This window comes from Paraburkholderia sp. MM6662-R1 (assembly GCF_050436245.1).
In the GTDB taxonomy this organism is placed as follows: Bacteria; Pseudomonadota; Gammaproteobacteria; order Burkholderiales; family Burkholderiaceae; genus Paraburkholderia; species Paraburkholderia tuberum.
On sequence record NZ_JBNDLV010000001.1, the window covers coordinates 1,941,548 to 1,999,062 of the forward strand.

At 64.8% G+C, this 57,515-nt stretch carries 48 protein-coding genes and 1 pseudogene (2 of these 49 running past the window's edge); 13 read left to right on the forward strand and 36 right to left on the reverse strand.

Annotated features, from left to right (window positions below):
* The 3 genes in view from OKW39_RS09165 to OKW39_RS09175 are tightly spaced (at most 51 nt apart) and all read right to left on the reverse strand, a layout consistent with a single transcriptional unit that may run on beyond the window.
* Window positions 1-485: the 5' portion of an amino acid ABC transporter permease gene (locus tag OKW39_RS09165; protein WP_090803040.1), read on the reverse strand. 160 nt of this gene lie to the left of the window's left edge; 485 of the gene's 645 nt are visible here — the first part of the coding sequence; it begins with the start codon at window positions 483-485; the stop codon falls past the left edge of the window.
* A gap of 21 nt (window positions 486-506) precedes the next feature.
* Window positions 507-1,223: an amino acid ABC transporter permease gene (locus OKW39_RS09170; protein ID WP_090803038.1), complete on the reverse strand. Its 717-nt coding sequence runs from the start codon at window positions 1,221-1,223 to the stop codon at window positions 507-509.
* A gap of 51 nt (window positions 1,224-1,274) precedes the next feature.
* Window positions 1,275-2,111 carry a transporter substrate-binding domain-containing protein gene (locus OKW39_RS09175; protein ID WP_184034601.1) on the reverse strand — a complete coding sequence of 279 codons (837 nt, stop codon included), beginning with the start codon at window positions 2,109-2,111 and terminating at the stop codon, window positions 1,275-1,277.
* Window positions 2,112-2,462: 351 nt separating this feature from the next.
* On the opposite strand from OKW39_RS09175, the gene gloA reads away from it, so the two are divergent.
* Window positions 2,463-2,858, forward strand: coding sequence for a lactoylglutathione lyase (gene gloA / locus OKW39_RS09180; protein WP_429335745.1), 396 nt, complete (start codon window positions 2,463-2,465; stop codon window positions 2,856-2,858).
* A 218-nt stretch (window positions 2,859-3,076) separates the two neighbouring features.
* Window positions 3,077-4,024 carry a DMT family transporter gene (locus OKW39_RS09185; RefSeq protein ID WP_429562473.1) on the forward strand — a complete coding sequence of 316 codons (948 nt, stop codon included), beginning with the start codon at window positions 3,077-3,079 and terminating at the stop codon, window positions 4,022-4,024.
* A gap of 41 nt (window positions 4,025-4,065) precedes the next feature.
* On the opposite strand, the gene rsmA is transcribed toward OKW39_RS09185, so the two are convergent.
* The 4 genes from rsmA to OKW39_RS09205 form a co-directional block, all read right to left on the reverse strand.
* Entirely contained in the window at window positions 4,066-4,908 is an 843-nt protein-coding gene (rsmA, locus tag OKW39_RS09190; protein WP_090803032.1) for a 16S rRNA (adenine(1518)-N(6)/adenine(1519)-N(6))-dimethyltransferase RsmA, read from the reverse strand.
* A 108-nt stretch (window positions 4,909-5,016) separates the two neighbouring features.
* Entirely contained in the window at window positions 5,017-6,027 is a 1,011-nt protein-coding gene (gene pdxA / locus OKW39_RS09195; RefSeq protein ID WP_429562474.1) for a 4-hydroxythreonine-4-phosphate dehydrogenase PdxA, read from the reverse strand.
* Window positions 6,028-6,040: 13 nt separating this feature from the next.
* On the reverse strand, window positions 6,041-7,405 hold the full coding sequence (locus tag OKW39_RS09200) for a peptidylprolyl isomerase (protein WP_429562475.1): 1,365 nt from the start codon (window positions 7,403-7,405) through the stop codon (window positions 6,041-6,043).
* Between the two features lie 65 nt (window positions 7,406-7,470).
* Window positions 7,471-9,843 (reverse strand): LPS-assembly protein LptD, encoded by a 2,373-nt coding sequence (locus OKW39_RS09205; RefSeq protein ID WP_090805589.1) that lies wholly within the window; start codon window positions 9,841-9,843, stop codon window positions 7,471-7,473.
* 224 nt (window positions 9,844-10,067) lie between these two features.
* Between OKW39_RS09205 and OKW39_RS09210 the strand changes: the two genes are divergently transcribed.
* Together OKW39_RS09210 and murU are read left to right on the forward strand one after the other, a co-directional pair.
* A complete protein-coding gene (locus tag OKW39_RS09210) occupies window positions 10,068-11,135 on the forward strand; it encodes an aminoglycoside phosphotransferase family protein (protein ID WP_429562476.1) in 1,068 nt (355 codons plus the stop codon).
* Window positions 11,136-11,138: 3 nt separating this feature from the next.
* On the forward strand, window positions 11,139-11,852 hold the full coding sequence (gene murU / locus OKW39_RS09215) for an N-acetylmuramate alpha-1-phosphate uridylyltransferase MurU (protein WP_429562477.1): 714 nt from the start codon (window positions 11,139-11,141) through the stop codon (window positions 11,850-11,852).
* 3 nt (window positions 11,853-11,855) lie between these two features.
* Here murU and OKW39_RS09220 read toward each other — a convergent pair whose 3' ends face one another.
* Window positions 11,856-13,754 (reverse strand): ABCB family ABC transporter ATP-binding protein/permease, encoded by a 1,899-nt coding sequence (locus OKW39_RS09220; protein ID WP_429335740.1) that lies wholly within the window; start codon window positions 13,752-13,754, stop codon window positions 11,856-11,858.
* Between the two features lie 206 nt (window positions 13,755-13,960).
* On the opposite strand from OKW39_RS09220, the gene OKW39_RS09225 reads away from it, so the two are divergent.
* Both OKW39_RS09225 and OKW39_RS09230 read left to right on the forward strand, forming a co-directional pair.
* Entirely contained in the window at window positions 13,961-14,356 is a 396-nt protein-coding gene (locus OKW39_RS09225; protein WP_429335739.1) for an acyl-CoA thioesterase, read from the forward strand.
* Between the two features lie 122 nt (window positions 14,357-14,478).
* On the forward strand, window positions 14,479-15,090 hold the full coding sequence (locus OKW39_RS09230; protein WP_429562478.1) for a glutathione S-transferase family protein: 612 nt from the start codon (window positions 14,479-14,481) through the stop codon (window positions 15,088-15,090).
* Between the two features lie 61 nt (window positions 15,091-15,151).
* Here OKW39_RS09230 and OKW39_RS09235 read toward each other — a convergent pair whose 3' ends face one another.
* A complete protein-coding gene (locus OKW39_RS09235; RefSeq protein WP_429562479.1) occupies window positions 15,152-18,364 on the reverse strand; it encodes a sensor domain-containing protein in 3,213 nt (1,070 codons plus the stop codon).
* On the opposite strand from OKW39_RS09235, the gene OKW39_RS09240 reads away from it, so the two are divergent.
* On the forward strand, window positions 18,363-18,512 hold the full coding sequence (locus tag OKW39_RS09240; protein ID WP_429335736.1) for a hypothetical protein: 150 nt from the start codon (window positions 18,363-18,365) through the stop codon (window positions 18,510-18,512). The genes OKW39_RS09235 and OKW39_RS09240 overlap by 2 nt on opposite strands.
* 77 nt (window positions 18,513-18,589) lie before the next feature.
* Here the strand turns inward: OKW39_RS09240 and OKW39_RS09245 are convergent, their stop codons facing one another.
* Complete coding sequence (locus OKW39_RS09245; protein WP_429335735.1) at window positions 18,590-19,066, reverse strand: nitrate reductase associated protein; 477 nt, start codon at window positions 19,064-19,066, stop codon at window positions 18,590-18,592.
* Window positions 19,067-19,224: 158 nt separating this feature from the next.
* Between OKW39_RS09245 and fdhD the strand changes: the two genes are divergently transcribed.
* Complete coding sequence (fdhD, locus tag OKW39_RS09250) at window positions 19,225-20,109, forward strand: formate dehydrogenase accessory sulfurtransferase FdhD (RefSeq protein WP_429335734.1); 885 nt, start codon at window positions 19,225-19,227, stop codon at window positions 20,107-20,109.
* A gap of 64 nt (window positions 20,110-20,173) precedes the next feature.
* Here the strand turns inward: fdhD and OKW39_RS09255 are convergent, their stop codons facing one another.
* The 18 genes from OKW39_RS09255 to OKW39_RS09340 form a co-directional block, all read right to left on the reverse strand.
* Window positions 20,174-20,944: an enoyl-CoA hydratase gene (locus OKW39_RS09255; protein WP_429563475.1), complete on the reverse strand. Its 771-nt coding sequence runs from the start codon at window positions 20,942-20,944 to the stop codon at window positions 20,174-20,176.
* Window positions 20,945-21,061: 117 nt separating this feature from the next.
* The gene (locus tag OKW39_RS09260) at window positions 21,062-22,261 is read right to left on the reverse strand and encodes an acetyl-CoA C-acyltransferase (protein ID WP_184062394.1); all 1,200 of its coding nucleotides are present in this window, start codon (window positions 22,259-22,261) and stop codon (window positions 21,062-21,064) included.
* 74 nt (window positions 22,262-22,335) lie between these two features.
* Entirely contained in the window at window positions 22,336-24,771 is a 2,436-nt protein-coding gene (locus tag OKW39_RS09265; protein ID WP_429562480.1) for a 3-hydroxyacyl-CoA dehydrogenase/enoyl-CoA hydratase family protein, read from the reverse strand.
* A gap of 85 nt (window positions 24,772-24,856) precedes the next feature.
* Window positions 24,857-26,644, reverse strand: coding sequence for an acyl-CoA dehydrogenase C-terminal domain-containing protein (locus tag OKW39_RS09270; RefSeq protein WP_090803012.1), 1,788 nt, complete (start codon window positions 26,642-26,644; stop codon window positions 24,857-24,859).
* Between the two features lie 98 nt (window positions 26,645-26,742).
* Complete coding sequence (locus OKW39_RS09275) at window positions 26,743-27,342, reverse strand: TetR/AcrR family transcriptional regulator (RefSeq protein WP_090803011.1); 600 nt, start codon at window positions 27,340-27,342, stop codon at window positions 26,743-26,745.
* Window positions 27,343-27,636: 294 nt separating this feature from the next.
* Window positions 27,637-28,896 (reverse strand): cardiolipin synthase ClsB, encoded by a 1,260-nt coding sequence (clsB, locus tag OKW39_RS09280; protein WP_429362389.1) that lies wholly within the window; start codon window positions 28,894-28,896, stop codon window positions 27,637-27,639.
* Complete coding sequence (gene nudB / locus OKW39_RS09285; RefSeq protein ID WP_090803007.1) at window positions 28,893-29,408, reverse strand: dihydroneopterin triphosphate diphosphatase; 516 nt, start codon at window positions 29,406-29,408, stop codon at window positions 28,893-28,895. Before nudB ends, clsB begins: the two co-directional genes overlap by 4 nt.
* A 220-nt stretch (window positions 29,409-29,628) precedes the next feature.
* Window positions 29,629-31,428 carry an aspartate--tRNA ligase gene (gene aspS, locus OKW39_RS09290; protein WP_090803006.1) on the reverse strand — a complete coding sequence of 600 codons (1,800 nt, stop codon included), beginning with the start codon at window positions 31,426-31,428 and terminating at the stop codon, window positions 29,629-29,631.
* Between the two features lie 75 nt (window positions 31,429-31,503).
* A complete protein-coding gene (locus OKW39_RS09295; protein WP_090805585.1) occupies window positions 31,504-32,160 on the reverse strand; it encodes a DUF502 domain-containing protein in 657 nt (218 codons plus the stop codon).
* Window positions 32,161-32,235: 75 nt separating this feature from the next.
* The gene (locus OKW39_RS09300; RefSeq protein ID WP_090803004.1) at window positions 32,236-32,553 is read right to left on the reverse strand and encodes an FmdB family zinc ribbon protein; all 318 of its coding nucleotides are present in this window, start codon (window positions 32,551-32,553) and stop codon (window positions 32,236-32,238) included.
* Window positions 32,554-32,726: 173 nt separating this feature from the next.
* Window positions 32,727-33,347 (reverse strand): methyltransferase domain-containing protein, encoded by a 621-nt coding sequence (locus tag OKW39_RS09305; protein WP_429562481.1) that lies wholly within the window; start codon window positions 33,345-33,347, stop codon window positions 32,727-32,729.
* Window positions 33,348-33,353: 6 nt separating this feature from the next.
* On the reverse strand, window positions 33,354-34,931 hold the full coding sequence (ubiB, locus tag OKW39_RS09310; RefSeq protein ID WP_090803000.1) for a ubiquinone biosynthesis regulatory protein kinase UbiB: 1,578 nt from the start codon (window positions 34,929-34,931) through the stop codon (window positions 33,354-33,356).
* Between the two features lie 15 nt (window positions 34,932-34,946).
* The gene (locus OKW39_RS09315) at window positions 34,947-35,591 is read right to left on the reverse strand and encodes a ubiquinone biosynthesis accessory factor UbiJ (RefSeq protein ID WP_090802998.1); all 645 of its coding nucleotides are present in this window, start codon (window positions 35,589-35,591) and stop codon (window positions 34,947-34,949) included.
* Between the two features lie 174 nt (window positions 35,592-35,765).
* The gene (locus OKW39_RS09320) at window positions 35,766-36,764 is read right to left on the reverse strand and encodes a Tim44 domain-containing protein (RefSeq protein ID WP_090802996.1); all 999 of its coding nucleotides are present in this window, start codon (window positions 36,762-36,764) and stop codon (window positions 35,766-35,768) included.
* A gap of 37 nt (window positions 36,765-36,801) precedes the next feature.
* A complete protein-coding gene (gene ubiE / locus OKW39_RS09325) occupies window positions 36,802-37,533 on the reverse strand; it encodes a bifunctional demethylmenaquinone methyltransferase/2-methoxy-6-polyprenyl-1,4-benzoquinol methylase UbiE (protein ID WP_090802995.1) in 732 nt (243 codons plus the stop codon).
* 66 nt (window positions 37,534-37,599) lie between these two features.
* Window positions 37,600-38,013 carry a gamma-butyrobetaine hydroxylase-like domain-containing protein gene (locus tag OKW39_RS09330; RefSeq protein WP_018419393.1) on the reverse strand — a complete coding sequence of 138 codons (414 nt, stop codon included), beginning with the start codon at window positions 38,011-38,013 and terminating at the stop codon, window positions 37,600-37,602.
* A 97-nt stretch (window positions 38,014-38,110) separates the two neighbouring features.
* Window positions 38,111-38,539 (reverse strand): HIT family protein, encoded by a 429-nt coding sequence (locus OKW39_RS09335; protein ID WP_184062416.1) that lies wholly within the window; start codon window positions 38,537-38,539, stop codon window positions 38,111-38,113.
* A 33-nt stretch (window positions 38,540-38,572) separates the two neighbouring features.
* Entirely contained in the window at window positions 38,573-42,679 is a 4,107-nt protein-coding gene (locus OKW39_RS09340) for a DUF3683 domain-containing protein (RefSeq protein ID WP_429562482.1), read from the reverse strand.
* 415 nt (window positions 42,680-43,094) lie between these two features.
* Here OKW39_RS09340 and ilvA point away from each other — a divergent pair, with 415 nt between their 5' ends.
* Genes ilvA through queF form a run of 3 tightly spaced genes read left to right on the forward strand, consistent with a single transcriptional unit; the run spans window position 43,095 to window position 46,494 of the window.
* A complete protein-coding gene (gene ilvA / locus OKW39_RS09345; protein ID WP_429562483.1) occupies window positions 43,095-44,747 on the forward strand; it encodes a threonine ammonia-lyase, biosynthetic in 1,653 nt (550 codons plus the stop codon).
* Window positions 44,748-44,770: 23 nt separating this feature from the next.
* Complete coding sequence (locus OKW39_RS09350) at window positions 44,771-45,673, forward strand: 5'-nucleotidase (RefSeq protein WP_090802989.1); 903 nt, start codon at window positions 44,771-44,773, stop codon at window positions 45,671-45,673.
* Complete coding sequence (queF, locus tag OKW39_RS09355; protein WP_184053835.1) at window positions 45,670-46,494, forward strand: NADPH-dependent 7-cyano-7-deazaguanine reductase QueF; 825 nt, start codon at window positions 45,670-45,672, stop codon at window positions 46,492-46,494. Before OKW39_RS09350 ends, queF begins: the two co-directional genes overlap by 4 nt.
* A gap of 92 nt (window positions 46,495-46,586) precedes the next feature.
* Here queF and OKW39_RS09360 read toward each other — a convergent pair whose 3' ends face one another.
* The 3 genes from OKW39_RS09360 to OKW39_RS09370 form a co-directional block, all read right to left on the reverse strand.
* Window positions 46,587-46,973 (reverse strand): RidA family protein, encoded by a 387-nt coding sequence (locus tag OKW39_RS09360; protein WP_429562484.1) that lies wholly within the window; start codon window positions 46,971-46,973, stop codon window positions 46,587-46,589.
* A gap of 71 nt (window positions 46,974-47,044) precedes the next feature.
* A complete protein-coding gene (locus tag OKW39_RS09365) occupies window positions 47,045-48,526 on the reverse strand; it encodes an N-acyl-D-amino-acid deacylase family protein (RefSeq protein ID WP_429562485.1) in 1,482 nt (493 codons plus the stop codon).
* A gap of 3 nt (window positions 48,527-48,529) precedes the next feature.
* Window positions 48,530-49,420, reverse strand: a complete 891-nt coding sequence (locus OKW39_RS09370) for a MurR/RpiR family transcriptional regulator (RefSeq protein ID WP_090802984.1) — start codon at window positions 49,418-49,420, stop codon at window positions 48,530-48,532.
* A 155-nt stretch (window positions 49,421-49,575) separates the two neighbouring features.
* Between OKW39_RS09370 and OKW39_RS09375 the strand changes: the two genes are divergently transcribed.
* A complete protein-coding gene (locus OKW39_RS09375; protein ID WP_090802982.1) occupies window positions 49,576-50,853 on the forward strand; it encodes an amino acid deaminase in 1,278 nt (425 codons plus the stop codon).
* A 104-nt stretch (window positions 50,854-50,957) separates the two neighbouring features.
* Here the strand turns inward: OKW39_RS09375 and OKW39_RS09380 are convergent, their stop codons facing one another.
* Both OKW39_RS09380 and OKW39_RS09385 read right to left on the reverse strand, forming a co-directional pair.
* Window positions 50,958-51,458, reverse strand: a complete 501-nt coding sequence (locus OKW39_RS09380) for a MarR family winged helix-turn-helix transcriptional regulator (RefSeq protein ID WP_429335724.1) — start codon at window positions 51,456-51,458, stop codon at window positions 50,958-50,960.
* A gap of 30 nt (window positions 51,459-51,488) precedes the next feature.
* On the reverse strand, window positions 51,489-53,084 hold the full coding sequence (locus tag OKW39_RS09385) for an MDR family MFS transporter (RefSeq protein ID WP_429562486.1): 1,596 nt from the start codon (window positions 53,082-53,084) through the stop codon (window positions 51,489-51,491).
* 137 nt (window positions 53,085-53,221) lie between these two features.
* On the opposite strand from OKW39_RS09385, the gene OKW39_RS09390 reads away from it, so the two are divergent.
* A complete protein-coding gene (locus OKW39_RS09390; RefSeq protein ID WP_429562487.1) occupies window positions 53,222-54,061 on the forward strand; it encodes an EcsC family protein in 840 nt (279 codons plus the stop codon).
* Here the strand turns inward: OKW39_RS09390 and OKW39_RS09395 are convergent.
* From OKW39_RS09395 to OKW39_RS09405, 3 genes and pseudogenes are all read right to left on the reverse strand, one after another.
* A pseudogene (locus OKW39_RS09395) lies at window positions 54,028-54,886 on the reverse strand (alpha/beta hydrolase). The gene OKW39_RS09390 and the pseudogene OKW39_RS09395 sit on opposite strands and share 34 nt — an antisense overlap.
* 243 nt (window positions 54,887-55,129) lie before the next feature.
* Window positions 55,130-55,564: a CHRD domain-containing protein gene (locus tag OKW39_RS09400; RefSeq protein WP_090805584.1), complete on the reverse strand. Its 435-nt coding sequence runs from the start codon at window positions 55,562-55,564 to the stop codon at window positions 55,130-55,132.
* A 448-nt stretch (window positions 55,565-56,012) separates the two neighbouring features.
* Window positions 56,013-57,515, reverse strand: partial view of an ATP-binding protein gene (locus OKW39_RS09405; protein WP_429563476.1) — the 3' portion only. The gene runs 2,910 nt beyond the window's last position; the window shows 1,503 of its 4,413 coding nt (coding positions 2,911-4,413); the start codon falls outside the window, past its right edge; the stop codon is at window positions 56,013-56,015.

Consider the following 57,515-nt stretch of genomic DNA (forward strand, 5'->3'; position numbering starts at 1 on the left):
CTGACGATCGACGTGTCCTTGATGAGCGACAGATACTGACCGACGAGAGGCGGCAACACGATCTTTCCCGTCTGAGGCAGCACGACGAACGAGAACGACTGAGCCCGCGTGAGGCCGAGGATCTGAGATACCTCCCATTGACCTTTGGGTACCGCCTCGATCCCTGAGCGGAAGATTTCGGCGATGTAGGCGCCCTGATAGACGCTCAAGCCGATGACGCCGGCTGCGAAGACGTCGATCGCGTAACCGAAGTACGACACGCCGAAATAGATGAACATCAGCGTGATGAGTACCGGCGTGCCGCGAAACAGCTCCGTATAGAGTCTGGCAAGGCGGGCTGTGCCCCACGGTCCGAACGACCGCAAGACGGCGGCGAACAGGCCGATCAGCGTGCTGCCCACGATGGACGCAATGGAAAGCAACAGCGTCGTCACCAGACCCTGCAGCAGGATTGAGAAACTGGTTTTCAGCAATTCGACTGACATGATCCAACTCCAATCCGGGAATCAGGCCCGTTTCGTCCGGCGCATAAAGCCGGTCCCGAAACCGGTGCGCGCCGGCATGACGAGGGGAGGATGAAAGATCCGCGCTCCGAGCTGGCCCGCAAGCCAGGACAGTACGTTACTGAGCACGAGATACGCGACGAGCGTCACGCTGAACGTCTGAAGGTAGAGAAGCGTCCGCGAGTTGATCACGGTCGCAGTGCCGGTCAACTCCGGCAACGCAATGGCGGACAGCAGCGACGTACCGAGCAGCAACTGGATCAGGTAGTTGACGATGGCCGGATAGACCGCGCGCGTCGCCTGCGGTAGCACGACCTCGACGAAGATCTGCGCGCGTTCGAGACCGAGAATGCCGGCGGCCTCGAGTTGGCCGCGCGGCACCGACTGTATGCCGGCGCGGAACACTTCCGACAGATAAGCACCGACGTTGACGCCGAGCGCAATGACGCCCGCCCAGTATGCGTCGAGCGAAATACCCGCCGACGGCAGACCGAAGAAAACGATGAAAATCTGCAGGAGAACAGGCGTGTTGCGGATGATTTCGACGTAGCCGCGAGCAATCAACCGAAATGGCGCGAGCGCAGAAACGCTGGCAAGCGCGGTCAACAAGCCGAGGACTAGCGCCAGTACGAATGCCAGCACGGTCACTTGCAACGTCAGCCAGCTCGCGCTCAAAAACTCGGGCACGTAGCCCCACAGAGTGAGCCACTCGTAACTCATCTCACCCTCCGCATCGTTCGGGTTTCAATAGATATCGGCATCTCCCGCTCCTCAAAACTGCGGATTGAGCGGGTAGCGCGGATCGGTGCCGAACCACTTGTTGTAGAGCTGCGCGTTGAGCTTCGACGCATTGACGTTGAAGAGGAACAGATTCAGGTAGTTGAGCCATTCCTGATCGCCGGCCTTGACACCGAACGCGTTGTATTCGAGCGGGACCAGCGCTTCGTTCGTGACGGCAAGTTCAGGATCGAGCTTGGCCTGATACGCGAGAAAGTTGTTGTCCTCGATCATCGCGTCGGCCTGCCCCTGCTTGACAGCAAGAATCGCGGCCTGCGAGCTGTCGTATTCCTGGATCTTGATCGGGATATTCAGCGAGCGCACTTCGTCGCCATTGGTCGAGCCCTTGACCGTCGCAATCGTGCGACCGCCCATGTCCTTGATCGACTGAACGCCACTATTTTTTCTGACCAGCAGTGCTTCGCTGGCAACCACGTAGGGGGTCGTGAATTCGATTACCTTCGCGCGCTCCAGATTACGCGTGAAGTTGCAGAACACGACATCCACTTTGCTGGTCTGCAGATTCGGAATCCGGTTCGCGCTCGTCGTATTCACGACCTCGAGCTTCACGCCCATCTGCTTCGCGAGTTCCTTCGCGAGGTCCACGTCATAGCCGTCTGGTTGGCCGTCCTTGTTATAGAACCCGAACGGCGCGAACGTCAGGCAGTCGCCGACGCGCAGCGTGCCTCGCTGCAGCACGGCCTGAAGCGTCGAGGGGGATGCCGCTGCGCTCTGCCCTGGCGTGGCAACCTTGGTGCAGCCGGTGATGGCGAGCAATCCAGCAACAGCGAACAGAAAGGCGGCTTGGGCGCCTCGTTTGGCAAGCTTCATGGCAGGGTCCTAAGCGGAGAAGAGTGGTCCGGAGCGGACGAATCGGCTTCAGCGCCTGTCTGCACGCTCAACGAATCGCCGGGTCACGCATCGATTGTCCGATATATCAGACTGCCATCTGACGAACCGGATTGATGCTGAGTGTTGGACACTAATATCAAACCGGCAACCGCACACAAACCCTTATTGCCCATATTTTTTTGTTCAAATACATCCGATCGAATTCCACGATGCGCATCGAGTCCGCAGTGCGCCGGGCGGGCGGCGCGGCTTCGGGCTCAAGCTATACGGCAATCATTTACAATTGCCGGAGGTCGACGCATTTATCGACAAACTATCAAAGGAGTCCTCATGCGAATCTTGCATACCATGCTTCGAGTCGGTGATCTGGACGCATCGATCCGGTTCTACACCGAAGTTCTAGGAATGCGCCTGCTTCGAAAGAACGACTACCCGGACGGGAAGTTCACCCTCGCATTCGTCGGTTACGAGGACGAATCCGAAGGCGCGGCGATCGAACTGACGTACAACTGGGACACGAGCAAGTATGACCTCGGAACCGGCTACGGTCACATCGCCCTCGAAGTCGACGACGCCTATGCGGCATGCGAAGAAGTGAAGAAACGCGGCGGTGTCGTTACACGCGAAGCTGGGCCCATGAAACACGGCACGACTGTCATCGCCTTCGTCGCCGATCCGGACGGGTACAAGATCGAGCTGATACAGAAGAAGAGGCGAGTCGACTGACGTCCGGTGGCGAGCACGAGTCGCGCTGTCAGCCAGAACGATGAAAACACAGCCCGGCTTCACGTTGCACCCGGCGAATTGACGCCGGGCGAATTCGCCCGGCAATCTTGCCTCGTGCCGACGCCATCAAAAAACACTGACTACTGACGCTCGGCGTTTTCGCCGCGCACCGGACCGACCGGCTCGCGGTGCACTCTCCACCTCTTCACCACACCGCCATGAGCACGACCACCGCCTTGCCCGCGCGCCGCGCCCCGGATAGCTTCGCGATCCTGTTGATGATCGGCCTGTGCGCAATCTGGGGGCTGCAGCAAGTCGCGATCAAGACCACCAATGCGGCGGTGCCGCCGGTCTTTCAGGCGGGACTGCGCTCGACGATCGCGGCGCTGCTCGTGTGGGCATGGGCACGCTCGCGCGGCACGCCGCTCTTTCGCGATGACGGCACGCTCGGCGCGGGCCTGCTCGCGGGCGTGCTGTTCGCGGCCGAGTTCGTCTGCATCTTTCTCGGCCTGACGCTGACGAGCGCGTCGCACATGGCGGTCTTTCTGTACACGGCGCCGTGTTTCACGGCACTCGGCCTCCACTGGTTCGTCGATGGCGAACGCATGCGGCGCATCCAGTGGCTCGGCATTGTCGTCGCGTTCGCGGGGATGGCGCTCGCGTTCGCGGACGGCTTCCTGCACACGGACGCGGGCACGGCTGCAAGCGCGGCCTACGGCTCGACGCTCGCGGGCGCGGCCGGCGATGCGCTCGGCGTGCTCGGCGGCATCGCGTGGGCCGCGACCACGGTGATCGTGCGCGGCTCGCGGCTCGCGCGGACGAGCGCGAGCAAGACGCTGTTCTATCAGCTGACTGTGTCGGCGGTGGTGCTGCTCGCGCTGGCGCTGGGGCTCGGCGAGGTGCGCGTGGAAAGCGTGACGCCGCTCGCGCTCGCGAGCCTCGCGTATCAAGCCGTGATCGTCGCGTTCGTCAGCTATCTGTTGTGGTTCTGGCTGTTGACGCGTTACATCGCGTCGAGGCTGTCGGTGTTTTCGTTTCTGACGCCGCTGTTCGGCGTCACCTTCGGCGTGCTGCTGCTCGGCGAGTCGTTCAGCACGCGCTTTCTGATCGCCGCGCTGCTGGTGCTGACCGGCATCGCGCTCGTCAACGCGCCGGCGAAACGGTAAGCGGGCTCGACGACGGCACCCTCCGCCGTCGAGCGTCGAGTCTATTCCGCCGCAGCGGCCGAGCGCGCCGCCACCGCCTGCGCCACACTCACGTATTCGGCGACCGGCACGTCCTCCGCGCGGCGTTGCAGATCGAAGCCGAGCGCGTCGAAATCGACGGTATCGCGCAGCGCGGCAAGCGTGTTGCGCAACATCTTGCGACGCTGCGAGAACGCCGCCGTCACCACCCCGCCGAGCACGCTTTCGTCGACCACCGGCAGTTCGTGCCGCTCGTACGGAATCATCCGCACGATCGCCGAATCGACCTTCGGCGGCGGCTGGAACGACTCGGGCGGCACATCGAGTTGCTTGTCGATCACGTAGCGGTACTGCAGCATCACCGACAGGCGACTGAACGCCTTCGTGCCCGGCTCCGCCACCATCCGCTCGACCACCTCGTTCTGCAGCATGAAGTGCTGATCGATCACGCGCTCCGCGAACGTCGCCAGATGAAACAGCAGCGGGCTCGAAATGTTGTACGGCAGATTGCCGACGATGCGCAGCGACGCCTTGTCGCCCGGTGCCGCGAGCGAGCCGAAGTCGAACTCGAGCGCGTCGCCCGCGTGCAGTTCGAGCAGGTTGCCGAACTTCGTCTTCAGACGGCCGATCAGATCGCGGTCGAGTTCGACCGCGTGCAGCGGCGTGTCGGGCGTCGCGAGTCGCTCGATCAGCGGCTCGGTCAGCGCGCCGAGGCCCGGCCCGATCTCGACCATGCGCTCGCCGCGCTGCGGCCGGATCACGTCGACGATCGAATCGATCACGCCCATGTCGACCAGGAAGTTCTGACCGAAACGCTTGCGCGCGAGATGGCCCTGGTGCCGGCCTTGCTGTCTGCTGGTGGACATCGGAGAAATGCTAGAAAGAAAACTGCTTGAGAATGAAAGACGTCACGGTGGAAACACGACGCCACGCGGCGCGTCACGAGCACCGCGACCGCTCACGCTACCCGCGCCTCAGCCCGCGCGACGATGCTGCGCCATCGACACCGCCGTGTCGATAGCGGCCATCAGGCTACCCGCGTCGGCGCGGCCGGTGCCGGCCAGATCGAGCGCGGTGCCGTGATCGACCGACGTGCGGATGATCGGCAGGCCGAGCGTCACGTTGATCCCTTCGCCGAACGTCGCGAATTTCAGCACCGGCAGGCCCTGGTCGTGGAACATCGCGAGCACGCAGTCGGCTTCGTCGAGATAACGCGGCTGGAACAGCGTGTCGGCCGGATACGGACCGCGCGCGTCGACGCCCTCGCCGTTCACCTGCCGCAACGCCGGCGTGATCACGTCGATTTCCTCGCGGCCCAGATAGCCGTTTTCGCCAGCGTGCGGATTGAGCCCCGTCACGAGGATGCGCGGCGCGGGCAAGCCGAAGTGATGACGCAGGTCGTGATCGATGATGCGCAGCGTCGCGACGAGGCTTTCGATCGTCAAAGCCGCCGACACGTCCTTCAACGGCAGATGCGTGGTCGCAAGCGCGACGCGCAGCGGCCGCTTGCCGGTGCCCGCAAGCATCATCACGACGCGCGGTGTATGGGTGCGCTCGGCCAGATATTCGGTGTGGCCGGTAAACGGCACACCGGCGTCGTTGATCGTGCTTTTTTGCAGCGGCGCGGTGACGATCGCGTCGAACCTGCCGGCCACCGCGCCGTCGATCGCCGCATCGAGCAGATCGAGCACATAGCGGCCGTTCGCGGCGTCGAGCTTGCCAGCCTGCGCTGGTGCGCCAAGCGAGTGATGTTCGAGCCGCACGCGCGGGCCTGGCGCGAGCAGCGCCGCCCAATCGACGCCGACCGCGCGCGCGCGCTCAGCGAGCAGTTGCGCATCACCGAGCACGGTGAACTGCGCCTGAGGCCAGTGCGGCGCCGCGCCGGCCAGCGCCTGCGCGGTCAGCTCGGGACCGACGCCGGCGGGTTCGCCGGTCGTGATCGCGATCTGCAGCGGGCGGTGGGTGGGCTGGGCAGCGCTCGTCATCGCATTGGCTCTGTTATTGCACGTTCGCCGTGGCCGGCTTCACTTCGACGTACGCGGTATCGCGCAGCTCGCGCAGCCAGTCGGCATACGCCTGTTCCGCCTTGCGCTGGCCGATGGCCTGACGCGCGAGATCCATCTGCTGCGCAATCGAGCCTTGCGCATCGCGGCGGCCGAGCACCTGAATCAGGTGGTAGCCGTATTCGCTGCGCACCGGTTCGCTGATCTGACCGTCCTGCAGCGAGTTCATTGCGCGCTCGAACTCGGGCACCGTCTCGCCCGGGCTGACCCAGCCGAGGTCACCGCCTTGCGACGCCGAGCCGTCCTGCGAGTAGGTGCGCGCGAACTTCGCGAAGTCGCCGCCGGCGGCGATCTGGTTGCGGATGTCGAGCAGTTTCTGGCGTGCCTGCGGTTCGGACTGACCGTCGCCGACGCGCAGCAGAATATGGCGCACGTGCGTCTGCACGAGCTTCGGCGCGTCCGCGCTGGTGCCCTGGCCGGCACGGCGCTCGACCAGACGCACGATCTCGAAGCCGTCGTTGGTGCGGATCAGATCCGGATTGATCTCGCCCGGACGCAGTGCCGACGCGGCCTTCACGAACTCGGGCGGCAGCTTCGACGGCGCGAGGAAGCCGAGATCGCCGCCGTTCTTCGACGCGTCCGGCGCCTGCGAATTGGCTTTCGCGAGCTTTTCGAAATTCGCGCCGCCCTTCGCTTCGGCGAGCAGAGCCGCGGCCTTCTTCTGCGCCGCCTCGATGTCGGTCTCCGAGGCGTTGAGCGGCGCCTTCACGAAAATGTGCTGGACGTGCAGGTCGTTCGTCTGGCCGGCGCCCGGGCCGCGCTGGCTGGCGATATAGTTCGCGACCTCGGCGTCCGTCACCGTGATCTTGCTGTCCACTTCCTTCTCGCGCAGACGCGACAGCGTCAGCTCCGTGCGCGCGTCGCTCGTGAAAGTGGTCCAGGGCACGCCTTGCGCCTCGATGCGCGCGCGGTACATGGCGAGCGACATGTTGTTCGCCTGCGCGAGACGCTCGAGCGTGCGCTGCACGGCCGCGTCGTCGATGGTGATGCCGTCTTCCTTGGCCTTCTGCAGCTGGATGCGCTCGAGCACCATCTGCGTGAGCACCTGCTGGCGCAACTGGTCCGTCGGCGGCACCGGAGCGTTCTGCTGGTTCAGCCGGTGCGCGATCAGACCGACCCGCTCGTCGAGCTCGCGCTGCGTGATGACACCGTTGTTGACCACTGCGGCGATGGTGTCCACCGTCTGGCCGCTATTGCCGGCCAATGCCTGCGCCTGTACCGACGCGACTGGAAGGAAGGACGCCGCGGCGACGAGACCCGCCGCGAGTATTGCCAAGCGAAGCTGTTTCATGATTGCCACAGATACTCCAATGATGTCGGGCGCTTCGCCCGTCTTTTCGCAAGCCGTGAATGACCGGGCGAGCGTCATTCGTAGTTGGTGAACCGCGACTCCGGCGGTGGCGGTGGCGGCAACGGCATGTAGCCGGCCACACTGCTGCGGAACGCGGTCATCAGCCCGTTGTCGACGCTCGACAAGCCCTTGAACGTCAACTGCGCCAGAAACCGTGTGCTCGACTGATTCTGTCCCGACGAGTTCAGGCCGTTCGCGTAGCGCTGGATGCCGGCGCCGAGCGTCCAGCAGTCCGCGTCGTATTGCAGGCCGACCAGGCCGTCGACGACACGGTGGCCACCCAGATCGTAGTTGAACCGGCCGACACCGTACATCCGGTGCGTCAGCGGCCATTGGCCCGAAATCAGCACCTGATTGATCGGCTGGTTGTCGAGCGTGGTGTTGGCGCGCGTGTAGCGGTACGCGACGTTGACGACCTTGCCGCTCGCCGGACTGAACCCGAAGCCGACACTCGTCTTCGTGAGCTGGTTATTGTCCGCATTATATTGGAACGCCGTTTCCGAAGCGAAACCGGCGCCCAGCTTGATCGACGCTCCCGCGATCAGGTCCGAGTGCGTGGCCTGGGTACTGGTCTGGGTCGGCGTCAGCGTAACGCGCTGATCCCGGAAGTAATACTGCTGCGCGATCACGAAGCGCGCGCGCTCGTCGCCGGTGGACGGGTTGATGAAGCGCGTGGTGAGACCGGCGGTCAGGCGGTTCGCATCGGCGATCCGGTCGTTACCGACGAACGTATTCGGCGTGAAGATTTCCGCGAGACCGAAGTCGGATTCGGCGGTATCGAACAGCGGCGCGTTGTTCTGATTGCGGTACGGCGTGTACACGTAGTACAGGCGCGGCTCCAGCGTCTGGATATAGTCCGCGCCGAAAATGCGCACCGAGCGCTCGAACGTCAGTCCCGTGTCGAACGTGAAGGTCGGAATCGACTCGGTGAAATTCTTCTGCGCCCCCGGCACGTTCGCCAGATCGGTGCCGATGTTGTTCAGGTTGTACGACGCAAAGTGCCACTGCACCTTCGGCGTGACGAAGTAGCCCGGCCCCACCACCGAATACGACAGGTACGGGTTGAACAGCACCCGCTGGCCTTCGCTCAGATCCGCGGTGGTGATGCGGAAGTTCGTGTAGTCGGCTTCGGCACCGAAATCGAAGCCGCCGATGTTGTACTTCGCGTACTTGACGTTCAACTGCGGCTGGCGGCCGTACGGCGCGACCGACGGCTCCAGCGTCTGCCAGTGCTGCTCGCGCGCGAGCACGGACCACGGTCCGTTGTTGTAGGTCAACCCGGCTTCCTGCTGATACAGGAGCTGGGTGCCGTTCATGAACTGGTTGACCGACGACGACAGGTCTTCCGGATAGGTGTTGTCCGAAACCTTGTTGTAATAGATGTAGCCGCCGAAGCCGTTACCGAAATTCTGGTTGTGCTGGATGTACAGCGCGTAGCGGTTGGTCTTCGTCAGGCGATCGTCGGGCAGAAATTCACCGGTGATCGACCCGGAATACGTCGGCGACAGATAGCGGAACGTGCTCTGCAACTGCACACCGCGCTTCGAGATCAGACGCGGCGTGACCGTCAGATCGCGATTCGGCGCGATGTTGAAGTAATACGGCACCGACAGCTCGAAACCGTTCGTCGAGCTCAGCGAGAACGTGGGCGGCAACAGGCCGCTGCGCCGATCGCCCGACAGCGGGAACGACAGCCATGGCGACGCGAACACCGGCACGCCCTGGAAGAACAGCACGCTGTTGTAGGCGACGCCTTCGTCGGCGCCGGTGTCGAAATCGAACTCGCTGCCCTTGATGTACCAAGCCGGATTGTCCGTGCACGCGCAGGCCGTGTAGGTGCCCTTCGTGAACACGGAGCGCTCGGCGTCGAGCAGGTCGACGCGCTGCGCGCTGCCCGAGCCGCCCGTCAGCGTGAAGTGGTACTTCGGCGCGGTCATGAAGCCTTCGGTCGAATCGACGCGCAGATGCGCTTCGGGTCCGATGAAGGTATTGCCGGTATTGATCACGTGGACATTGCCGTACGCATCGGCCATGTCCGTGTCCTGATCGTAGTGCAGGGCGTCGGCCTTGATCACGGACGTGTTGTGCCGCACTTCCGCCGAGCCCTTGGCGGCCAGATCCTGGTCGATCGTGCCGCTCGCGTGGTCGCCGAGCACGAAGGTGGCCGGCCGCTGGCCCGTTTGCAACGGATGATCCTCGAGCTGCGGCGCAAGCTGCATGCCCCACGGCGGGTAGACCGCCTGCGGTTGCGCAGCTTCCCCCACCAGCTGGGCGTGCGCAAGCGCGGGCATAAGGCCCGGAACGGCGATCAGCGCCGCGACGAGCCGCCTTTTGCGCGGCACTACTGCACAGGAAGGAGTGGTATCGGAAAGCTGTCTGGGCGGCATGTATCGTTTGGCGAGTCGACCCGTGCGCAAGCTTCCGTCGTCACGATCCACCGCCTGCACACCGCGACCGGAAGAGTCGGCTGCACGTCTGGATTCCCAATTTGCCGAGTAATAAGGCGGGCGGTGAAACGGAGCACGCGAAAGCTGGCGTGTGAGTCGCGTCAAAAAAGTCGTGGGGTATTATATGGCAAGACGTTGCCCCCAAGAATTTGCCGCCGCTTTTCATGACGCTGCCTTCCACCCAAGATTTCACCGACACCCGTCTCTCCCTGCTCAAGGCCTGGCTGCGAAGCCACGCGGCGCGCCATGCGCTCGAGCCCGACACCCTCGTTCCGGCCTCGTCCGACGCCAGTTTCCGCCGTTATTTCCGGCTCGCCGGTAAGGCGGCGCAAGGCAATGGCGCGGCCACGCTGATCGCCGTCGACGCGCCGCCGCCCGAAAAATGCCGCGAATTCGCACAGATCGCGCAATTGCTCGCCGCCGCCGGCGTGCACGTGCCGCGCGTGCTCGAGGTCGACTTCGACGCGGGCTTCATGCTCGTCACCGATCTCGGCACCGCGTCGTATCTGGGCGCGCTGACCGACGCGCAGGCCGCGGGCGACACGCGCGCGGCTCGCGCGCTGATGCGCGACGCGCTCGACGCGCTGATCCGCTGGCAGCTCAGCTCGCGCGAAGACGTGCTGCCGCCCTTCGACGAAGCGTTCCTGCACCGCGAGATGGAACTGATGCCCGAGTGGTTCATCGGCCGGCACCTTGGCCGCGAGGTCGATGCCGCCACGCGCGCGCTGCTCGATCGCACGTTCGCGCTGCTGATCGCGAGCGCGCGCGCGCAGCCGCAAAGCTTCATGCTGCGCGATTTCATGCCGCGCAATCTGATGATCGCCGAGCCGAATCCAGGCGTGCTCGACTTCCAGGACGCGGTGTACGGGCCGATCACGTACGACGTCGTGTCGCTGCTGCGCGACGCGTTCCTCAGCTGGGACGAGGAGTTCGAGCTCGACTGCTTCGCGTACTACTGGGAGCGCGCCAAAAAGGCCGGCCTGCCGGTCGATGCCGATTTCGGCGAGTTCTACCGCCAGCTCGAATGGATGGGGCTGCAGCGGCACATCAAGGTGCTCGGCCTGTTCTGCCGCATCAACTACCGCGACGGCAAGGCGCATTACATGAACGACCTGCCGCGCTTCATCGGCTATGGGCGCAAGGTGGCGGAGCGTTACGCGCCGCTGCGCGGGTTCGCGAAACTGCTCGACGACCTCGACGGCCGCGCGCAGGAAATCGGCTACACCTTCTGACCGATGACGATGTCCGTAAAGAAAGCGATGATTTTCGCCGCGGGCCGCGGCGAGCGCATGCGTCCGTTGACCGACGCGTGCCCGAAGCCCTTGCTCGAAGTGGGCGGCAAGCCGCTGATCGTATGGCAGATCGAACGGCTCGCGCGGGCCGGCATCCGTAGCATCGTGATCAATCATGCGTGGCTCGGCGCGCAGCTCGAAGCCGCGCTCGGCGACGGTTCGCGCTGGCAGGTCGAGCTGCGCTATTCGCCCGAGCACGAGGCGCTGGAGACCGCGGGCGGCATCGCGCAGGCGCTGCCGCTACTGACCGACGAGGGCGCGGATCAGGTGTTCGTCGCGGTGGCCGGAGACGTGTACACCGAGTACGACTACGCCGCGCTGCACGCGCACGCCGGCCGGCTGAAGGCGCTGCCCGAGCCCGGCATGCATCTGGTGATGGTGCCGAACCCGGCGTTTCACCCGAACGGCGACTTTGGTCTCGTCGACGGCGTGCTGTCGCTCGACGCGCAGCCGCGCCTCACGTTCGGCAGTTTCGGTCTGTACGACACGCGCATGTTCCGCGATCTGCCGCGCGGCACGCGGCGCGCGCTGAGCCCGTATTACCGCGCGACCATCGCGCGTGGGCTCGCGAGCGGCGAGCTGTACGAAGGCTTGTGGGAGAACATCGGCACCCAGGTGCAGCTGGAAGCGCTCGATCGGCTGCTGCGCGCGCGCTGAGCTTTACTTCGCCGGGCTCTCACCTGCCCCGACTGCTTCCGCTCTTTCCACCGCATCCGTGGTGTGCGCGGCGCGCTGCTGCAGCGCCCACATCTGCGCGAACAAGCCGTTCGCGCGCAACAGCTCCGCGTGCGTGCCGCGCTCGACGATGCGCCCTTTGTCCATCACGATGATCTGCTGCGCGTGCACGACCGTCGACAGCCGGTGCGCGATGATCAGCGTCGTACGTTCGCGCGCGATCAGGTCGAGCTCATGCTGGATCGCGCGCTCGGAGCGTGAATCGAGCGCGGACGTCGCTTCGTCGAACAACAGGATCGGCGGATTCTTGAGTATGGTCCGCGCGATCGCGACGCGCTGCTTTTCGCCGCCGGACAGCTTGAGCCCGCGCTCGCCGACCGGCGTGTCGTAGCCCTTCGGCAGACTCTCGATGAACTCGTGGATATGCGCGGCGCGCGCCGCCGCGATCACTTCGTCGCGCGTCGCCGACGGCCGACCGTACGCGATGTTGTAGTAGATCGAGTCGTTGAACAGCACCGTGTCCTGCGGCACGATGCCGATCGACGCGCGCAGCGAATCCTGCGTGACGTCGCGAATATCCTGCCCGTCGATGCGGATCGCGCCGCCCGTCGCGCGGTCGAGATCGTAGAAGCGGAACAGCAGCCGCGCGAGCGTCGACTTGCCCGAGCCGCTGTGGCCGACCACCGCCGTCGTCGTGCCGGCCGCGATCGTGAAGCTCACGCCGTGCAGAATCTGCCGCGAAGGCTCGTACGCGAAGCTCACGTCGTCGAAGCGCACCTGCGCGCCGCTCACTTGCAAAGCCACCGCATTGGGCGCGTCGGGTACTTCCCGCGGTGCGCCGAGCAGCGAGAACATGCGGTCCATGTCGGTCAGGCTCTGCTTCAGCTCGCGATAGACCACGCCGAGAAAATTCAACGGAATATACAGCTGCAGCATGAACGTGTTGATCAGCACCAGGTCGCCGAGCGTCAGACGCCCGGCCATCACGCCCTGGGTCGCGCGCCACAGGATGAACACGAGCCCCGTGCCGATGATCGCCTGCTGCCCGAAGTTCAGCGCCGACAGCGAACGCTGCGACTTGATCGCCGCCGCGCGATAGCGCTTCAGGTTCTCGTCGTAGCGGCTCGCTTCCCACTCCTCGTTGCCGAAGTACTTGACGGTCTCGTAGTTGAGCAGCGAGTCGATCGCGCGCGAATTCGCCTTCGAATCGAGCTCGTTCATCGTGCGGCGAAAGTGCGTGCGCCACTCGGTGACCTTCACCGTGAACGCGATGTACACCGCGAGCGCGACGAACGTGACGATCGCGTAATAGGCCTCGTATTTGACGACGAAAAAGCCGAGCACGAGACCGACTTCGACGAGGGTCGGCAGGATGCTGTACAGCGAATAGGAAATCAGCTGCGTGATGCCGCGCGTGCCGCGTTCGATATCGCGCGACATGCCGCCCGTCTGCCGCTCCAGATGAAAGCGCAGCGACAGTCCGTGCAGATGGCGGAATACTTTCAGCGCGAGTTGGCGCACCGCGCTTTCCGTGACTTTCGAAAACAGGATTTCGCGCAGCTCGGTGAAAAACGAAGTGGACAGCCGCGCCACCGCATACGCGACCACCAGCAAGCCGACGCCGCCGAGCAGCACGATGCCGGGCGCGTCCTGCGCGCGGCCGAGCGCGGTCAGATGCCGGACCGACGCGAGACTGTCGACGATGCGCTTCATCACGATCGGCACGCCGAGGTTCGCGACCTTCGCGCCGATCAGGCAGCTGAGCGCGAAGCCGACTCGCCATTTGTAGGTGGCAAGGTATGGCAGCAGCGACAGGATCGTTTGCCAGTCGTTGCGGGGTGCGGTGGAAATCGGCGAGGGTTCGGACGAAGGAGCGCGGCGCATAAATCGTGGGGAGAGTGTGGAGCTGCCGGAGTTCGCAGCGGCGCGCGGCTCGCGCGCTTCGCTGGGTGCTTTCCCGTACAATTCCTGATCTTTCTATTGTCGCAGAAGCCGACTGGCGGCGCTTTGCATGGCCTACTGTCGAACTGGCCCAGCCATTGCGTCAATGCGCGTCAATACACTCGAACACGTTTCCCAAGGATGTCCCGATGACCGATCTTCTTCAACTTCCGTCCAAGCCGTGCGCGCTGCGCGTCATGCCGCAGCCGTCGGACGCGAACATTCATGGCGACGTGTTCGGCGGCTGGATCATGGCGCAGGTCGACATCGCCGGCTCGATTCCGGCAAGCCGTCGCGCGAATGGGCGGGTCGCGACGATCGCGGTTAATTCTTTCCTGTTCAAGCAACCGGTGTTCGTCGGCGATCTGCTGAGCTTTTACGCGGATATCGTGAAGACCGGCAATACGTCGGTGACAGTGTCGGTCGAGGTCTACGCGCAGCGGTTGAGGCTCTCGCAGGAAGTCGTCAAGGTCACGGAAGCGATCCTCACCTACGTCGCCACCGACAGCGACCGCCGTCCGCGCGTGCTGCCCGCGCTGGACTGAGCCGGCGAGGATGCTTAAGCTAGCGATTCCACGCGTCACGCGCCGCGCCGCCCGCTAGCCGTTCCAGCGATCAGCGCACGAGGCCCGGGACGCCCCATAGTCGCTCTTCTCATGGAAACGAGATGAAACTGATCGGTATGCTCGACTCGCCCTACGTGCGGCGCGTCGCCATCTGCATGAAGCTGCTCGCGCTCGACTTCGAACACGAGTCGATTTCGGTTTTCCGCACCTACGACCAGTTCGCGAAGATCAACCCGGTCGTCAAGGCGCCGACGCTCGTCGCCGACAACGGCGCGATCCTGATGGACTCGACGGTGATCCTGCAGTATCTGGCAACGCTCGCCGGCCCCACCCCGCTGTTCCCGACGCAAGCCGACGCGGCGTTGCGCGCCGCGCGTCTGACGGGCCTCGCGCTCGCCGCGTGCGAAAAGAGCGTGCAGATCGTCTACGAGCGCAATCTGCGGCCTCAGGAGAAGCAGCATGAACCGTGGGTCGAGCGCGTGCGCGCGCAACTGCTCGCCGCCTATGCCGAACTCGAACGCGAGTTGGGCGAAGGGCCGCTGCCCGACACGCAGCAGCAGTTCAGCGCGGCGGAGGTGGCCGTCGCCGTAGCCTGGCAGTTCACGCACATGATGCTGCCGGAGGCGCTCAGCAAGGCCGATCATCCGCGGCTCGAGAAGTTTTCCGCGTTCGCGGAAAGCCTGCCGGTGTTCAAGGACACGCCGGCTCAGTGAGCAGCGTTGGACGCGGCACGCGGCGGCACGCGGCGACACCCGTCGCCGCGTGTCGCTCCCCTCACGCCGGCTCCAGCTCCGGCACCAGCCCGCCGTGCAGCAGTTCGGAAATCGCTTCCGTCGATAGCGGCCTGGCGAAATAGAAGCCCTGCATTTCGTCGCACGCGCGTGCCTTCAGGAAGTCGAGTTGCGCCGACGTTTCCACGCCCTCGGCGATCACCTGCAACTTCAGCGAATGGGCGAGCGCGATGATCGCCGACGTGATCGTCTCATCGTCGCCCGATACGCCGATATCCGACACGAACGAGCGGTCGATCTTCAAGCGGTCCACCGGGAAGCGCTTCAGATAGCTGAGGCTCGAATAGCCGGTGCCGAAGTCGTCGATCGCGAGACCGATGCCGAGCGCGTGCAGTTCGTTGAGCATCGACACTGCTTCTTCCGCGTTGCGCATGATCGTGCTTTCGGTCAGCTCGAGTTCGAGGTACTTCGGTTCGAGTCCGGTCTCGTCGAGCACCTGCATCACGAGCTTCGCGATGTCACGCTGCTGGAACACCCGCGCCGACAGATTCACCGACACGCGCGCCGGCGGCAAGCCCTGATCCTGCCACGCCTTGTTCTGCCGGCACGCCTCGCGCAGCACCCACTCCGACAGCGGCCCGATCAGCCCGCTTTCCTCGGCGAGCGGAATGAACGACGACGGCAGCACGAGCCCGACCTCGGGATCGTGCCAGCGCACCAGCGCCTCGATGCCGACGATCTGTCCGCTGCCGATATCGACCTGCGGCTGATAGTGCAGCAGGAACTCGTTGTCGCGCAGCGCGCGGCGCAGGCGTCGTTCGAGATTCAGGCGCGCGCCCGCGCTCGCGTTCATCTCCGGCTGATAGAACTGGAACGTGTTGCGCCCCATGTCCTTCGCGCGATACATCGCGACGTCGGCCTTCTTCATCAGCGTTTCGGCATCCTCGCCGTCCTGCGGGAACAGGCTCGCGCCCATGCTGCAGCCGACGTACAGCTCGGTGCCGTCGAGCCACACCGGCTCGGCGATCGACGCGCGCACGCGCTCCATCCACGTGATCAGCGATTGCTCGTCGACGGTGTCGGTCATCACGATCACGAACTCGTCGCCGCCGTGACGCGCAACCGTGTCGCTGGTGCGCGAGCAGCGCGCGAGCCGTTCGGCGACCACCCCGAGCAGCCGGTCGCCGACGCTATGGCCGAGGCTGTCGTTGACGTTCTTGAAGCCGTCGAGATCGAGGAACACGACCGCGACGCCCGAATGATGCCGCTGCGCGACGACGAGCGCATGTTCGAGCCGGTCGCGCAGCAGGTTGCGGTTCGGCAGCCGCGTAAGGCCGTCGTAGTTGGCCTGGTATTCGAGCTGCTCCTGATAGCGGATCAGCTCGGTCACGTCGTTGATGACGCCGATATGATGGGTGATCACGCCTTCCGCGTTCGGCACCGGCGCGATGAACAGCTGATTCCAGAACAGCGCGCCGTCCTTGCGATAGTTGCGCACCACCGCGCTGACCTCGCGATTCGCCGCGAGCGCCTCGCGGATCAACGCGACGCCTTCCTGGTCACGGTCGTCGCGTTGCAGCACGCGGCAGTCGTGGCCGATCACCTCGGCGGGATCGTAGCCGGTGATGCGCATGAACGCCGGATTCACGTATTCGATCAGATTGCCCGACGGCGACGGCGCGGTGATCAGGATCGCGTTGACGCTCGCGTCGAGCGCCCGGCTTTGCAGACGCAGCGCGAGATCGGCGCGCTTGCGCTCGGTGATGTCGGTGTACGAGCCGAGCACGCCGATCACCTGACCGCCGCCGTCGGTGAAGGGCAGCTTGCTCGTGACCGTCGTGCGGTGCAAGCCGTCGATCACGAAGTCGACCTCGAAGTTCATCTTGGGCACGCCGGTGCTCACGACTTCGCGATCGTGCTCGGTCAACAGGTCGGCGAACGCGCGCCACGCCAGGTCGGCGTCGCTCTTGCCGACCACCTGTTCGGGATACGCGAGCCCCGCATCGCGCGCGAACGCCATGTTGCAGCCGAGATAGCGCGAGTTCAGGTCCTTCCAGAAGATGCGCTGCGGAATGTTGTCGATCACCGCTTCGAGCATCTGATTCGAGCGCTGCGCTTCGGCTTCGGCGTTGATCTGGTCGGTCACGTCGTCCGCCAGCACGAACGAGGCGTCGCGGCCCATGAAGTTCAGTGCGTGATAGGACACGTTGACGCTGAGGATCGAGCCGTCCTTGCGCCGATGCCGCCAGATGCCCGCCATCGTGTGGCTCTGGCGGAGGTCGGCGCTACGCTGCAGGTGCGTCTCCAGGCGGCCGATTTCCGAGTTCGGGCGGATCGCGCGGATCGTCATGCCGAGAAACTCGTCTTCCGTGTAGCCGTATTGCTGGATCGCGGCCTTGTTGACGGCGAGAAAGCACAGCGTGTCGCGATCGAAGATGTACATCGGCACGGTGTGATCGTCGAACAGGCTGCGAAAACGCTCGTCGTTGCGCACCAGCGCGCGGGCGCTGCGCAGTTTTTCGCGCGCGCTGTTCTCGCGCACGCCGAACGTGAGGAACAGCAGCACGCTGCCGGTGAGCATCGTCACGAGCAGCACGAACATCGCGCGCTCGCTGTCGCTCGCCGATGCCGCGAGCGAGGTCTGCAACGAGCGGTTTTCCTCGCTGCGCAACGTGGCGAGCGCGGCTTCGACACGCTCTAGCGCGGGGGCAAGATGCGAGTTCGACGGCGCAGGGTCGAGGGATGCCTCGAATGGCGCGTCGAGGGGGGCCGCCCCTGGTGCTTCGGTCGATGCCGCGTGCGCCACGCCCGACGCCGCGCCCGACGCCGCGCTTGCCGCCGCGCTTGCCTCTCCGGGCAGGTCACTCGCATGGTTGCGCAGCGTGTCCTCGAGATCGTGCTGCAACGCGTGCCGCGCCGCGCTCAGGCTGGCAAGCGCCCCCGACATGTACGGCTCGCTCGCGAGCTCCTCGCGCAGTGATTGCTCGCGGCTCGCGAGTGTGTTCGTCATCGAAGCGGCCGCGTCGGGCGGCACCGGCTTGCCCGATTCTTTCAGGCGGTGCAGAGCGGCGAGCGCGTTATCGAGCGCGGCGTGATACGCATCGAGGTTCTGGCGCACGCTGGTCGAGCGCGCGAGGCGCGCATCGGCGTCGCGCTGCCCGCGAATCTGCGTGTACGCGACGAACGCGTTTGCACCGACCGCGACGACCACGACCGCAATATTGATCAGCAGTCGCTTCGATAGAAAAGGATTCATGGATTCCGAACGTCAATCGTTCCGAGGGCGGGAGAGCGCGCTCGCTGCCGGTGCGTCGGGCCGCATCGATGCAAGTCTTTTACGCGCCATCCTTTGGATATCGGCAGCGATCGGAAGCGGGTTGAGGGTCGGCGTGAAAAAAATCTGATGATTTGGGGGAAGGCTGCGAGTTGGTGGGGGCGCCTGGCTGGGGGCGGCTGACCGGCCGCACCTAGCCGGCCGCGCCTAGCCGGCCGCTTCAAATTCCTTCATCGCCGGGACGAAATCGTGGCTCGCCTCGGGCTTGCGCGACAGCTTCGCGAGCACATAGCGCTTGAAAGGATCGAGCTCGGCCCAGCGCGCGACGCTCGGCGCGGCGAGACCGGCCAGCCCCGCCTGATGCGCGACACCGTCGGGCACGCTGTCGGTTTGACGCCAGGCCGGCGACTCCTCCGGCGTGAACCACTCCGGTTCGACGTTCGCGTGCGTGCGCAGCATCTCGAACAGCGCGTGATCGAAATTCGGTTCGATCTGCGTGTCGTCTTCGACCGGGAAACGCGCGAGCAGCTTGCGATCTTCGAGCGGCAGTTGCTGCCACTGCGCGAGCGTGATGCGCAGCCCGAAACGGTCGAGATTGAAGCGCACCGACATCGGGATATAAGTGAAATTCTCCGAAGACGCGACCTCGAAGTCGAACAGAAGCGGTGCTTCGTTGAGTCCCATGTCAGTGCTCCTTGTCGGTGGCGGACAGCGTGCGGGCGTCGCTTGAGGTATTTTAGAACCTTATTCGCGCGACGGCGCCCCGCGCGGCGGCCGCCGCGAAGCATACGGCGAGCCCGGCGCACCCTTTGACGCGCGGCATGGTACAGGAGTGAAGCAGCTTGAACGGACAGCAAAACGGGCGCCAAACCGGGCGGGCGGACGGCCAGCCCCACGCCCTCGACAGCGACGAACAACCCGGCGCGGTGCAACTCGAAGTGCGCCGCCATCGCGGCGCGGCGGTTGAAACCGCCACCGATCACGTCGGCCAGGAGTGGCCGGTCGCGCTCGTGTTCAACGGCATCTCGCACGCGGTGATGATGTGCACGCCGCGCGATCTCGAAGCGTTCGCGGTCGGCTTCGCGATTTCGGAGGGGATCGTCGAGCGCGGCAGCGACATTCAGGACATCGAGGTCGAATTGCACGGGCACGGCGAGCTGCCGCATGCCGAGGTGCAATTGCAGGTCGTGCAGCAGGCGTTCGCCGGTTTGAAGGAAAAGCGCCGCGCGCTCGCCGGGCGCACCGGCTGCGGCGTGTGCGGCATCGAAAGCATCGATCTGCTGGATCTGAAACCGCAGCGTGTACCCGACACTGGCTTCTTGCAGCGGCTCGCGCCCGATGCGATCGCACGCGCCGCGCGCGCGCTGCCCGAGCACCAGGCGCTCACTCGTTTGACGGGCGGCCTCCACGCGGCCGCGTGGTGTGATTCGCAAGGCGCGATTCACTCTGCGTTCGAGGACGTCGGCCGCCACAACGCGCTCGACAAGCTGATCGGCCAGCTCGTGCTCGACCGCGCCGATACGCGCGACGGTTTCGTGTTTCTGTCGAGCCGCGCGAGCTACGAGCTGGTGCGCAAGGCCGCGCGCGTCGACGTGCCGATGGTCGCGACGATCTCGGCGCCGTCGTCGCTCGCGATTGCGATCGCGCGTGAGGCGGGCGTGCGGCTCGTGAGCTTCTGCCGCGAAGGCAGCTACGTCGATTACGACACGTGGCAGCAGCAAGCTTGAGCGATTGAAGCGGCGCAGCGACGATTCACGGCTAACCCACCCGAAGCCCGCCTGCGTCGCCCCCTCAGTCGAACCGCCGGAAATCCGGCTTGCGCTTCTCGAAGAACGCCTTGAACGCCTCGCGCGCTTCGGGCGCAAGCAGCATCTTGCCGAAATGCACGGCTTCCTCGGTCATCTGCGTCTGCAGTTCCTGCTGGCTCGCGCGCTTCATCAGGCTCTTCGTCACGCGCAACGACGACGCCGGCAGCGCCGCCAGCTTCGCGGCCTGCGACGCCGCGAACGCGTCGACTTCGCCCGCCGGCAGCACGCGATTCACGAAGCCCATGCGGTGCGCTTCGGCCGCGTCGAACGCCTCGCCGAGCAGCAGTTTTTCCGCCGCCGCCTGGTAACCGGCCACGCGCTGCAGCAACAGGCTCGACGCTGCTTCCGGGCACAGCCCGAGCTGCGTGAACGGCAGCGAAAAGCTCGCGGTGTCGGCCGCGTAGACCAGATCGCAATGCAGCAGCAGCGTCGTGCCGACGCCGACCGCCGGCCCCGCGACCGCCGCCACCACCGGTTTTTCCGCCGAACATAGCGCGCGCAGGAACTGGAACACCGGCGGGGTTTCGCCAACCGGCGGCGACTTCATGAAGTCCTCGAGATCGTTGCCCGCGCTGAATATGCCCGCGCTGCCGCGAATCAGGATCGCGCGCACCGACGCGTCGCCCTGCGCGTCTACGAGCGCGTCGGCCATCGTCTGATACATCGCGGCCGTGAACGCATTTTTCCTGCCGGGCCGGTTGAAGCTGATGGTCAGCACCGCGTCGGCGCGCTCGACCAGAATATCCGTCGTCATCCCGTTCATCTCCTTGTGCTCCTGCTGAATGTAAAAACGGTTCGCAAGCCGCGCGGCCTGCGAACCGTTGCGCGATCCCTGGTGGATCACAGAAGGATCCCCCGTTCGATCAGCGGCTCACAGACGCTCGATGATGCCCGCCGCGCCCATGCCGGTACCGACGCACATCGTCACCATGCCGTACTTGTAGTTGCGGCGGCGCAGGCCGTGCACCACGGTCGCCGCACGAATCGCGCCGGTCGCGCCGAGCGGATGGCCCAGTGCGATCGCGCCGCCGAGCGGGTTGATCTTCGACGTATCGAGGCCGAGGTCCTGGATCACCGCGAGCGACTGCGCGGCAAACGCCTCGTTCAGCTCGATCCAGTCGAGGTCGTCCTGCTTCAGGCCCGCGGCTTTCAGCGCGGCCGGAATCGCTTCCTTCGGGCCGATGCCCATGATTTCCGGCGGCACGCCGCGCACCGCGAAGCTGACGAAGCGCGCGAGCGGCGTCAGGTTGAACTGCTTGAGGATTTTTTCCGACACGACGATCAACGCGCCCGCGCCGTCCGACGTCTGCGAGCTGTTGCCGGCCGTGACCGAGCCTTTGTTCGCGAACACCGCGCGCAGCTTCGCGAGGCCCTCCATCGACGTGTCCGCGCGCGGACCTTCGTCGAGCGACACCTCGCGCGTTTTCACGTTGATCTCGCCGGTCGCGAGATCGGGCACGCGATCGACGATCGTGTACGCGGCGATTTCGTCGTTGAATTCGCCGGCTTGCTGCGCGGCGAACGCGCGGCGGTGCGATTCGACCGAGAACGCGTCCTGCGCTTCGCGGCTGATCTTCCAGCGCTCGGCGACTTTCTCCGCGGTCAGGCCCATGCCGTACGCGATGCCGACGTCTTCGTTGCGATCGAAGATATGCGGCGACAGCGACGGCTTATTGCCCATCATCGGCACCATGCTCATCGATTCGCAGCCGCCCGCGATCATCGCATCCGCCTCGCCGACGCGGATGCGGTCCGCGGCCATCGCGAGCGCGGTCAGACCCGACGCGCAGAAGCGGTTCACCGTGACGCCGCCGACCGTGTTCGGCAGACCTGCCAGCAGCGCGCCGATTCGCGCGACGTTCAGGCCCTGCTCCGCTTCCGGAATCGCGCAACCGACGATCGCGTCTTCGATCACGCCGGTGTCGAGGCCGGGCACCTGGGCGACGGCCGACCTGATCGCGTGAACCAGCAGCTCATCCGGACGTGTGTTCCTGAACATGCCGCGCGGCGCCTTGCCGATCGGCGTACGGCTCGCGGCGACGATGTATGCGTCTTGCAATTGCTTTGCCATTTGGGAATCTCCTTTGTCGACCAGAGTTGGCCAAAGCTCTTACTCTGGTCCCATGCACATTGTGCGGTCGCCGCTTAGTTGCGCACCGGCTTGCCGGTCTGCAGCATGCCCATGATCCGTTCCTGCGTCTTCTGCGTGCCGAGCAGCTCGACGAACGCGCGACGCTCGAGTTGCAGCAGCCATTCTTCGTCGACGAGGCTGCCCGCTTCGACGTCGCCGCCGCACACCGCTTCCGCGACGCGGCTCGCGATCAGGAAATCGTGCTCGCTGATGAAGCGGCCGTCGCGCATGTTGACGAGCGACGCCTTGATCGTCGAGATCGCCGAGCGGCCCGCGACCGGCACCTGGGTCGCGCGCAGCGGCGCACGGTAGCCCGCCGCGGCGAGCGCGCGCGCTTCCTTCTTCGCTACGTCGAGCAGTTCGAACACGTTGAAGACGATCGTGTCGGAAGGCTTCAGGTAGCCCATCGCGCGGGCGTCGAGCGCGGAGGCCGACACCTTCGCCATCGCCGCGTTCTCGAACGACTTCTGCAGGAACTTCAGCAGATCGCTCGTCGCGCCGACCTGGCTTGCCGCTTCGGCCGCGCGCAGCGCCGCTTCCTTCAGGCCGCCGCCCGCCGGCACGAGACCCACGCCGACTTCGACGAGACCCAGATAGCTCTCGATGTGCGCGACGCGCTTCGCGCTGTGCAGTGCGAGCTCGCAGCCGCCGCCGAGCGCGATGCCCGAGATCGCCGAGATCACCGGCACGTTCGCGTACTTGACGCGCAGCATGCCCTGCTGGAAATTCTTCACGAACGGCTCGATGCCCTTCGCGCCGCCCATCATGAACGCGGGCATCGCTTCTTCGAGGTTCGCGCCCGCCGAGAACGGACCGCCCGGCGTGCCGAGCTTCAGCGATGTGGGCTGCCACACGACGAGGCCCTTGTAGTCCTTCTCGGCCAGTTCGATCGCCTGCGTGAGCCCTTCGATCACCGCCGGTCCGATCGTGTTCATCTTGCTCTTGAACGACACGATCAGCACGTCGTCCTCGCCCGCGCGATCGTCGACCCATGCGCGCACCGCATCGGTCTCGAACAGCGTCTTGCCGTAGGTCTTCGGATCGGCGCCGGTTTCGCCGACGAGCGGCGCGCGGAACACCTGCTTGCGGTACACGTCGAGCGACGAGCGCGGCACGAAGGTCTGCGTGGCCGGGGACCACGAGCCTTCGGCCGTGTGCACGCCGCCCTTCTCGTCAACCGCGCCTTCGAGCACCCACGACGGCAGCGGCACGTTGGCGAGCGCCTTGCCCGCCGCGATGTCTTCCTGCACCCATTCGGCGACCTGCTTCCAGCCGGCCGTCTGCCAGCCTTCGAACGGACCTTCGTTCCAGCCGAAGCCCCAGCGGATCGCGAGATCGACGTCGCGCGCATTGTCGGCGATCGATTCCAGATGCACGGCGATATAGTGATAGACGTCGCGGAAGATCGACCACAGGAACTGCGCCTGCGGGTGCTGCGTTTCGCGCAGCAGCTTCAGACGCTCGGCAGCCGGACGCTTCAGAATGCGGCCGACGAGTTCGTCCGCCTTCCCGCCGCCGTCGATATATGCACCCGTGTTCGGATCGAGTACCTTGATCGCCTTGCCTTCCTTCCTGTAGAAGCCGGCGCCGGTCTTCTGGCCGAGCGCGCCCTTCTTCACCAGTTCGGCGAGCACGGCCGGCGTTTCGTAGACCGGCAGAAACGGATCGTCCGGCAGCGTGTCCTGCATCGTCTTGATCACGTGCGCCATCGTGTCGAGACCGACCACGTCGGCGGTGCGGAACGTCGCCGACTTCGCGCGGCCGAGGCGCGCGCCGGTCAGGTCGTCCACTTCGTCGAAACGCAGGCCGAACTTCGCGGCTTCGGCAATAACCGCAAGGATCGAGAACACGCCGACGCGGTTCGCGATGAAGTTCGGCGTATCTTTCGCGCGCACGACGCCCTTGCCGACCACGCTGGTCAGGAAGGTTTCGAGCTGATCGAGAATTTCCGGACGCGTCGTCGCGGTCGGGATCAGTTCGACCAGATGCATGTAGCGCGGCGGATTGAAGAAGTGCACCCCGCAAAAGCGCGCCTTCAGTTCGTCCGCGAAACCTTCGGACAGTGCGGTGATCGACAGCCCCGACGTGTTGGTCGCGAAAATCGCGTTCGGGCCGATGTGCGGCGCGACCTTCTTGTACAGGTCGTGCTTCCAGTCCATGCGTTCGGCGATCGCTTCGATCACGACGTCGCACTCGGCGAGCTTGTCGATGTCGTCGTCGTAGTTCGCGGGCTGGATGTATTGCGCGTCGTCCTTCACGCCGAACGGCGCCGGCGACAGCTTCTTCAGATTTTCGATCGCCTTCAGCGCGATCCCGTTCTTCGGGCCTTCCCTGGCGGGCAGGTCGAACAGCAGCACGGGCACCTTGGCGTTGATCAGGTGCGCGGCGATCTGCGCGCCCATCACGCCGGCGCCGAGCACGGCTACCTTGCGAATGATCAGATTGCTCACGTCGTTTCTCCGGAGAGTTGTGCGATGGCGCGAAGCGTCAGCCATGCTTCGCGCGATGTGTGTGGCCTCGCTCGATGTGGGAGCGTCAGAACAACGCTTCTTCGACGTCCATCATCGGCTTCGAACCGGCGCGCGCCTGGCGGATCGTCATCGCCGTTTCGGGCAGCAGCTTCGCGAAGTAGAAGCGCGCGGTCGCGAGCTTCGCCTTGTAGAACGGATCGCCCGATACCTCCTTGTCCAGCGCGATACGAGCCATGCGTGCCCAGAAGTACGAGAACACCAGATGGCCGACCGTGCGCAGATACGGCACGGCCGCGGCGCCGACTTCGTCCGGGTTCTGCATCGCCTTCATGCCGATTTCCATCGTCAGTTTCTGCACCTTTTCGCCGATCTCGGCGAGCGGGTTCACGAACTCCTGCATCTCCGGCTTGATGCCTTCGGCTTCGACGAATTCGGCGACGAGCTTGCCGAACTTCTTCATCTTCGCGCCCATGTCGCCGAGCACCTTGCGGCCGAGCAGGTCGAGCGACTGGATGCCGTTGGTGCCTTCATAGATCATGTTGATGCGCGCGTCGCGCACGTACTGCTCCATGCCCCATTCGGCGATGAAGCCGTGGCCGCCGTAGATCTGCATCGCGTGATTGGTGCCTTCGAACGCGTTGTCCGACAGGAACGCCTTCAGGATCGGCGTGAGCAGCGCGACGAGGTCGGCGGCTTCCTTGCGCTGGGCTTCGTCGGCGTGCGACAGCTCCTTGTCGATCTGCAGCGCCGACCAGTACGAGAACGCGCGGCCGGCTTCGGCGTAGGCCTTCTGCGTGAGCAGCATGCGGCGCACGTCCGGATGCACGATGATCGGATCGGCGGCCTTTTCCGGCGCCTTCGGGCCGGTCAGCGAACGCATCTGCAGCCGCTCTTTCGCGTACGTGAGCGAGTTCTGATATGCGACTTCGGTGAGACCGAGGCTCTGCATGCCGACGCCGAGACGCGCTGCGTTCATCATGACGAACATCGCGTTCAGGCCTTTGTTCGGCTCGCCGACCATCCAGCCCTTCGCGTTGTCGAGATTGATCACACAGGTCGCGTTGCCGTGAATGCCCATCTTGTGCTCGATCGCGCCGCACTTCACGCCGTTGCGCTCACCGGGCTCACCCGCTTCGTTCGGCACGAACTTCGGCACGATGAACAGCGAAATCCCCTTGGTGCCCTTCGGCGCATCCGGCAGACGCGCGAGCACGAGGTGAACGATGTTCTCCGCCATGTCATGCTCGCCGCTCGAAATGAAAATCTTCGTGCCGCTGATCGAGTACGAGCCGTCGCCGTTCGGCTCGGCCTTCGTGCGCAGAATGCCGAGGTCGGTGCCGCAATGCGGCTCGGTCAGACACATCGTGCCGGTCCAGACGCCTGCGACGAGCTTCGGCAGATAGCGTTGCTGCAGTTCCGGCGTGCCGTGCGCGTGCAGGCATTCGTACGCGCCGTGCGACAGGCCCGGATACATCGTCCACGCCTGATTCGCCGAGTTCAGCATTTCATAGAGCGCGTTGTTGACGAACGCGGGCAGTCCCTGGCCGCCGAATTCCGGGTCGCAACCGAGCGCCGGCCAGCCGGCTTCGACGTATTGCCGATAGGCCTCCTTGAAGCCCTTCGGCGTGGTCACGACGCCGTCGCCGGCATACGTGCAGCCTTCCTGGTCGCCGCTGTGGTTGAGCGGGAACAGCACTTCGGAGCAGAACTTGCCGGCTTCCTCGAGCACCGCGTTGATCGTGTCGGCGTCGAGTTCGGCGTGCTTCGGCATTTGCCGAAGTTCGGCCTCGACGTTGAGCAGTTCGTGCAACACGAATTGCATGTCGCGCAGCGGCGCGGCGTACTGTCCCATGACTCTCTCTCCCTGGTTTGACAAAAAGCCAGGCCGTTGGCCGGGTCCGTGGTCGGACCTTCTGCGCCGCGCGTTTCCGGTAGATTCCGGCGACGCCGCTAACGGCTTTCGCTTTGATACGAATTAATCAGTTTTTCCAGCGCGGCCCACGTGAGACGCACCGCATCCGGCAGATGCAGAAAGCGCGCGTCGTGATGCAGGCCGAGCGTGACGCTATACAGTTCGAACAGCATCAGTTGCGGGTCGGTATCGGCGCGCAGATGCCCTTCTTCCATCGCTTGCGAGATCGCGCGCGTGAGCGCCGCACGCCACGTCGTCACGCTCGACACCAACTGCTCGCGCACCTGGCTATCCGCGCGGTCGTCGTATTCGACGGCGCCGCTGATGTAGATGCAGCCGGTCGTGACTTCCTGAATGCGTTTCTCGATCCAGCGGGAAATCATCGCGCGCAAGCGCGGCAGACCACGCGGCTCGCGCAGGCTCGGGAAAAACACCTCTTCTTCGAAACGGCGGTGGTATTCGCGCACGACCTCGATCTGCAGATCCTCGCGCGACCCGAAATGCGCGAACACACCGCTCTTGCTCATCTGCATGCGCTCGGCCAGCAGACCAATCGTCAGACCTTCCAGTCCGTCTCGGCCTGCCAGATCGAGTGCTGCGTCGAGAATCGCGGCTCGGGTTTGTTCGCCTTTTCGCATAGCTGTCTTACCGTTCTAACGTGACCGAATTGAAAATCGAACGGCCGTACTATTATTGAGTGCTTGCCGTCCGCGAAACAAGGACTTTATTAGAAACCGGTTTCTAACCGGCTTCTAATTTTGCGGCTTTCGACCATCAGATCAATCAGATTTTTAGAGGCGTTTGCCTTGACTCGATGGTTGCCGATCGGCGCGCGCGTGTTCTCGCGCGTGTTCTATTTCTTTGCCCCGGTTCGCTGGCGCCGATTGATGGCCGACATGATGCAGCAAGCGCGGGCTCTCGTGCGAGCGGTATTAGTCGTAGCCGCCCACCGTCAGCAGCTTCATCGCGACGCGGTAGCTCGTGTACGCGATCCAGCTCAGCGCGCGCACGCGCGCCGGTCGCGATTCGTAGTGCGCTTCATCGATTGGCCGCGCGTCCGTGAACGCGTCGAGAATCGCGTCGCGCAGTTTGGGGATCGACGGATCGTTCACGAGCACGACGTTCGCTTCGTTGTTGAGCATCAGGCTGAGCGCATCGAGATTCGACGAACCGACCGTGCCCCAGTTCGAATCGACCACCGCGACCTTGCCGTGCAGCAGCGTCTTCTCGTATTCGGCGATCTGCACGCCTGCGCGCAACAGCGCGTGGTACAGGAACGGCACGGCGTAATCGAGCGCCTTGAACTCCTTGCGCCCGATGATCAGCTTCACGACCACGCCGCGCCGCGCCGCGAACACCAGCGCGCGACGCAGCTTGCGTCCCGGCATGAAGTACGGATTCGCGAGCAGGATTTCATGGCGCGCCTGGCCGATCGCCGCCAGATAAGCTTTTTCGATCGCGCGGCGGTTGATCAGGTTATCGCGCGCGACGAATGCGACGCACGGCTCGCCGCCGGCCCACAGTTCCTCGTTGCGGCGTCGCCGGCGTCTGCGCAGACTGCCAAGCGAGTTGGCGTCCTGCGACGACAGGTCGGGCTTCATCGAATCGAGCGGCCGATGGCCGACGCGAATCCGCCGCCACTGCACGTCGATCGCATCGCGCACGTCGGCGACCACCGGCCCGCGCAGCTCGACCGCGAAGTCCCAGCGCCGGTACGGCAGCTTCTCGCCGTTGTTCTCGTAATCGTCGACGATATTGATGCCGCCGCAATACGCGATCTGATCGTCGATCACCGCGAGCTTGCGGTGCGTGCGCGAAAAGCCGAAGCGGCCGAACAGATGCGGGTTGTAGATGCGATGCTCGATGCCGCCGGCCGGCCATTGCTCGAACATCTTCAGGCGCGCGGTGCCGACGCCATCGGTGATCACGCGCACTCCGACGCCGCGCGCGGCAGCGCGAAGCAGCGCCTCGCTGACCGCGTGGCCGGCTTCGTCGTCGCAGAAGATATAGGTTTCGAGCGCGACGTTGTGCTCGGCCGCGTCGATGCGCTCGATCAGCGCGTCGAAGAAATCGTCGCCGGAGCGCAGCAGCTCGACCTCGTTGTTACTGGTGAAGCGGTAGCGCTGCCAGTAACGACGGCCGAGCAACGTGTGGCGCAGACGCGCCAAACGGCCCGAGCCGCCTGCGCTCACTGGCCACGCTCCCCGGCCAGCGGGCCGGATTGCGGATCGACCGGGCGTGCGGCGAGCCGCCGCGGCAACTGCAGGATCGCATCGGCATTCGACGACGAAAAGCAGCGCGATGCGGCCTCTTCATATGGCAGCCACATATACGCGGTGTGTTCGCGCGGCGCGAGCGTCACGTCGATGCACTCGGGGACCTGCAGGCTGAACCAGTGCTCGGTGTTGTAGAGCACGCCCGCTTCGTAGCGGTAACGAAATTCCGGGTAGATCTCGTAGTCGATCGAGTAGTGCCAGTCGAACAACCCGCTGCGCGGCACCAGCGCGCCGCCGATCATGATGCCGGTTTCCTCGCCGACTTCGCGCACCGCCGTGTCGGCGAGCGGTTCGTCGAGCCGGTCTTTCGAACCCGTCACCGACTGCCAGAACGCCGCATGATCGGCGCGCTCGAGCAGCAGCACGTCGAGCGCGGGCGTATGAATGATGACGAGGACGGACTGCGGAATTTTCGGCGGTTTCGGCATGGCTCAAACTGGGCGCGACGATACGCGCGGTACATGTCGGATGACGGTCGAAAGGGTCTGGAAAGCAGTGGCTTCACTGTAACGCAAAAAATGAAAAAGGCGCTGAGGTGGAGATCACCTCAGCGCCTTTTCGTTTCGCTCGTGTGGTTTTTTTGCGGCCGCCGGCCCGCTGGCCGGCACACGCAAGACCGCTTGCCGGCCGCGCGCAGCGGCCGCGGTTTTATGCCTTCGGTTCCGGCGTACGCAGACGGATGTGCAGTTCGCGCAGCTGACGCTCGTCGACTTCGCTCGGCGCCTGCGTGAGCAGATCCTGCGCGCGTTGCGTCTTCGGGAACGCGATCACGTCGCGGATCGAGTCGGCGCCGGCCATCATCGTGACGATGCGGTCCAGACCGAACGCGATACCGCCGTGCGGGGGCGCGCCGTATTGCAGCGCGTCGAGCAGGAAGCCGAACTTCGCCTGCGCTTCTTCCGCGTTGATCTTCAGCGCGCGGAACACCTTGCTCTGCACTTCCTCACGGTAGATACGCACCGAGCCGCCGCCGATTTCCCAGCCGTTCAGCACCATGTCGTAGGCCTTCGCGAGGCAGCGCGCGGGGTCCGTTTCGAGGTACTCGAGGTGCTCGTCCTTCGGGCTCGTGAACGGGTGATGCGCGGCGACGTAGCGGTTGTCTTCCTCGTCGTATTCGAACATCGGAAAGTCGACGACCCACAGCGGCTTCCAGCCGGACTCGACGAGGCCGTTGGCCTTGCCGAATTCCGAATGACCGATCTTCAGACGCAGCGCGCCGAGGCTGTCGTTGACGACCTTCGCGCGATCCGCCGCGAAGAAGATGATGTCGCCGTCTTGTGCGCCGGTGCGCTCGATGATCGCCTTCAGCGCTTCGTCGTGCAGGTTCTTCACGATCGGGCTTTGCAGACCGTCACGGCCCTTCGCCGCTTCATTGACCTTGATCCACGCGAGACCCTTCGCCCCGTAGATGCGCACGAATTCCGTGTAGCTGTCGATGTCGCCGCGCGACAGCTCGCCGCCCTTCGGCACGCGCAGCGCCGCGACACGGCCGTCCTTCGTGTTGGCCGGGGTGCTGAACACCTTGAAGTCGACGTCGCGCATCGCATCGGTCAACTCGGTGAACTCGAGCTTCACGCGCAGGTCCGGCTTGTCCGAACCGAAGCGGCGCATCGCTTCCGCGTATTCCATGACCGGGAATTTCTGGTCGAGCTCGACGCCGATCGTCGTCCTGAACACGTGACGGATCATCGCCTCGAACAGATCGCGGATTTCCTGTTCCGACAGGAACGAGGTCTCGCAGTCGATCTGCGTGAATTCCGGCTGACGGTCGGCGCGCAGGTCTTCGTCGCGGAAGCACTTGGTGATCTGGTAGTAACGGTCGAAGTTCGCGACCATCAGCAGCTGCTTGAATAGCTGCGGCGACTGCGGCAGCGCGAAGAACTGGCCCGGGTTCGTGCGCGACGGCACGAGGTAGTCGCGCGCGCCTTCCGGCGTGCTCTTCGTGAGCATCGGCGTTTCGATGTCGATGAAGCCCTGCTCGTCGAGGTACTTGCGCACTTCGATCGCGACACGATAGCGCAGACGCAGGTTGTGCTGCATCTGCGGACGGCGCAGGTCGAGCACGCGATGCGTGAGGCGCGTGGTTTCCGACAGGTTGTCATCGTCGAGCTGGAACGGCGGCGTGACCGACGCGTTCAGCACGATCAGCTCGTGGCACAGCACTTCGATCTTGCCGCTCTTCAGCGAGGCATTGGTCGTGCCTTCCGGACGGCCGCGCACGACACCCTTGACCTGCACGCAGAACTCGTTGCGCACGCCTTCGGCGACCTTGAACATGTCAGCGCGATCCGGATCGCAGACGACCTGAACGAGCCCTTCGCGATCGCGCAAGTCGATGAAGATGACGCCGCCATGGTCGCGGCGGCGGCTTACCCAGCCGCACAGCGAGACGGATTGGCCCAGCAGTTCTTCGGTCACCAGACCGCAGTATTCAGATCTCATCGACATGATGTTTGTCTTTCGTTTTGCATTGGTTGAACGGCGCGCCGCAGACGATCCTGCATGAAGCGTTGCGCGCCGGCATTAGAGCGGGGGCTCGACGGTGGCGCGGCGCACCGGCGCCGGCGGTGGCGCGGACGGCGCCACGACGCCCATCGAGACAATGTACTTGAGCGCAGCGTCGACCGTCATGTCGAGCTCGATCACTTCGCTTTTCGGCACCATCAGGAAGAAGCCGGACGTCGGGTTCGGTGTGGTCGGCACGTATACGCTGACGTACTCTTCTTTCAGATGGTTGGCCACGTCGCCGCCCGGGATGCCGGTCAGAAACGCGATCGTATAGGACCCGCGGCGCGGGTACTCGATCAGCAGCGCCTTGCGGAATGCATTGCCGCTGCTCGACAGCAGCGTGTCGGACACCTGCTTCACGCTGGTGTAGAGCGGGCCGACCACCGGAATGTGCGCGACCAGCAGTTCCCACCACTTCACGAGCTTCTGCCCAATGAAGTTCTGCGTCAACAGCCCGACGACGAAGATGAACGCGAGCGTGAGCACCGCGCCGAGGCCCGGCAAGCGATAGCCGATCGTGCGTTCCGGCTGCCACGAGGTAGGCAGCAGCAACAGCGTCTGGTCCATCGTGCCGATGACCAGACCGAGCACCCACAGTGTGATGGCCAGAGGCACCAGCACCAGCAGGCCGGTCAGAAACACCGATTTGAGCGTGAATTTCTTCGTCGTCATGTGTACCGCCAGAAAGCTGCGCGGGCCGAAGCCCATGCGCGGTAGATACGCCGCCCGCGCGGGGCGGCAGTCCCACTAGGCGCTGCCGGAACCGCTCGGGCTCGCGGCGGCGGGCGCTGCGGCGGGGGCCGCGGGCGCGGCAGCCGATGCAGCCGGGGCAGCGACTGCGGCCGGCTCGGACTTCGCTTCCGACGCGGCCGGCGCGCTCGTGCTGCCGCGGAAATCGGTCACGTACCAGCCGGAGCCTTTCAACTGGAAGCCGGCGGCCGTGAGTTGTTTGCTAAAGGTGTCTTTTCCGCACTCGGGACACTGCGTCAACTGGGGGTCGCTCATTTTCTGGAGCACGTCCTTCCCGAAACCGCATGACCCGCAACGATAAGCGTAGATCGGCATGATCCTCTCTTACTCCAAATCCCTACTGAAATCTTGTAAACGCTTGCAAAGCCTTGAATTATAGCCGCAAACGATGTCCGTTCCCCGGATTTCGGGAAGCGGACGCACGACGCGCCCGCCACCGCGCCAGATGGGGACGAGCCCCGGACCTCTCAAGAGCGGCGCGCGTGGCGTTAGCCGCGACGCCGCCAGGCGAGCCAGCGCTCGCGTCCGGCGAATACGGCGATCGAGTCGTCGACCGCTTCGTCTTCGACCAGCTCGAAGTATGGCGTGAGCAGCGCATCGAGCTCGCCGCGTTCGACGCCGAACGGCGGCCCTTTCGGCGTCGCGCCGATGAAAAAGATGCCCGCCAGCAACCCGCCGGCCGGCAGCAGTTCGCCCATGCGCTGCGCGTAGTCGGCGCGGCGCGCCGGCGGCAGCGCGCAGAAGAATGCGCGCTCATAGATCCATGCCGGTGCGAACGGTGGCGCATAGGCGAAGAAATCCGCCTGTTCGACCAGCGATGCATGCGCGCCGAGCTGCTCGCGTGCCGCCGCCACGGCAGCCGGCGAGAAGTCGATCGCGCGTACCGGGTTGCCCTGGCGCGCGAGCCATACCGCTTCGTGCGCGCTGCCGCAGCCTGGAATCAGCACGGCCACGTCGCGGTGCCGTTCGGCGAACGCGCGAAACGCGGACGGCACGCCCGCCTGATCCCACGGCGTGAAATGGCGCTCGAAGCGTTCGTCCCAGAACTCGGGCGAGTCGGGATCGCGGGTTGCGAAATCGGGCGCGGCGGGTTGGGTCGGATCGCTCATCGGAATCTAACCTCCATAAGCCAGTACCAGGAACGCACGCGCCAGCATCGCGCCGACGCCGACCGCCACGCCGAACAGCAGCAGGCCTTGCAGCAGACGGTTGGTGCGCTTTTGCTCGAGCAGGATCTGGCGGATCACGTCGTCGTTCGCGCCGCCCACCGGATGATGGCGCTCAGCCAGCATGTTATGGACGAGGCGCGGCAACTGCGGCAGCGTCTTGCTCCACTGCGGCGCCTCGATCTTCAGACGCTCGTACCAGCCGCGCAAGCCGATCTGCTCGTTCATCCAGCGCTCGAGATAGGGCTTCGCGGTCTTCCACAGATCCAGTTCGGGATCGAGCGAACGGCCTAGGCCTTCCACGTTCAGCATCGTCTTTTGCAGCAACACGAGCTGCGGCTGGATCTCGACGTTGAAGCGCCGCGACGTCGAGAACAGACGCATCAGCACCTGGCCGAGAGAAATGTCCTTCAGCGCGCGATCGAAATACGGTTCGCAGACCGCGCGGATCGCGCTTTCGAGCTCCTCGACGCGCGTGCTCGGCGGCACCCAGCCCGACTCCAGATGCAACGTCGCGACGCGATGGTAGTCGCGCTTGAAGAACGCGAGGAAGTTCTGCGCGAGGTAGTTTTTGTCGAAGTCCGACAGCGCGCCGATGATGCCGAAGTCGAGCGCGATATAGCGGCCGAAGTGCGCGGGATCGAGGCTCACCTGGATGTTGCCGGGGTGCATGTCGGCGTGGAAAAAGCCGTCGCGGAACACCTGCGTGAAGAAAATTTCGACGCCCTCGCGCGCGAGCTTCGGGATGTCGACACCCGCCGCGCGCAACGTATCGACCTGGCTGATCGGCACGCCGACCATGCGCTCCATCACGAGCACCGTGGGCGTGCAGAACTCCCAGTACATCTCGGGCACGAGCAGCAGGTCGAGCCCCAGGAAGTTGCGCCGCAACTGGCTGCCGTTGGCGGCCTCGCGCATCAGGTCGAGTTCGTCGTGCAGGTATTTGTCGAATTCGGCGACCACCTCGCGCGGCTTCAGGCGCTTGCCGTCGGCCCACAGACGCTCGGCCCACAGGGCGATGTCGCGCAACAGCGCGAGGTCGGAATCGATCACCGGCAGCATCTTGGGGCGCAGCACCTTCACCGCGACCGCCTTGCCCGCATGCTGGCCGGCCTTCACCTTCGCGAAGTGGACCTGTGCGATCGACGCGCTCGCGACCGGCACCCGCTCGAAATCGTCGAACAGTACGTCGACCGGCGCGCCGAGCGACTTCTCGACGAGCGCGATCGCGACCGCCGAATCGAACGGCGGCACCTGGTCCTGCAGCTTGGCAAGTTCGTTGGCGATATCGACCGGCAGCAGATCGCGACGGGTCGACAGCACCTGGCCGAACTTGACGAAGATCGGCCCGAGGCTTTCGAGCGCGAGCCGCAGACGCACGCCCGGCGGCGCATCGAACTTGCGGCCGAGCGTCGTGATGCGCAGCAGCAGACGCACGCGCCGGTCGTTGATGCGGCTCAACATCATTTCGTCGAGTCCGAAGCGGATGACCGTGAAAAATATCTTGAGAAAACGCAGAAAACGCATGGCTGGGCCCGGTGACTAGCGCGTGCCGCGCGACGTGGCGGCGCCGCCCGGCGTTTGCGCGCCGCGGGCTTCGACCTTCTGTTCGATGCGCTCGATGCGCTTTTCGACGCGCGCGAGCGAATCGCGCGCGCGCGCCAGCTCGACGTTGAAGTCAGCGAGCGCGGTGCGCCGCACCAGTTGCGGATTTTCGTCGAGCAGGTACTCGGCGGCGGTGTCGAGCAGATTGCGACCGGTGCGCTGCACATGCTCGCCGACTGAGCGGACTAGCGACGTGACGCGCCACGCGGGTCCGTCACCGATCAGCTTCGCGAGATCTTCCTCCGGCTCCCAGCGCAGATGCTCGGCGAGCTTCGCGATCACGGTCGCGAACTCGGCGTCGCCCTCGATCTTCACGTGCTTCATCACCGCGGCCTGGCCACCTTGCAGGAAGGCCGGCAGTGCGTCGGACGGCACCGAGATCGTCACGTCGAACTGATGCGCATCGGCTTCGTCGAGCGTACCGAGATAGCCGTCGGGCTGCACGAGCAGCGCGAGCACAACCGGCGGACATGACAGGCGAGCGGTCTTGCCCGCGTACGGGGCGAGGCGCTCGCGGGCCCACGATTCGCGGGCGAGCAGATGATTGACAGCAGCAGCGAAGGGCTTGGCGGCGAGGGTCATCGAAGGTGGCAAGAAAAAACCCGCGCGAGCGAGGTGCTTGCGCGGGCTCCCATTGTAACGTCCGTTCGCTTCGCGGCCTGCTATGCCGAACGGCCTAAGCCATGCGCGAGGTGAGGAATCGCCATGCCGTGGCCGGCTCTTTTCGAGGCAAACGCGACTCGATGCTTCGGCATGTCAGTGTTGCTCGACCTGCTGGATGCCGGCAAGCAGCCAGCCTTCGCCAGTGCGGTTCGCCTTCGTCAGATTCCAGACTTCGACGAACGGCTCGGCCGCCGCGCCCGGCTCCTCGCGGATCAAACCGGAGAAGCGCACGCTCGCGAAGGATTCGTTCGCGCGCTCCTCGACGCCGAGCAGCTCGGCGTTCAACTGCACGACGTCGGTCTGGGTCGGCTGCGTGCCGCGCGACGCGAGATCGACGCGCACTTCGGCGAACATTTCCGGCGTCGTGAATTCGCGGATGTCCTCGACGTTGCCGACGTCCCACGCGGCCTGCAGGCGCACGAAGTACACCTTCGCGTTACGCAGAAACGCTTCCGAATCGAAGCCGGCCGGCACCGACGGCGTCGCGCCGAGCGATGGCGTGGTCAACGGGTTGCCCTGCGGTTCTAGATACGAGCCGGTGGGCGGCGCCGTGTAACGCGGCTCCTGAATATAGTCGGTGCCTTTCGTGTTCAGCGACGGCGCCGTGCCCGCGTAGGCAGGCTGCGCCGCATCGCGCTTACGGCCGGTGAAGCGGCGGATGAGCCAGATCACCACAATCGCGATCAACGCGATCACGATCACGTTCGCGAACATGCCGGCGAACGCCTCGCCGAGCCCGAAATGCGACAGCAATGCGGCGATGCCGAGACCGGCCGCGAGACCGGCTATGGGCCCGAGCCAGCGATTGCGGTTCGGCGCGGCGGGCGGCGTGGGCTTAGTCGCAGGCGCCGCCTGCGCGCTCTGCTGCGTGGCCTGATTGTTCTGCGCCGGCTGGGACGGCGGCGGCGTCTGGCGCTGCTGCAGACTATTCGATTGACGGCCGAAGCTGCGGCCTCCGCCCATGCGGCGTGCTTCGGCGTCGAGAGAGGCAAGCGTGCCGGCCATCAGCAGACCGACCATCGCGATCAGTCCGATTCTTCTCGCCAGCGCCCCCTTAACCTTACGAGTAGATAACAAATTCGAATCGGACATTTCGCACTTTCCTTTAAAAATCGATGGGTTAGGGACTCTAGTATTTGGTCCCCACATGCAAAGCTACCACGCCAGCTGACAAATTGTAATATTTGACGCCGTCGAGACCAGCTTGTTCCATCATAGTTTTCAAAGTTTCCTGGTCCGGATGCATGCGGATCGATTCCGCCAGGTACTGGTAGCTTTCCGCGTCCTTGGCGAAGCGCTCGCCGAGCCATGGCAACACCTTGAACGAATACAGATCGTAGACCTTCTTCAGCGGATCCCATACCTTCGAGAACTCGAGCACGAGCAGCCGCCCGGCCGGTTTCAGCACACGACGCATCTCGGCGAGCGCGATGTCCTTATGTGTCATGTTGCGCAAGCCGAACGCGACCGTCACGACGTCGAAGTAGTTGTCCGGAAACGGGATTTTCTCGGCATCGCACAGCAGCGCCGGCGTGATGATGCCCTTGTCGAGCAGCCGGTCGCGGCCCACGCGCAGCATCGATTCATTGATGTCGGTATGCCAGACCTCGCCCGTTTCGCCCGCCTGTTTCGCGAATGCTTTCGACAGGTCGCCCGTGCCGCCCGCGATGTCGAGCACCTTGTAGCCCGGCCGCACGTTCGCCTGGGCGATCGTGAACACCTTCCACGCCCGGTGCAATCCGCCCGACATCAGGTCGTTCATCAGGTCGTAGTTGGCGGCCACCGAGTGGAACACCCCCGCCACCTTCTGCGCCTTGTCCTGTTCGTCGACCGATTGAAAGCCGAAGTGGGTTTTGCTCATCGCGCTCGTCCTTTCGCGTGTTCTTGAATGTTGCGCCGCTCGAGCGGCGTTCGGGGGCGAATCGTATCAGTGACAGTGCCCGTGCGCAGCCGCGGCGGGCACCATCGGCGTGTCGCGGTCGATGCCGGCCGCTGCCAGTTTGGCGAGATACGCGCGCCAGAGTTCATCCTGACGCACGGCCATGTCGTACAGCAGGTCCCACGAGTAGATACCGGTGGCGTGTCCATCGGAGAAGGTCGGTTGCAGCGCGTAATTGCCGACGCCTTCGATCATCGTGATCGTCACGTCGCGCTTGCCGGTCTGCAGGGTTTCCTGGCCGGGCCCGTGGCCCATCACTTCCGCCGACGGCGAATACACGCGCAGCAGTTCGAACGGTAGCCGATACGCTTCGCCGTTCGCGTACTGCAGTTCGAGCACGCGCGACTTCGAATGCAAGATCACGCCTGTCGGCACCGGCGTCTCGGGAGTCAATCCGCTCATGTTGGCCTCATCAGATAACGGCGGGTGATAACGTCGGATCGGCCGCCTCGCACGCCGACGGCAGTCCGGCGATGCGCGGCGACGGGTTCAGCGACGCTCAGCCCAGCGCCTGTTCAATTTCCTGCCGCACGGCTTCGCGCAGCAGCGTGGCGTGCGCGCGGCGCGACGACAACATCGCTTCGGACACCGTGCGCTGGCGCGGCGCCCAGATCGGCAGGGGGAAATGCGCGTCGTTCGAGAAACGCGGAATCACGTGCCAGTGCACGTGCGGCACCTGGTTGCCGAGGCTCGCGAGATTGACCTTCGCGGGCTGCATCACGCGCCGCTGCGCACGCTCGACCGCGTACACGGCCTTCATCACGTGATCGCGCTCGTCGGCAGAAAGATCCGAAAACTCGGCGACGTGAGCGTTCCAGATGACCCGGCAAAAGCCCGGGTAGTCTTGTTCGTCGGCGAGGACGACTCGCAGCGCGTCGTCCTGCCACAGCACATGGCCGCCGTCTTCACGGCAAAAAACGCAGTCCATCGTCGTCCTCGGCAAAAATCGTTGGTCGTGCCATTAAACCAGCACGCGCTCGATTCCGCCATTGTTCGCCCGTTGAACGTAGTCCGCCATCCAGTTTTCGCCGAGCACGTGACGTGCCATCTCGACCACGATGTAGTCCGCCTCGGTACCCGCGTCTTCGTTGTAGCGCGACAGCCCTTGCAGGCACGACGGGCAACTCGTGAGGATCTTGACGTCGGTCGAACCCGCGTTTCCGTGATTGGGCTGCGGACCGTCGCCGGCCTTCAGCACCGAACCGTTCGGCGCGCCCGCGGCGCCGGCCGATGCATTGGCCGGATTGATCGCGTTCGCGCCCGCTTCGGCGACGAGAGGGATGCCGCGCAGCTTCGCCGCGCCCTTGCGGATTTCTTCTTCCTTGCGGAAGCGCACCTGGGTCGAGATGTCGGGACGCGTGACCGCGAGCGTGCCCGATTCGCCGCAGCAGCGGTCGTTCTTCTCGATCTTGTAGCCGTCCTGCTCCGAACCCATCAACTGATTGACGAGCTTGACCGGGTCCATCGTCTTGATCGGCGAATGGCACGGGTCGTGGTACATGTAGCGCACGCCGTTCACGCCATCGAGCTTGATGCCTTTTTCCAGCAGATACTCGTGGATGTCGATGATCCGGCAGCCCGGGAAGATCTTTTCGAATTCGTAACCGGCGAGCTGGTCGTAGCACGTGCCGCACGACACCACCACCGTCTTGATGTCGAGGTAGTTCAGCGTATTGGCGACGCGGTGGAACAGCACGCGGTTGTCGGTGACGATCTGCTCGGCTTTGTCGTACTGGCCCGAGCCGCGCTGCGGATAGCCACAGCACAGGTAGCCCGGCGGCAGCACGGTCTGCACGCCCGCCTCCCACAGCATTGCCTGGGTCGCGAGACCAACCTGCGAGAACAGCCGCTCGGAGCCGCAGCCCGGGAAGTAGAACACCGCTTCGGTGTCGGCGGTGGTCGTCTTCGGATTGCGGATGATCGGGACGATCTTGTTGTCCTCGATATCGAGCAAGGCGCGCGCGGTCTTCTTCGGCAGGTTGCCCGGCATCTTCTTGTTCATGAAGTGGATCACCTGCTGCGTGATCACCGGCTTGCCGACCGTGGCGGGCGGATGCGCGGTCTGCTTCTTCGCGAACTTCTTCAGCAGCTCGTTGCCGAGACGCTGCGCCTTGTAGCCAACGCCCATCATCGCGGTGCGCGCGAGGTTGATGGTCTGCGGGTTGGTCGCGTTCAGGAAAAACATGCCCGCGGCGTTGCCCGGGTTGAACTTCTTCTTGCCCATCTTGCGCAACAGGTTGCGCATGTTCATCGACACGTCGCCGAAGTCGATCTTCACCGGGCACGGCGTCACGCACTTGTGGCAGACAGTGCAGTGATCGGCGACGTCGTTGAACTCGTCCCAGTGCTTGATCGACACGCCGCGGCGCGTCTGCTCTTCGTACAGGAATGCCTCGACCAGCAAGGACGTGGCGAGAATCTTGTTGCGCGGGCTGTACAGCAGGTTCGCGCGCGGCACGTGGGTCGCGCAGACGGGCTTGCACTTGCCGCAGCGCAGGCAGTCCTTGATCGACTCGGAAATCGCGCCGATATCGGACTGCTGCATGATCAGCGATTCGTAGCCCATCAGGCCGAAGCTCGGCGTGTACGCGTTGCGCAGGTCCGCGCCTTCGAGCAGCTTGCCCGCGTTGAAGCGGCCATGCGGATCGACGCGCTGCTTGTACTTGCGGAATTCGCCGATCTCGTCGTCGGTCAGGAATTCGAGCTTCGTGATGCCGATGCCGTGCTCGCCGGAGATCACACCGTCGAGCGAACGCGCGAGCTTCATGATGCGCGCGACCGCCGTGTGCGCGTCCTGCAGCATCTCGTAGTTATCGGAGTTGACCGGCAGGTTCGTGTGGACGTTGCCGTCGCCCGCGTGCATGTGCAGCGCGACGAACACGCGCCCGCGCAGCACCTGCTTGTGGATCGCCTGGGCTTCGTCGAGGATCGGCTTGAACTCGCCGCCGTTGAAAATCTGCCGCAATTCGGCGCGGATTTCCTGCTTCCACGACACGCGAATCGTGCGGTCCTGCGCGAGGTGGAATACGGTTGCGTCGGGTTGCGCGTCGACGCGGTCGGCGAACTTTTCGGCGAACGACTCGTAGCCGAGGCCGACCAGGTAGTGCTGCGCCTCGCGCAGCGACAGGTCGAGCTTGCCGCGCACGAATTCCCAGCGCGTGCGCACACGCGCGAGTAGATCGAGCGCCTGCTGCACGCGGTCTTCGAGCAGCTCGGCGCTCGGGATTTCGTTCGCGTCGTCGCTCTTGCCGAGCGGCAGCTTGCCGCCCTTGAAGAACGCTTCGAGCGCGTCGACCAGTTGCAGCTTGTTCTTCAGCGACAGCTCGATGTTGATGCGCTCGATGCCGTCCGTGTATTCGCCCATGCGGTCGAGCGGAATCACGACGTCTTCGTTGATCTTGAACGCGTTGGTGTGCTTTGCGATCGCGGCCGTACGGCTGCGGTCGAGCCAGAAGCGCTTGCGGGCCTCGGCGCTGACGGCGACGAAACCTTCGCCGCTCTTGCCGTTGGCCATGCGCACGACTTCCGAGGTGGCCTGCGCGACCGCGTCCGCGTCGTTACCGACGATATCGCCGATCAGCACCATCTTCGGAAACGCGTTGCGTTTGCTCTTGGTCGCATAGCCGACCGCGCGCAGATAGCGCTCGTCAAGATGCTCGAGACCCGCGAGAATCGCGCCGCCCTGGCGCGACGTCTCGAACAGGTAGTCCTTGATTTCGACGATGCTCGGAATCGCCTCGCGCGCCTGGCCGAAGAACTCGAGACAGACGGTGCGCGTATGCGCAGGCATCTTGTGCAGCACCCAGCGCGCGGACGTGATGAGGCCGTCGCAGCCTTCCTTCTGCACGCCCGGCAGACCGGCGAGGAATTTGTCGGTGACGTCCTTGCCGAGGCCTTCCTTGCGGAACACGCGGCCCTTGATGTCCAGCGCTTCGGTGCGCAGCAGCTTCTCGCCCGGCGCGTAGTTGCCGTCGAACCATTTGAGCTCGAAACGCGCGACTTCGATGTCGTGGATCTTGCCCATGTTGTGCTCGAGACGCGTGACTTCGAGCCAGTTCCCTTCCGGGTCGACCATGCGCCACCACGCGAGGTTGTCGAGCGCCGTGCCCCACAGCACCGCCTTCTTGCCACCCGCGTTCATCGCGACGTTGCCGCCGACGCAGGACGCGTCGAGCGAGGTCGGGTCGACCGCGAACACGAAGCCGGCCTGCTCGGCCGCTTCGGTCACGCGGCGCGTGACGACGCCCGCGCCCGAGAAAATCGTCGCGACCTTGCGATCGACGCCCGGCAGCTGGGTCATTTCGATCGGGCCGAGCTGTTCGAGCTTTTCGGTGTTGATGACGGCCGAGAACGGCGTAAGCGGCACCGCGCCGCCCGTGTAGCCGGTGCCGCCGCCGCGCGGAATCACCGTCAGTCCGAGTTCGAAGCAGGCCTTGATCATGCCGGCGATTTCGGCCTCGGAGTCCGGCGTCAGCACGACGAACGGGTATTCGACGCGCCAGTCGGTCGCGTCGGTCACGTGCGAGACGCGCGACAGGCCGTCGAACTTGATGTTGTCTTTCTGCGTGACCTTGCCGAGCACGCGCGTCGCGCGGCGGCGCAGGTCGTAGGTTTGCTGGAATTCGCTGGCGAATTGGTCGATCGCGCGGCGCGCGGCCTGCACCAGCTTTTCCACGCGCGCGGCGCGATCGACGCCGGCTTCGTCGCCGTGTTCGCGCAGATCGGCGCGGCGGCGCTTCTCGATTTCGGCGAGACGGTGATTGAGCGCCTCGATCAGAAGCGCGCGGCGCTTCGGGTTGTCGAGCAGGTCGTCCTGCAGATACGGATTGCGACGCACGACCCAGATGTCGCCGAGCACTTCGTACAGCATGCGCGCCGAGCGGCCGGTACGGCGTTCGGCACGCAGTTCGGCGAGCGCGTCCCAGGCGTCGTTGCCGAGCAGGCGGATGACGATTTCGCGGTCGGAGAACGACGTGTAGTTGTAGGGAATTTCGCGCAGACGCGCTTCGGGATCGGCGGCCACCGCGCCGGCGGCGCCGTGCGGATCGAAAACTTGAGGTGCGTTCATGGTTGGACGACTCGGTAGGTCAGCCTGGCGCACTCGTCACGAGGCGTCGGCGGACAATGCGCGTGGGGCGCAATGCTTGAAATCTTCTAGCGCTTCAAGGGGAGCGAGCACGACCGGCGGCCAACTCACGGCGGTCGCTTCGCGGCACTCAGAGACAGCTACACGATCGCGCGTGGCGGACATGCCGTCCCGCCGCGGGGCAGGATTCGCGCGGGACGGGCATTAAATGGGCGATCCGAGGCTGCCAGTGCATCTTCCGATCCTTATTCCAAAACGAAATTCTACCGCATCATTCCGCCACGCGTTGACGGTGGGAATCGGGCGGCGGCGGGGGTTCGGGGGATTTGGCGGTGAGTTTGGCGCTATTTCGCACGCCGCCTCATTGACCGGCCGGACGGTTTGGCAAACTTCGATCATGCAGTTGACAAACGGCCGGGCCAGGGGCGTGCCACCCTTCCCCGGAGCGCTCGGAACGGCCAGAGCGGGCACCGTTGGCGCTATCATTGACGTCTTCCCGTCTTACACAGCGCACCGCGCCACCCGCATGGCTTCCCACGATTACCTGAAAAAGACCCTGACCGCGCGCGTCTACGACGTGGCGCGCGAGACCGAACTCGAACGCGCGCCGAACCTGTCGGCGCGGCTGCGCAACCCGGTCTATCTGAAGCGCGAGGACAATCAGCCGGTGTTCTCGTTCAAGCTGCGCGGCGCATACAACAAGATGGCGCATATTCCGGCCGAGGCGCTCAGTCGCGGCGTGATCACCGCGTCGGCGGGCAATCATGCGCAGGGCGTGGCGTTGTCGGCGGCACGCATGGGCGTGAAGGCGATCATCGTCGTGCCGGTGACGACGCCGCAGCTCAAGGTCGACGCGATCCGCACGCATGGCGGGCCGACCGTCGAGATCGTGCAGTTCGGTGAGTCGTATAGCGACGCCTACGGTCACGCGGTCAAGCTGCAGGAAGAGCGCGGCCTGACTTTCGTGCATCCGTTTGATGACCCCTACGTGATCGCGGGCCAGGGCACCGTCGCGATGGAAATCCTCAGCCAGCACCAAGGGCCGATTCACGCGATCTTCGTGCCGATCGGCGGCGGCGGTCTCGCGGCCGGTGTCGCCGCATACGTGAAATCGGTGCGCCCCGAGATCAAGGTGATCGGCGTGCAGACCGATGATTCGTGCGCGATGGCCGCGTCGTTGCAGGCGGGCGAGCGCGTGACGCTGAACGAAGTGGGCCTGTTCTCCGACGGCACCGCGGTGAAGCTCGTCGGCGAAGAGACCTTCCGTCTGTGCCGCGAATATCTCGACGAAGTGCTGCTCGTGAACACCGATGCGCTGTGCGCCGCGATCAAGGACGTGTTCCAGGACACGCGCAGCGTGCTCGAACCGGCGGGCTCGCTCGCGGTGGCCGGCGCCAAGCAGTATGCCGAACGGGAAGGCATCGAGAACCAGACGCTGATCGCGATCACGTCGGGCGCGAACATGAACTTCGACCGCATGCGCTTCGTCGCCGAACGCGCGGAAGTGGGCGAAGCGCGCGAAGCGGTCTTCGCGGTGACGATCCCCGAAGAGCGCGGCAGCTTCAGGCGCTTCTGCGAGCTGCTCGGCACGCGCAGCGTCACCGAGTTCAACTACCGGATCGCCGACGCGAACTCGGCGCATATTTTCGTCGGCGTGCAGATCCGCAATCGCAGCGAATCGGCGCAGATCGCCGGCGCCTTCGAAGCGCACGGCTTCGCCACCGTCGACCTGACCTTCGACGAACTGTCGAAGCAGCACATCCGCTACATGGTCGGCGGCCGCTCGCCGCTCGCGCGCGACGAACGACTGTTTCGCTTCGAGTTTCCGGAACGTCCGGGCGCGCTGATGAAATTCCTGTCGTCGATGGCGCCGAACTGGAACATCAGCCTGTTCCACTACCGCAACCAGGGCGCGGACTACAGCTCGATTCTGGTCGGCATTCAGGTGCCCGGGAGCGACCACGCGGCGTTCGAGCGCTTCATCGAAACGCTCGGCTATCCGTGCTGGGAAGAGACGAAGAATCCGGTCTATCGTCTCTTTCTCGCCTGATCTCTTCGAACCGGAACGCAACGATGGCGCTTTCGCTCGTCGACAAACTGGTGGTCGCAATCTCGTCGCGCGCGCTGTTCGACTTCGAGGAAGAGAACCGTGTCTACGAGGCCGGCGACCTGCAGGCTTACGAAGCGTTGCAGCGCGAGCGTCTGAACGTGCCCGCGAAACCGGGCGTCGCGTTTCCGCTGATCCGCAAGCTGCTTGCGCTGAACGCCGGCGGTCATCGCGTCGAAGTGGTGATCCTGTCGCGCAGCGATCCGATCAGCGGTCTGCGCGCGTTTCATTCCTGCCGCGAACACGGGCTCGCGATCGAGCGCGGCGTGTTCACGCGCGGCCGCGCGCCGTTCGGTTATCTGAAGCCGCTGAACGCTTCGCTGTTTTTGTCGGCGAATCAGCACGACGTGCGCGATGCGCTCGCCGCTGGCTTCCCAGCCGCACGCGTGTTGCCGGAATCGGCGAAAATGGCGAGCAAATACCCGGACGAAATCCGCATTGCGTTCGACGGCGATGCGGTCTTGTTTTCCGACGAAGCGGAACGCATCTTCCAGCAAGACGGCCTGCGCGCGTTCGTCGGTCACGAGATCGACAACAAGCATCTGCCGCTCGCGGACGGTCCGCTCAAGCCGCTGCTCGAAGCACTCCACCGGCTGCAAAAACTCGCGGACGCGGCCGCGCCGATGCGCATTCGCACGGCGCTGGTGACGGCGCGCTCGGCTCCCGCGCATGAGCGCGCGATCCGCACCCTGATGGCATGGAACATCGAAATCGACGAAGCGATGTTCCTCGGCGGCCTCGACAAAAGCGCATTTCTGCGCGAGTTCGAGCCCGACTTTTTCTTCGACGACCAGATCGGCCACTGCGAATCGGCCCGCGTCGTAACCGCGACCGGGCACGTGCTGAGTGGCATCGTGAACGCATCATGACACCCGAACAATCCCCGCTCGGCAAGTCCTCGACTTACACCGAACAATACGATCCGACGCTGCTATTTCCGATTGCGCGCAGCCATGCGCGCGAGGCGATCGGCATTACCGCGCGACTGCCGTTTTTCGGCACCGACATCTGGAACGCCTACGAGCTGTCGTGGCTGAACGCGCGCGGCAAGCCGCAGATCGCCGTCGCGACGTTCTTCGTGCCGGCCGACTCGCCGAACATCGTCGAGTCGAAATCGTTCAAGCTGTATCTGGGCTCGTTCGCGCAGACTGCGTTCGACTCGGCCGAGAGCGTGCGCGACACGATCAGGCGCGACGTGTCCGCGTCGTGCGGCGCGACCGTGTCGGTACATCTGAGCACACCGCACGAATTCGGCAAGCTGAAAATGGAAGAATTCGCCGGTCTGTCGCTCGACCGGCTCGAACTCGAGGCGAGCGTCTATCAGCCGGACGCGTCACTTTTGAGCGCGGCGCGCGACGAAGCGCCGGTCGAGGAAACGCTGTTCTCGAACCTGCTGAAGTCGAACTGCCCGGTGACCGGTCAGCCGGACTGGGGCAGCGTGCAGATCCACTACGCCGGCCCGCAGATCGATCACGCGGGCCTCTTGCGATACATCATCTCGTACCGCAATCACACCGGGTTTCATGAGCAATGCGTCGAGCGAATCTTCGTCGACATCATGAAGATGTGCAAACCGCTGAAGCTGGCCGTGTATGCGCGCTACACGCGCCGCGGCGGGCTCGACATCAACCCGTTCCGCACCAACTACAACCTGCCGATGCCGGACAACATGCGGCTCGCGCGGCAGTAACTCCAACACAAAAAACAGCGGTAAACGCGACGAGGGCGCCGCAGGCCATCACGACCTGCGGCGCCCTCGTCACATGAAAGCCATCAAAGCGATCAGGCCGCCGGCTTCTTATACGCGACGCAATCCACCTCGACCTTGCAGTCGATCACCATCGACGACACCACGCACGCGCGCGCCGGCGGATTCTCGCCAAAATACTCGCGAAACACCTTGTTGAACGACGCGAAGTCGCGCGGATCGTCGAGCCACACGCCGCAACGCACGACGTGCTCGGCGCCATAGCCCGCTTCCTTCAGGATCGCGAACACGTTCTGGATCGCCTTGCGCGATTGCTCGACGATGCCGCCGTTGATCACTTCGCCGTTTTCCATCGGCGTCTGGCCCGACACGAACAGCCAGCCGTCCGCCTCGACCGCGCGCGCGAACGGCATCACCTGACCGCCCGTTCCCTTTCCGCCTTCCACGCCATATCGCTTCATCGTCACACTCCTTAAAAAGTCGGGCACGCGCGGCGCCCTTGCCGCGCGTGCCGCCATCAATCGATAAAAAATCAGAACGCGCCCTGCGCATCGCCCTTCGACGGCGCACCGCGCGTGACGAACCGGCCAGCCCGCTCGCCCGTCACCGCGCCATCGCGATATGACAGCACGCCGTTGACCCACACCGCATCGATGCCGGCAGCGGGCTGCTGGGGCTTGTCGAACGTCGCCACGTCATGCACTTTCGCCGGATCGAACAGCACGAGGTCGGCGTGATAGCCGATATGCACTTCGCCGCGTTGCGCGAGTCCGAAGCGGCGCGCGGACAGGCTCGTCATCTTGCGCACCGCTTCCTCGAGCGGCAGCAAAGCGGCATCGCGCGCATAGTGACCGAGCACGCGCGGAAACGCGCCCCACAGCCGCGGATGCGGCAGCGGATCGTTCGGCAGGCCGTCGGAACCGACCATCGTCGCCGGATGCGACAGGATGCGCCGCACGTCGTCTTCGGACATGTTGTGATAGACCGCGCCGGCCGGCTGCAGGCGCTTGCCCGCCTCCTGCTGCGAGACGCCCCATTCGGCCGCGACTTCCTTGATCAGCTTGCCCGCCATTTCCGGATGCGGTTCGGACCACGTGATCGTGATGTCGATGTCGCCTGTCACCTGCTTCAGATCGAGCGTCGACGAGCTGCGGTTGTACGGATAGCAGTCGCAACCGACCGGCTGCCCGCCGCGCGCGCCTTCGAGCGACTTCAGCACCTCGACGCTGCGCCCCCAGTTCGACGGCCCCGCGCACTTCAGATGCGAGATCACGACCGGCACACGCGCATGACGACCGACGCGGTAGGCCTCGTCCATCGCGTCGAGAATCGCGTCGAACTCGGTGCGCATATGGGTCGTGTACAGCGCGCCCGCGGCCGCGAGCGGCTCGGCGAGCGCCATCACTTCCTCGGTCGGCGCGGCGAACGCCGAACCGTATGCGAGCCCCGAGCTGAGACCGAGCGCGCCGTGCGCGAGCGCTTCCTCGAGCTGCGCGCACATGCGCTCGATTTCCTCGGCAGTCGCCGCGCGATCGAGCCGGTCCATCTGGTTGTTGCGCAACGCCGTATGGCCGATCAGCGCGCCGACGTTTACCGCCGGCCGCGCGGCGTTCACCGCGTTCACATAGTCGGCGAAGGTCGGGTACTGGAACGCGTCGCGCTCGCCGAGCAGGTTCATCGGATCGGGCGGATCGCCCTTCAGCGATACCGGCGACGCACTGATCCCGCAATTGCCGACGATCACCGTCGTCACGCCCTGGGTGATCTTCGGCAGCATCTGCGGCGAGCGGATCACATGCGTGTCGTCGTGCGTGTGCACGTCGATAAAGCCCGGCGCGAGCGCGCGCCCCTCGGCCTCGATCACCTCTTCGGCGAGCCAGTTCGACAGATTGCCGATCGCGGCGATGCGGCCGTCGCGGATCGCCACGTCGCGCTCGACGGGCGGCGCGCCCGTGCCGTCGTACAGTTGCGCGCCGAAGATCAGCGTGTCGGCGGCTTCGGGATGCGAATGCATGGATCAGTCTCCTAACGGTTGTCGATCGCCGCCGCCGCGGTGCGCGTCGAGCGCGTGCTTCATGCGGCGCAGCAATTCGCGGCTTTCGTCGCCCTGACTGACGGCAAGTTCGGTGACGAGCACATCAAGCGCCATCATCATCGCGTAACGGGACGACGACGGCTTGTAAATGAAATCGGTTTCGAACGCGACGATCGGGATCAGCCAGTTGGCGAGCTTCGCCAGCGGCGACGCGGGCGCCGTCAGCGCGACCACCGTCGCACCGTAGCTGCGCGCGATCTTGCAGTTCTCGACCATCTCGGGCACGCGCCCCGTGGTGGACAGCGCGATCACGACGCACTCGCGCGACACCGTGCTCGCCACCATGCGCTGCAACAGCCCGTCCTGATAGGTCGCGACCGGGCGGCCGAGGCGCACGAGCCTGAAACGCATTTCGTCAGCGAGCGCGGTCGAGCCGCCGCCCATGCCGAACACGTAGATCATGCGCGCATCGCGCAGCGCGGCCGCCGCTTCGGCGAGCGGCGCCTGGCGCAGCAGTTGATGATTGTGCGCGAGCGCCGTTTGCAGCTCGTCGAAGACGCGCGTGGCGATCGGCTCGGGTGCGTCGCTTGCGGTGTCGCGCTCGAGAAACCGCTGACCGACCGCGGCCGCCTGCGCGAGCCGCAGCTTGAGTTCGCGCACGTCGCGGCAGCCGACCGCCTTCGCGAAGCGCGTGACGGTCGCGATGCTGACCTCGGCCTGCTGTGCCAGCGCGCCGATGCTCGCGCGCGACGCGCCGGTCAGATCGTCGAGGATCAGCGCGGCGACCTTGCGTTCGGCCGAGCGCAACTCCGGCGCGCACTCGGCAATGCGCGCGACGATGTCGAAAGCGAGCGGTTCGGCGCTACGGTTCATGGCAGGCGGTGGGGTTCGCGGCACGGCTTTCGCGGCCCTTTCCGGCGGCCTTCGAAACCCATGGTACTAAATAACATTCGTTCAGACATCGTACTTTCGATAACATGGTAAAGTCAAATCCAACTCAATTTACCCGGACGATGGAGCACGGAGACATGAAAGTTACAAACTATCAGGGCGCGACGATTGATCCTTATAGCAAGGGCTTGGGCATGGTTCCGGGCACGAGCATCCAGCTGACGGACGCCGCGCGCCTCGAGTGGAACCTGCTCGCCGAGGACGTCAGCCTGCCGGCCGCCGTGCTGTACGCCGATCGCGTCGAGCACAACCTGAAGTGGATGCAGGCGTTCGTTGCCGAATACGGCGTCAAGCTCGCGCCTCACGGCAAGACCACGATGGCGCCGCAACTGTTTCGCCGTCAGCTCGAAACCGGTGCGTGGGGCATCACGCTCGCCACCGCTCATCAGGTGCGCGCGGCGTACCACGGCGGCGTCTCGCGCATCCTGATGGCGAATCAGCTGGTCGGCCGTCACAACATGATGATGATCGCCGAATTGCTCAGCGATCCGGATTTCGAATTTTTCTGCCTCGTCGATTCGGCTGAAGGCGTCGAGCAACTCGGCGAATTCTTCACCTCGGTGAAGAAGCCGCTGCAGGTGCTGCTCGAACTCGGCGTGCCGGGTGGACGCACCGGCGTGCGCGACGAAGCGCAGCGCAACGCGGTGCTCGACGCGATCGCGCGCTATCCGGACGTGCTGAAGCTCGCGGGGGTCGAACTGTACGAAGGCGTGCTGAAGGAAGAACCCGAAGTGCGCGCGTTCCTGCAAGGCGCGGTTGCGGTCACTCGCGAACTTGTCGAGCAGGGGCGTTTCGCGCGCTCGCCGGCGGTGCTATCGGGCGCGGGATCGGCGTGGTACGACGTGGTCGCCGAAGAGTTCGCGCAGGCGACGCAATCCGGCAAGGTCGAGGTCGTGCTGCGTCCCGGCTGCTATCTGACGCATGACGTCGGCATCTATCGCAAGGCGCAGACCGACATCTTCAAGCGCAATCCGGTCGCGAAGAAAATGGGCGAAGGCTTGCTGCCGGCGCTGCAATTGTGGGCGTACGTGCAGTCCATTCCCGAGCCGGATCGCGCGATCATCGGCCTCGGCAAACGCGACTCCGCGTTCGACGCAGGCATGCCCGAGCCGGCGCGCCACTATCGCCCGGGCCAGCAAGCGCCGCGCGACATCGCCGCGAGCGAGGGCTGGGAGATCTTCGGTCTGATGGATCAGCACGCGTATCTGCGGATTCCCGCCGGCGCCGATCTGAAAGTGGGCGACATGATCGCGTTCGACATCTCGCATCCGTGCCTGACGTTCGACAAGTGGAAGCAGGTGCTGGTCGTCGATCCGCAGTATCGCGTGAAGGAAGTGATCGAGACGTTCTTCTGATCGGACCACGCCGCGCTGACTGAAGCGCGATCTGTTCCGCTAAAGAAAAAGGCTGTGCGCCCCTGGGCTCACAGCCTTTTTTATCGCCACGCGCGGACTAACAATCACATGCGCTGCGCCGCCTCGTCGCCAGCGGTCTCCTGCGGCGCGGCGGCCACGGTCGCGGCGCCGGCGTTGGCCGTCACCTCGCCGATGCGCGTCTCCAACATTTTCAGCGCGCTCGACAACGCCGCGAGCGCCTGATCCGGCAACCCGGCCATGGTGTCGTGCAAGAACGCGTTGCGACGCGGCAGGCTCGCTTCGGTCGCGGCGTGGCCCGCTTCGGTCAGGCGCACGTTGGTCACGCGGTTATCACGCGTATCCATGCTGCGCGCGATCCAGCCCAACCCTTCGAGCGCCTTCAGCTGTCGCGTGAGCGCGCCAGGATCGACGCGCAACCGCTCGACGAGCCGCTTCTGCGACGACTCGCCAGCCTGCTCGCGCAGCGCGAGCAGAATGCGCCAGCGTGGCAACGGATGCCCCACCTGGGCCTCGAATGCCGACATGAACGCCCGATACGTGCGACCAAATTGCTGCATGACGGCGACGCGGTCCTGTTCTTCCATAATCTGCCTGTCCAACACCAAGTTCAAAAATCAGTCTGCGTGAATCACCGGCTCGAGCTTGCGCTGCAGCTTGATCGGCGGCACGCGGCGGGTTTGCCACACCGACACGACGGCGATCACCGCGGCCATCGCGAGACCCAGATGAATCGCCCCGACCAGCGCCTCGCGCGCACTTTCGAGCAACATCGCGCCGTTGTGGCCAGCGTGGGTCAACTGGTCGACGAGCGTGGTCTGCGCATCGCGGTTGATCAGGATCTGCGGATCGCCGAGATCGGCGAACCAGTGCGACGCGTCCGCGCCTTCGAGTGCATTGCGCACACCGCTCCTGTACATGTGGGTCACGAGCGTGCCGGTCAGCGCCGTGCCGATCATGCCACCGATCATCCGCAGCGACTGCAGCAGCGCGGTCGCGATGCCGAGGTGTTCGCGGCCCGCGGTCTGCTGCGCGAAGATCGTCAGGTTCGGCATCACGAAGCCGAGCCCGAGGCCGCCGACGACCATGAACGACATCAGCACCCATTGCTGCATCGAACGGGTCGCGACGACGATGCCAAGGCATGACAGCGCGACCATCGCAAAGCCGATGTACAGCATCAGGTTCGGATTCTTCACCCGCGACACGACGCGCCCGTTCGCGATACTGCCGATCGTGATGAACACGACGAGCGGCGTGATCACGAGGCCCGCCTCTTTCGGCGACATGCCGAAGCCGCCCTGGAACAGCAGCGGTGCGTAGAACAGCAGCGAGAACATCGTGAAGCCGCCGAGCACGGCCAGCGTGAACAGCGCGGCCAGACTGCGGTTGCGGAACATGTCGACGGGCAGGATCGCGGTCGGGCAGCGCCTTTCCCATTTCCACAGCGTGACGGCCGACGCGACGGCGAGCCCGAGCAGCGCGAACGCGCTCAGCGTGACGCCGTGCTTCGGCAGCAATTCGACGAACAGCTGCAGTGAGCCGAGCGCGATCGCGATCAGCAGCGCGCCGGGCCAGTCGAGCCGCATTTTGCCGGTATGTTCGACGTGCCGCAGATGCGGCAGGAAACGCCAGACGAAAAACAGCGACAGCATCCCGACCGGCAAATTCACATAGAACACCGAGCGCCAGCCGTAGTACTGCGTGAGAAAACCGCCGAGCGACGGGCCGACCGCATTGGCGATGCCGAACGCCGAGCTCATCAGCACCTGCCAGCGCAGCCGCACGACGGAATCGGGGAACAGATCGGGAATGCATGCGAACGCGGTGCCGACGAGCATGCCGCCGCCAATGCCCTGCAACCCGCGCGCGAGCACGAGAAACAGCATGCTGTTGGCCGCGCCGCACAGCACCGAGGCGCCGGTGAACACGACGATCGACGCAATCACGAACGGCTTGCGCCCGTAATAATCGCCAAGCCGCCCGAAAATCGGCACGGTGATCACCGAGGTCAGCAGATACGAGGTTGCGACCCATGCGTACAACTCGAAGCCTCGGAGTTCGGACACGATCGTGGGCAGCGCGGTGCCGACCACGGTCTGGTCGAGCGCGACCAGCATCGTGACGAACGAGATGCCGAGCATGGCCAGCAGGGATTCGCGGAACGGTAAGACTTGCCCACTCGAATGGTGGGCGGCGGTATGGACAGCCATTTTTGATGGAGCAAAAGTTGACGTGTCAAAAGATTGGCGATCATACCATGGTGCGACGCGCCAAGCGGGACGGAACGCGTCTTGCAACGCGGTAGACTGACTCCAGGTACGCAAGACACGACATGCCGGGGAGGCCCATGCAGCCGAGTTCGCTCGCAGCACCATCCTTATCGGAGCAGGATCTCGCCGCGCTGCGGCGCGCGAAACACCAGCTCGAAAGCCCCGCGCTCACGATGAAGCTCGCGAGCGTCGTCGGCGCGCCGATCGAGAAGCTGCTATCGCGCATCCCGGCGTTCGCCAACCAAAAAGTGTCCGATGCGACGCAGACCGCGTTGCGCAAATGTCTGTCGATCGCGCTACGCACGCTCGGGCGCCGCGACGACGCCAGGCTTCTCGCGCCCGACAAGCCGAACAACCTGCTGCACAAGTTCGCGGTCGCGACCACCGGCGCGGCCGGCGGGGCGTTTGGATTGATCGCGCTGCCAGTCGAGCTGCCGGTCACGACTACGCTGATGTTCCGCTCGATCTGCGACATCGCGCGCAGCGAGGGCGAGGACCTGACCTCGGTCGACACGCAGCTGCAATGCCTGACCGTGCTCGGCATGGGTGGTACATCGAGCGAGGACGCCGATGCCGACCTCGGCTACTTCTTCATGCGCGGCGCGCTAGCGCAGGCGGTGTCGAAGGCGTCGTCCGAGGTGGCCAGCAAGGGCTTCACGACCCACGGCTCGGCGGCGCTGCTGCGGCTGCTCAACGCGATCGCCGCGCGCTTTTCGGTGCAGGTCAGCGAACAGATCGCTGCCAAATCGATTCCCGCGATCGGCGCGGTGCTCGGCGCGATGGTCAACACCGTGTTTATCGATCACTTCCAGCAGGTCGCGCACGGGCACTTCACCGTGCGGCGGCTCGAGCGGCAATACGGCCAGCAAACGATCGAAGCCGTCTATCGGACGCTCGACGTCACGCTCGACGCCTGAGCCCTGTTCGCGGCGCGGCTCGTCGCGCGTCGCACGAACGCGGCCGCGCGATCGAGCGCGCGGTTCGCCTCCGGCATGAACGGCGCGAACATCGGCCACACGTGCGGCAGGTTTTTCCACACCTCGCATTCGCAATCGACTCCTGCCGCGTGCGCGTTGTCGGCGACGCGGCGTGCGTCGTCGAGCAGCACCTCGGTGCTGCCCACCTGCAAGAACAGCGGCGGCAGACCGCGCAGGTCCGCGTAGACCGGCGACGCGTACGGATGCGTGGCCGGCGCGTCGCCGAGATAGACCTTGGCCGCGCGCTCGATCGAGGCGCCACAGAACATCGGATCGACGCTGTCGTTGGTGCGCAGGCTCGCGCCGGTCGTCGCCAGATCGGTCCACGGCGAGAACAGCAGGCCCGCCAGCGGGCATCGGTGCGCCGGCGTCGCGCAGCGCGACCAGCGTGGCGAGCGCGAGGCCGCCGCCGGCCGAGTCGCCGGCGACCACGATCGAGCTCGGCGCGATGCCCATCGCGAGCAGCTGTCGATAGGCGTCGGTGGCGTCCTCAAGCGCGGCCGGAAAGCGATGCTCGGGCGCGAGGCGGTAGTCGAGGGAGAAGAGCCGCGCGTCTGCGCGGGTAGCGAGAGCGAACGTTAGCGACCGATGCGTGCGCGGCGAGCAGAAGTAGTAGCCTCCGCCGTGGCAATACAGCACCGTCGGCTCCGCGCCGCCGGCCGTGCCGCCGTCCACGCGTTCCAGCCATTCGCCGACGAGCGGCGCCTCGCCCGCGCCATACGTTTCGCGAAGATGCCAGCCGCGCGGCACGCGTGGCGACCACACCCGCTTCGAGGTCAGCGCGCGCGCCCGCTCGACGTTGATAGACGGTTTGAGGGTTTCGGGCCGGAACTGCTTGCGCAAATACCAGCAAGCGAGTGCGCTTTGCCAGCTCATCGGGACATGCTCCTTCGTTGAAGTCCCGTCATGGTACGGGCGGTGGCGGGGACGCCGTTGGTTGGCGGGTTCTAACGGTGTGAAGCTGCTTTTGGCCGCGGCACGCGCGCTCGGCCCACGCGAGGCCCACGCCTAGTTCGCCGGCAACACCTGCCCGCGAATTTCGCCCGTCGGATTCTGCGCGGTATGGACATTGAAGTACCACTGCCCCGCCATCAGATCCGTGACCTGCTGCTCGGTCAGCTTCGCCGTGCCTTTGATCGGACTCGCGAGGCCATTCTTCTCGATCGGCACCTGGACCTTCGCGTTCTGGCCAACCGGCGCGGGACCGTGGAAATTCGCGGCGGTGACTGGACTGCTCAAGTCTTCGTAAGTAGCAGTCCACTGCAGCGATTGGGTGGACGTGTCGAAGGTCGCATTCAGCATGCCGTGCCCGTGACTCACGCGCGGCGGCACTTCGCTCGACGGCTGGAGATTCGCCTTCAGCGCAACCGTATCCGCGAACGCAGCGCCCGACGCAAGCGCCCATACCACCACGGCCAGATTCAATTTTCGCAGCGAAATCATGGTCTTCTCCGGACATTGACGCGCCGCCGCGGCACCCGTGTCGGCCGTGCGGAGCTTCCACATACTAGTGCAAATCATTTGGAGCCGGTGAGGTTGGGATGGTGGCTTGCACGGACCGCTTTAATTCGAACCGGACTGTGATTAAAACCGAAGGCCCGATGGGCAAGGTGCGCAATGCGCACAGGCGTTCTTCACGATATGCCCAAAATACCGGCAAAAACGTAGTGCGAAATCGTTTTAATCGATTTAATCGAAAAGTTAATTGCGCGATTTGTAATGAATAAATGACGCTGTTCCTGGTATGCTTCGATTTGCGAGAAGTGACTCCTTCATCGAAGGATGTCTCCAAATCTTTAACGCGGCTTCGGCCGCGTTTTTTTCGTCCCGATTTTGGTCGCGCCCGTTTGAATCGGCCGCGTATTCGCGCGAGGTCACCGCCCGCCGCCCGCTAGGCGAGCAATGCGGCCTGCTGTTCGATGCCATCGAGCATCGCCTCGCATTGGCGGATTAGCGCATGCCCCTCGTTACGCAACTGCTCGGGCGACTTCGCGACAATGTCGCGACGATAGGCTTCGAGCGCGTGTACGAGTGGCTGATACCGCAGCACGCTGGCCGCCCCCAACACCCGATGCAGCCACTCGGGCACCCGCCCCGTGTCCGCGCGTTCGAGTAACGTCGCAAGCGCGTTGAAGTCTTCGCGCATCGACGAGAGGAATGAACCGAGCAACGCCTTGACCGTCGACTCGCTTCCCCATAACTGCGTCATGCGTGCTAGTTCGATGGGCACGTACGGTTCGACACCGACGCGCTGCGTGATCTGCCGCTCGCCGGCCGGCGCAGACGATTCGCGACCGCATGTTTCTGCCGGCGCGGGGTGCCGAACGGTGTCGGTGCCAAACCAGCGGCTCAGGTAGTCGCGCAACGTGGCGAGCCGAGTCGGCTTGATCAGACTGTCGTCCATGCCGGCTTCGCGGCACAGCCTCAGGTCGTCGGGCGCGGTGTTGGCCGTGATGCCGAGTATCGGCAGACGCTGCGCGCCGCCGCGCAGTGCCTCCGCTTCGCGGATACGGCGAGTCAGTTCGTAACCGGACAGGTTCGGCATGTGACAGTCCGTGATCAGGCAGCCATAGCTCGTGCGCTCGAGCGCGAGAAGCGCTTCTGCGCCGTCGTTCGCGACGTCGCACGCGAACCCCAGCAGGGCGAGTTGATGGCGGATCAACTCCTGATTGACTGGGTGATCTTCCGCGACAAGAATCAGTCGCCCGCTCGCGATCGCGCGTTCACGATCCGGCGGCGGCGCGACGCCATCGGTCGAGAACGGCACGCCTGGCGCTCGCGGTACCATCGGGGACATCGACGACAGGCCCGTCATCGCGGCCGCGCATGCGGCGCCGAGGCCGCGCCACGAAATCGGATTGATGCTCACGCGCACCTTGTCGTCGAGGATGCGGTAACCCGTCGGCATCGGCTTTTCGGTCAGCGTGACGACACGCGCATTTGCGCCGATCTGTACGGGCAACGTGACGTCCTCGCCGACGAACAGCAGATCCGCGCGGCTCAGCAGGTCGCTTTTGCCCTGCGTCGCCGCAGCGGCCGAGAGGCTGCGCAGTTCGAGCCCGAGCGCCTCGCCGAAGTGTGCGAGAACGCGGCCGATGCGCGGATCTCGCGTGATCACGACGGCGCGTTTGCCGCGCAGACCGTTGATCGAATAACGCTGCTCGACGATCGGCATCGTCAGCCGCACGGTCATCCTCGTGCCGTGGCCCGGTTCGCTGCGCAGCGCGAGCGTGCCGTTCATCAGGTCGATCAGCTTGCGGCAGATCGTCAGCCCAAGGCCCGTGCCGCCGAAGCGCCGCGTGGTGGACGACTCAGCCTGCACGAACGGCTCGAACAGGCCCGCCTGCACGTCCGGCGCGATGCCGATGCCGGTGTCCTCAACGGTCAGCTCCAA

Bases quoted from the DNA above. Each gene is read 5' to 3' on its own strand.
- OKW39_RS09170 (WP_090803038.1), bottom strand. From the start codon at position 1,223: ATGAGTTACGAGTGGCTCACTCTGTGGGGCTACGTGCCCGAGTTTTTG.
- OKW39_RS09175 (WP_184034601.1), bottom strand. From the start codon at position 2,111: ATGAAGCTTGCCAAACGAGGCGCCCAAGCCGCCTTTCTGTTCGCTGTT.
- gloA (WP_429335745.1), top strand. From the start codon at position 2,463: ATGCGAATCTTGCATACCATGCTTCGAGTCGGTGATCTGGACGCATCG.
- OKW39_RS09185 (WP_429562473.1), top strand. From the start codon at position 3,077: ATGAGCACGACCACCGCCTTGCCCGCGCGCCGCGCCCCGGATAGCTTC.
- rsmA (WP_090803032.1), bottom strand. From the start codon at position 4,908: ATGTCCACCAGCAGACAGCAAGGCCGGCACCAGGGCCATCTCGCGCGC.
- pdxA (WP_429562474.1), bottom strand. From the start codon at position 6,027: ATGACGAGCGCTGCCCAGCCCACCCACCGCCCGCTGCAGATCGCGATC.
- OKW39_RS09205 (WP_090805589.1), bottom strand. From the start codon at position 9,843: ATGCCGCCCAGACAGCTTTCCGATACCACTCCTTCCTGTGCAGTAGTG.
- OKW39_RS09210 (WP_429562476.1), top strand. From the start codon at position 10,068: ATGACGCTGCCTTCCACCCAAGATTTCACCGACACCCGTCTCTCCCTG.
- murU (WP_429562477.1), top strand. From the start codon at position 11,139: ATGACGATGTCCGTAAAGAAAGCGATGATTTTCGCCGCGGGCCGCGGC.
- OKW39_RS09220 (WP_429335740.1), bottom strand. From the start codon at position 13,754: ATGCGCCGCGCTCCTTCGTCCGAACCCTCGCCGATTTCCACCGCACCC.
- OKW39_RS09225 (WP_429335739.1), top strand. From the start codon at position 13,961: ATGACCGATCTTCTTCAACTTCCGTCCAAGCCGTGCGCGCTGCGCGTC.
- OKW39_RS09230 (WP_429562478.1), top strand. From the start codon at position 14,479: ATGAAACTGATCGGTATGCTCGACTCGCCCTACGTGCGGCGCGTCGCC.
- OKW39_RS09240 (WP_429335736.1), top strand. From the start codon at position 18,363: ATGGATTCCGAACGTCAATCGTTCCGAGGGCGGGAGAGCGCGCTCGCT.
- OKW39_RS09235 (WP_429562479.1), bottom strand. From the start codon at position 18,364: ATGAATCCTTTTCTATCGAAGCGACTGCTGATCAATATTGCGGTCGTG.
- OKW39_RS09245 (WP_429335735.1), bottom strand. From the start codon at position 19,066: ATGGGACTCAACGAAGCACCGCTTCTGTTCGACTTCGAGGTCGCGTCT.
- OKW39_RS09255 (WP_429563475.1), bottom strand. From the start codon at position 20,944: ATGACGACGGATATTCTGGTCGAGCGCGCCGACGCGGTGCTGACCATC.
- OKW39_RS09260 (WP_184062394.1), bottom strand. From the start codon at position 22,261: ATGGCAAAGCAATTGCAAGACGCATACATCGTCGCCGCGAGCCGTACG.
- OKW39_RS09270 (WP_090803012.1), bottom strand. From the start codon at position 26,644: ATGGGACAGTACGCCGCGCCGCTGCGCGACATGCAATTCGTGTTGCAC.
- OKW39_RS09275 (WP_090803011.1), bottom strand. From the start codon at position 27,342: ATGCGAAAAGGCGAACAAACCCGAGCCGCGATTCTCGACGCAGCACTC.
- nudB (WP_090803007.1), bottom strand. From the start codon at position 29,408: ATGCCGAAACCGCCGAAAATTCCGCAGTCCGTCCTCGTCATCATTCAT.
- aspS (WP_090803006.1), bottom strand. From the start codon at position 31,428: ATGTCGATGAGATCTGAATACTGCGGTCTGGTGACCGAAGAACTGCTG.
- OKW39_RS09295 (WP_090805585.1), bottom strand. From the start codon at position 32,160: ATGACGACGAAGAAATTCACGCTCAAATCGGTGTTTCTGACCGGCCTG.
- OKW39_RS09300 (WP_090803004.1), bottom strand. From the start codon at position 32,553: ATGCCGATCTACGCTTATCGTTGCGGGTCATGCGGTTTCGGGAAGGAC.
- OKW39_RS09305 (WP_429562481.1), bottom strand. From the start codon at position 33,347: ATGAGCGATCCGACCCAACCCGCCGCGCCCGATTTCGCAACCCGCGAT.
- ubiB (WP_090803000.1), bottom strand. From the start codon at position 34,931: ATGCGTTTTCTGCGTTTTCTCAAGATATTTTTCACGGTCATCCGCTTC.
- OKW39_RS09315 (WP_090802998.1), bottom strand. From the start codon at position 35,591: ATGACCCTCGCCGCCAAGCCCTTCGCTGCTGCTGTCAATCATCTGCTC.
- OKW39_RS09320 (WP_090802996.1), bottom strand. From the start codon at position 36,764: ATGTCCGATTCGAATTTGTTATCTACTCGTAAGGTTAAGGGGGCGCTG.
- ubiE (WP_090802995.1), bottom strand. From the start codon at position 37,533: ATGAGCAAAACCCACTTCGGCTTTCAATCGGTCGACGAACAGGACAAG.
- OKW39_RS09330 (WP_018419393.1), bottom strand. From the start codon at position 38,013: ATGAGCGGATTGACTCCCGAGACGCCGGTGCCGACAGGCGTGATCTTG.
- OKW39_RS09335 (WP_184062416.1), bottom strand. From the start codon at position 38,539: ATGGACTGCGTTTTTTGCCGTGAAGACGGCGGCCATGTGCTGTGGCAG.
- OKW39_RS09340 (WP_429562482.1), bottom strand. From the start codon at position 42,679: ATGAACGCACCTCAAGTTTTCGATCCGCACGGCGCCGCCGGCGCGGTG.
- ilvA (WP_429562483.1), top strand. From the start codon at position 43,095: ATGCAGTTGACAAACGGCCGGGCCAGGGGCGTGCCACCCTTCCCCGGA.
- OKW39_RS09350 (WP_090802989.1), top strand. From the start codon at position 44,771: ATGGCGCTTTCGCTCGTCGACAAACTGGTGGTCGCAATCTCGTCGCGC.
- queF (WP_184053835.1), top strand. From the start codon at position 45,670: ATGACACCCGAACAATCCCCGCTCGGCAAGTCCTCGACTTACACCGAA.
- OKW39_RS09360 (WP_429562484.1), bottom strand. From the start codon at position 46,973: ATGAAGCGATATGGCGTGGAAGGCGGAAAGGGAACGGGCGGTCAGGTG.
- OKW39_RS09365 (WP_429562485.1), bottom strand. From the start codon at position 48,526: ATGCATTCGCATCCCGAAGCCGCCGACACGCTGATCTTCGGCGCGCAA.
- OKW39_RS09370 (WP_090802984.1), bottom strand. From the start codon at position 49,420: ATGAACCGTAGCGCCGAACCGCTCGCTTTCGACATCGTCGCGCGCATT.
- OKW39_RS09375 (WP_090802982.1), top strand. From the start codon at position 49,576: ATGAAAGTTACAAACTATCAGGGCGCGACGATTGATCCTTATAGCAAG.
- OKW39_RS09380 (WP_429335724.1), bottom strand. From the start codon at position 51,458: ATGGAAGAACAGGACCGCGTCGCCGTCATGCAGCAATTTGGTCGCACG.
- OKW39_RS09385 (WP_429562486.1), bottom strand. From the start codon at position 53,084: ATGGCTGTCCATACCGCCGCCCACCATTCGAGTGGGCAAGTCTTACCG.
- OKW39_RS09390 (WP_429562487.1), top strand. From the start codon at position 53,222: ATGCAGCCGAGTTCGCTCGCAGCACCATCCTTATCGGAGCAGGATCTC.
- OKW39_RS09400 (WP_090805584.1), bottom strand. From the start codon at position 55,564: ATGATTTCGCTGCGAAAATTGAATCTGGCCGTGGTGGTATGGGCGCTT.